Source organism: Pseudomonas sp. NPDC086278, assembly GCF_050280905.1.
Lineage (GTDB): Bacteria > Pseudomonadota > Gammaproteobacteria > Pseudomonadales > Pseudomonadaceae > Aquipseudomonas.
The window spans coordinates 1-57671 of sequence record NZ_JBNNWE010000008.1 but is presented as its reverse complement, the minus strand read 5'-3'; the positions used below and the strand labels follow the sequence as shown (position 1 = coordinate 57671).

Below are 57671 nucleotides of genomic sequence, written 5' to 3'. Positions count from 1 at the left end.
CTGCGACATTTCAGTTGCGCGTGGCGACGTTACGTCTCAATGCCACCGATTCGACAGCCCTGGACAACATCCACCGCAGTTGCAGTGCGCTGTTTCTCTACGATGATCCCCGGGTCGAAGTGTTGATGGTCGATAACCGCGAGGTCCTGCCCTTTAACCACCTGGCCGCTGTTTCCGATGCCGGACGCGAGTCAAACCGGCTCAATCTGCTGATGGTGGGGCACCGGCGTAACCTGAACGGTCCGATCGACCTGTGGGACGACGGGTACTTGGCCACCGGCGAGTTCTACGGCCAGATCGCCCGATGGGACGGTGGCGTCGATGCGTTGATCAGCAGCGATACCCCCCGTCAGCAGCGGCTGTTTCTGGAAGGGCTGAACCGCGCGGCGGCAAAGGCCGGGCTCAAACCCGCAGATCACGCGGAAATGGGCTATGAACAGCTGTTTACGCGCCTCGATGGGCTGGGCGGTGATTATTACAGGGAGTTTTACCCTGAACAGACCCAGCCGCAGTGGCGTCCAGCCGGACGTTTCGAGGCATGCCGACGCACAACCTTCATCGATATTCACGACTTGCTGGTCAGTAATCTGGAAGAGCGCTGGCCACTGCTCACCGATTTTCTCAGGATTCAACCTGACGAACTGGCGTTACAGCTCAGCGACAACGATTTCACCAGCCCCTTGATATCCGCGCACCTTCGCGGGCTCCAGGCCTGCTTCATTCATGATCGTACGTATGAAATCGGCGTCGTCGAGTTCTTGCAACAGACCTTGGTGAAGTTGCGTCGCCGCAAACTTTCCGAGCGCGTGTGCGAGCAAGCGATCGAGCTGTTTGGCAACCCGCTGGACCTGCCGGACCATCGCACACTGGCGTCAGCCGAAGCACAGAAGACCCTGGGCTTGAGCGAGGCGCAACTGGTGTGCCTGCTCTTCGCGCCGTTTGGCGACAACGGTGCATCGCTTGAGCATTTTTTACGCCAGTGCCATCCCGGGATGCTGGTGGCACTACCCGATCTGCATCGGGCAATGCAGGGCAAATCGGCGCCAGAGCAGGTGCTGCAATGGATGGTCGACGTCAGCGGTTTGCCGGTCGGCCTGATTGGCAGGCTTTACCGCATGAGCCCGGTGATCGACCCGCAAGACCCTGTAAAAGCAGACATGGCAGTGGATGAGGCCGTGATCAGCGAATGGTCAACGGGACGTTGACAGTGCCTGGCGCAGCAGCGTCCCTGACTCGCGACGGTACTGCGCGCGCGGTAACGGGTCATTGCGGATGAAAGGGCCGCGGGATACCGATTTTGCTTATCAGGCGGTCTATCGCTACCTGACTCATCTCATCAACGAGCCGGTCAGCGATACGCGAGTGCGCCTTCCTTCCTTGCGGCAATTGGCGGATCGCCTGAGCGTGTCGATCTCGACCATTCAGTACGCGTATTCGTTGCTGGAAAAGGAAGGGCGGGTCTACTCGGTCGCCAAGTCGGGGTATTACGCGCTGCCGGTGTCGTCGATCACGCCGTTCAGCAGCGGTCATGACCTGCTCGAGACGGTGTACGTCAATGCCAGGCGTCCGGGCGTGCTGGTCTTGAGCGCCGATGAACCTGCATTGTTGCAGCCGCTGGACAGTCCGTTGCTGCTGCTTGAACGGGAGCTGTTGCGCCAGTACCCGCGCCAGCCGCAACCGCCGTCGCAACCCTGCGGCGAGCTGGAACTGCGGACAGCCCTGGCGGCGCGCTACACCATCTCTCCCGCGCGGTGCTGGCATGCCGATGATGTCTACATCGGCGCCGACCTGCGTGGTGTGCTGGAAATCCTGATCGCGGTGCTGTGCCTCAAGGACGCCACGGTCCTGGTCGAGTCTCCCTGCGACTGGACAATTCTGCGTCAGTTGCAGGACGCCGAGGTGCAGGTCATCGAGTTGCCCTTGCAAGCCAATGGCAGCCTGGATATCGACTACCTGAAAGAGTTGCTCGAAACCCAGCCCGTGCGTCTGGTCATGCTTTCCTCCGGCTTCAACATGCCGCGCGGCAGTGTCGCCAGTCACAGCAACCGGCAATTGGCTGCGCGGTTACTGGAACGTCATGGCAGTTGGGTATTGGAAAACGATTGTTATGGCGAACTTGAGTTTGAGCCTCAAGGCCAGCGCTTTCGTGATTTGCTGGACCCGGATCGGCTGATCGTGTTTTCCACTTTCGAAAAAGTCATCGGGCCCGAGGCGCCGTATGGCTATTTACTTTCCCGTCAGCTGCATGCGGAGTTGCAACGGTACTTTTTATTGCGTTCGTTTCGCTTGTCGCCGATTAGACAGAAAGCCATTGCCCGCTTGTACAGCAACGGCCGCATCGATCAGCACCTGATGGTGTTGCGGCGCCTGCTCAAGGAGCGCAAGGCGCAGATGACACAGTTGCTGTCGGAGCGCCTGGCGGATGCCTTGCAGTTCGTCGAACCTCAGGGGGGCGCGACAATCTGGGCTCGATCGCTGCGTCGGGTGGATGTGCGTCGTGTGTTTCAGCGCATGTTGAAGCAACACGTGGTGATCGCGCCGGGGGAGTTGTTCAGTTTGCAGGGATTGCACGCGCAACATTTGCGCTTGAGCCATACGTTTGGCGGTGAACACGATCTTGGCGCAGCCATCGGCCTGCTGGGGGATGCGTTGAGGCTGGAATCGATCGAGTGAGCCGGGTGTGAAACATCCTCGAAGCCCCGTGGATCGATCCCATCGCGTTGCGGTCAAACTGCCAGTAAACTGCGCTCCTACTCCTGAACCACTCTATTCCAGAGGTTTTGCATGACAATCAGTCCTTTTGCGGGCAAACCGGCACCGGCAGAACTGTTGGTCGACATCCCGCGACTGGTCACGGCCTATTACACCGGCCGGCCTGATGCGTCGGTGTCGACTCAGCGCGTGGCGTTCGGCACCTCCGGGCACCGCGGCAGCTCGTTCGACCTGAGCTTCAACGAATGGCACGTTCTGGCGATCAGCCAGGCGATTTGCCTGTATCGCGAAGCGCAAGGTATCGACGGCCCATTGTTTGTCGGGATCGACACCCACGCGTTGTCCACCCCGGCCGGCGCCAGCGCACTGGAAGTCCTGGCCGCGAACGGCGTCAACGTGATGATCGCCGAGAATGACGAGTACACACCGACGCCTGCTATTTCCCATGCAATTCTCTGCTACAACCGCGGCCGCACTTCGGGCCTGGCAGACGGCATCGTCATTACGCCTTCGCACAACCCGCCGCAAAGTGGTGGCTACAAATACAACCCAACCAATGGCGGTCCGGCCGATACACACATCACCAAGTGGATCGAAGCCAAGGCCAACGAACTGCTGGCGGCCAAGCTCGCGGGCGTCAAGCGCATCAGTTACGAGCAAGCGCTGAAGGCCGACACGACTCATCGCCACGACTACCTCAACACTTACGTGGCGGACCTGATCAACGTGATCGATTTCGACGCGATCCGCGACGCCAAACTGCATCTGGGTGTCGATCCGCTGGGCGGGGCCGGAGTGCGCTACTGGTCGGCGATTGCCGAGCATTACCGGCTGGACCTGGAAGTGGTCAACAAACAGGTCGATTCGACCTTCCGTTTCATGACAGTCGACTGGGACGGGCAGATCCGCATGGACCCGTCGTCGAGTCATGCGATGCAAGGCCTGATCGGGCTGAAAGAGCGCTTCGACGTCGCGTTTGCCTGCGACCCTGATCACGACCGCCACGGCATCGTGACGCCGTCCGGTGGTCTGCTGGCCCCGAACAGCTACCTCGCGGTGACGATTGATTACCTGTTTCAGAACCGTCCGCAGTGGCGCGCCGACGCTGCCGTGGGCAAAACCGTGGTCAGCAGTGGCTTGATCGATCGCGTGGCCAAGCGTTTGGGCCGTCGCCTGTACGAAGTGCCAGTCGGTTTCAAATGGTTCGCCGACGGTCTGTTCGACGGTTCTCTGGGTTTCGGCGGCGAAGAAAGCGCTGGCGCCTCGTTCCTGCGCAAGGACGGCGGCGTCTGGAGCACCGACAAGGACGGTTTGATACCCGCCTTGTTGGCGGCGGAAATGACCGCGCGTACGGGGCGCGATCCAAGCCAGGCTTATCGCGCTTTGACCGACGAACTCGGCGAGCCATTCTCGGTTCGGGTGGACGCCAAGGCCAACCCTGAGCAGAAAGCCCTGCTGAGCAAGTTGTCGCCCGATCAAGTCACCTCGACGCAACTGGCGGGCGAAAAGATTCAGAGCATCCTCAGCCATGCGCCGGGCAACGACCAGGCCATTGGCGGATTGAAGGTGATGACCGAGAACGGCTGGTTCGCGGCGCGCCCGTCGGGCACCGAAGACATCTACAAAATCTACGCCGAAAGCTTCGTGAGTGAAGATCACCTCAAGCAATTGGTGGCTGAAGCCCAGACGCTGGTGGATGGCGCAATCGCTGCGAAGTGATTGGGCGGCTACTGATCAGTTGGGTATTGGAATGAAAAAGGGGCGACCATCACGGTCGCCCCTTTTTTTGTCTGCTGGTTAGCGCATCAAGCCAGATCTACCAGGACGATTTCACTGTCCTCGACGGCGGTCACTCGCAGCACCTGCTCATTGGCAACCGCAACGCCGTCTCGAGCTTGTGCACGCAAGCCATTGACTTCAATGACACCCGTGGCTGGCACGAGGTAGGCACGGCGTCCGTTATCCAGACGATATTCCGCACTTTCCCCGGCTTTCAAATTGGCCGCCACCAAACGGGCATCGGCACGAATGCGCAGGCTTTGATCGTCGCCAGCCTTGCCGCTCGCGAGCGTCACGAAGCCTTCGCGCTGGCCTTTTGGAAACGGCTTGGCGCCCCAGGAAGGTGCCGAGCCGACTTCGTTCGGGATGATCCAGATCTGAAAGATCTTGGTCTCGGCCGACTCCAGGTTGTACTCGCTGTGCGCAATCCCGGTGCCAGCGCTCATGACCTGAACGTCACCGGCCTCGGTGCGGCCTCGGTTGCCAAGGTTGTCTTCGTGAGTAATCGCGCCTTCCCGGACATAAGTGATGATTTCCATGTCCCGGTGCGGGTGTTTCGGGAAACCGGTGCCGGCGGCAATGATGTCGTCGTTCCACACGCGCAAGTTGCCCCAATTCATGCGTTTCGGATCGTGGTACTCGGCGAACGAAAAGTGGTGATGAGCATCCAACCAGCCGTGATGGGCGCCGCCCAGGGAGTTGAAGGGTCTGAGTTCGAGCATGATCGTCTCCTGAAAAGGGTGGTTGATGGCGGGCATCATCTATCAGGCACAGATCGATAAAAAGCGTAAAAACTGCCTCATTACCATCGAATAATTTGATATCTGACAGCCTCGAAACATTCTCATGCAGCCTTCACTTCATCGCATAAGCCAATGACCTGTAAGCATTTCACTAGAACTCAAGTGCAAATACAGACACCATGGCGCCCAACAGCCTCACACCCTGGAGTCAGTCCGCGTGCCGCAACACACCTCCGATCTTCCTCCTGAACTGCGCCCCTTGGCCGAGATGCCATTGCTCAAGCGCCTTGCCGCCCGGTTCTTTGGCCATGGCCTGACCAAACTGCGCGCCCAACACCGTGCGTCATGGTTGCACGGCCAGTCCGATGGCTTTCGCAGCGGTCACACCGCGGGCGTGGATTACGGCTTCAGAGAAGGCAAGCTTGAAGGGCTGGAAGAAGGCCGGCAGGTGTTGTTGATCCGTGATTCCCGCTCGACCGAGCATCGGCCGCCCAACATCGATGACAACCTGTTCGACGACTGGCGACTGCCCTTGAGCGCCGAAGTGAAAAAGCGAATGAAGGCTGATGTCACTCGGTTACTGCCCGCTCACGGCCAGCCGAGCACGGCCCAATGGAAGATGATCTTCAGCGACACACCCTCGACTTCGGTGATCGCCGGAGCGGGCGCAGGCAAGTCGACCACGCTGGTGCTGCGCATCCTGCTGCTGACTCACTATTTGGGGTTCGAACTCGATTCGATGACCGTCGTCACGTTCACCCGCGAGTCGCGCAAAGACTTCATTAATAAACTGATCGAATTGTTTGGCCTGTGGGGCCGGGCCCTGAGCTTCAAGGACGCCCGTGACTTGGTGCGCACCTTCCACTCTCGAATTCTGCCGATGGTGCGCAGCTTGCCGGGGTTTGAGCGGCTACAGGCGTTCGAAAACCTTGGCAACCGCCCGCACAACGGCGATGACGACGTTGACAGCAACCCGTTTGACCTGCGCATCAATGATGCCCAGCGCCAACAATTGAACACCTGCTATCACAGCCTGTTTACTCGCGATGAACGTTTCCGCGAGCTGATCAAGCCGTTGTCCCGCCATGCCCTGCAACTCAAGGAGCTGGAGCGCGATCACCCCGACGTACAGAAACGCATGGCCGTCACCGAACTGGCCGCCAAGCGCGATGAAGAACTGTGCGACGCCGTCGAAGACCTGTGGTTTCGTGCCGGCGCGTGGCCGATCAAGGGCATTGAGCCGAATCGCCAGCGGTTCGACATCAATGGTTCGACCTTTCATTGTCACGGGTACATCCCGACGCTGGACGCGTGGGTCGTGTTGGGGTTTGACCCACGCGAGAATCCGCAGCTCAGTCGCCCGAAGGCCAAGCTGAGCGTCAGGGCAGAGTGGGCCGTAAAGCGCACCCTGTTTCAAGCTTTCTGCCGCAAGCCTTTGATATGGATCGATAGTTACGAATCATCAAAGCGCGTTTTGGCTTCGCTGGCCGGTGATGCCAGCGCTGGGCCGGGGTTCGATTACAAGGTTAAAGGTGAGCTGGGTTCGGCGCCGCTGCTGGACGGTTTCGTCGCTGCCGCCGGGTTCATCGAGAACCTGGGCCTGGATGTGCCTGGCGCGGTAGGCCAGATGAGTTTTGCGAAAGATGACCCGGACCGGTTTTTTTTCGAGGCGTTGAGCCTGTTCTGGCGCGCCCTGGAGGACCACCTGCTGGATCAGAAACCGCCGGTGATGACGTACAACCGGATGTTTGCGCTGTTCAGCGAGCATTCGCCGGAAAACCTCAAATTGCTGAGCGATGAGCTGTTGCGACCGATGTCGCACCTGATGATCGATGAATTTCAGGACGTATCGCCACAGATCGTCTCGTGGATTCGCGCCAGCCTGACCGAGATCCGTAGCCGCGGCCCGGCGATGCACGTGGGGCGCTGGGCGCAGCGTTCGTCATTGCTCTGCGTGGGCGATGATTGGCAGTCGATTTACGGCTGGCGCGGCAGTTCACCGACGTACTTCATGGAATTCAGCAAGGAATTCCCATCGCCAGGCACCACCAAAGTCATGCTCAGTGACAACTACCGCAGCCATCAACACATCATCGACGCGGCCGAACACATCGTGCGAGCGGCTCCGGCGATTGCCGGCAAAAAGGCCAAGGCCAGTGGTGAGCCAAAGCCATTGTTGCCGGTCAACGTGCTGGATCGTGACGATCAGGCCATGGCGCAGCGCCTGATCGAACATTACCGGCAGGGCGATTCGATCTTGATGCTTTATCGAAAAAGCAGCGATAAGTCATTGATTGAGCAACATATACAGTCTGTAGTTAATGTTGATTCGAGCTTGCCGTACGAGGCGCGACGCATAAAGCAGCTGACCTACCACAGTGCCAAAGGCCTGCAAGCGGACGCGGTGTTCCTGTTGGGCGATTGCCAGCATCTGACCAGTTCGCCGTACAAGAACCAGGTCTATCGCATGGCGGGATTGGGCAAGCCCGGCGACAAGGAAGCCTACGACAGCGCGCAAAAAGACGAAGTCCTGCGGCTGGCTTACGTCGGCATCACTCGGGCAGTGAGTCATTGCTACTGGTATGTCGAAAGCCAGGACACCCAGGCGGCGAACATGCCCAAGGCGTCAGACCGGATCGGTAAGGGCAAGGCGTTCTTCGCCGATCACCGGCAGGGCATCAAGTAAAAGTCGCGCTCACAAAAAAGCCCACATCACGTGGGCTTTTGGCTGGGGGGTATACGTTCAGGCATAACTCTTGAGGGTCGCCGATGGAATGAACGCTTCAAGTTCATCTTCGACCGCTTCGATGATTCGCTCAACGTCTGCGGCATTCATCACGGTAGCGCAAGGAATACCCGCAATGGCGATCATGGTCTCGCCACTCTCGCGGTCAAACAGACGGGCAATCATGCTGCCCGGCGCGTCCATGCTCGCCTCGAATCCCATGGGATGAAAATGCCAGCGCATCAGCTGGCAGGCGTTTGGAAATGTAACCTTGCTGAACGAACCTTTATTCATGTGTTGCCCGCCTTCTTCATCGAGCGCTTCCTTTAGCTCATGTTAGGAGGGAAGAGCCTTCAATGGCTCAACCGGTGACTGCGTTAAAAGTAGCATCCGGATGTGAAAACCATGTGATTTTTTTCAGTCCGTTTGGCGATTGCTTGCGATTCTTTGATATGGATCACACGCCAGTGTTGAGTCGATTCGCGGGTGGTCGGCCTGGCCATTGAACCGCTGACCGAACTTCGGCAAGCTCCAGCTATTTCGCCGAGACCCTATATGCACGCCGACGATGATGGGCCGTCGCAAACCCAGGCCACGGGCGAGACGGTCATGCGCTATCACTTGTGCTGGAAACACCGGGATCTGCAGGGCGTCATGGCGCTGTATCACCCGGACATTCAGTACCACGATTTTTTCCAGAACCGCGTGATGGGCCTCGACGAATTGCCCGAGTACGTGCGCGACAGCATGCCGCGCAACCCCGACGAAGCGCTGGAGCATTCGGATCGTATTCGCCTGGACGGTAACACCGCGTTCATTCAGTACCAGATGACGTTGCGTGGCGGCGAAGGGCTGGTGTCATTCCGCTCCAGCGAGGCGATCACCGTGCGCGACGGCTTGATCTGGCGGGTCAACGAATACGCCTCACTGGTGCGCGAGCAACCGCAAAGCAGCACCGCAGCGAATTCACGCCCGGCCGTCAGCCGATTGGGGCTTTCGCCTCGTCAGTTGGGCTTCATGGCCGAAGACCTGCAGCAATACTTCCAGCGCCAGCAACCTTATCTGGACCCGGCACTCGACCTGCAACAGGTGGCGCAGGAGTGCGGCTACAGCCGTAACCAGATCTCCTATCTGCTGAATCAGGTGCTTGGCCAAAGCTTCTACCGCTACGTCAACCAAGCGCGCTTGCAGCATTTGCTCGCCGCGCTGGATAGCGCAACCCAGCCAGTGCGGGTCGATGAACTGGCATTTGCCGCCGGTTTCAATTCGCTGTCGGCGTTCTACAGTTGCTTCCGTCGGCACACCGGCCTGTCGCCCAAGGCCTACCTCAAACACATTTCTTTGCGTGCACGCGCGCAAGACAGCCTCTGAGCCCAGGCATTAGGATCGACGCCATCGAAAGTTTGATGGGCGGAGTCTCGAATGGCGGCGTGGAGCAAGATCAGTTTATGGATGGACCAGCTCGACGAGCCGTTGCTGGCGCGTGCGGCGCTGGAACAGGACCGGGATGTCGACGTGGTGATAGTCGGCGCCGGATACACCGGGCTCTGGACCGCGTATTACCTCAAGCGCCTGGCGCCGGGGCTGGACATCGCCATCATCGAAGCGCAAACCGCCGGTTTCGGCGCGTCGGGACGCAATGGCGGCTGGCTGATGGGCAATTTGCTGGGCGAAGACCGCCTATTGGCGAACTTGTCAGCCGATCAACGCCGAGCTTCGTTCGATCTGCTGCACGGAATTCCCGATGAAGTCGAGATCGTCATCGAACGCGAAGGGATTGACTGTGATTTTCGTAAAGGCGGGGCGCTATATTGCGCCGCGCGTTATCCCGAGCAGGAGGTGAGCCTGCGGCACTATCTGGACACGCTCTACCGCCAAGGCCTGACCGAAAGCGATTATCGCTGGCTCAGCCCCGAGCAACTGGCGCAACAGATCAGAGTGGCGAAGCCTTATGGCGGTATCTATGCACCGCACGTGGCGACCATTCACCCGGCAAAGTTGGTTCGGGGGTTGGCCAAAACGGTGGAGCGCATGGGCGTCAAGATTTATGAGAACAGTCCGGTCACTCATTGGCAGTCGGGCAGGGTGCGTACTGCGCAGGCGACCGTTCGCGGCCGTTGGGTGGTGCCGGCGGTAGAAGGTTACGCGGTCACGCTGCCGCCGCTGGGCCGTTATCAGTTGCCGGTGCAAAGCTTGATAGTGGCGACCGAACCGTTGTCCGCGGCGACTTGGGACGAAATCGGCCTGAGTCGCGGACAAGCCTTCAGTGAGAGCAGCCGCCAAGTCACTTACGGTCAACGTACCGCGGACAATCGCCTGATATTCGGCGCGCGCGGCGGCTACCAGTTCGCCGGCCGGTTACGCCATGACTTCGACCTGACCACCAGCGAGGTGGAACTGCGGCGTTATCTGTTCGGCGAACTGTTCCCGCAACTCAAGAACGTGCAGATCACCCACGCCTGGGGCGGCAATCTCGGCATGTCGCGGCGTTTCAAACCGCACATGCTCTGTGATCGCGCCAGCGGCATCGCCTTGTCTGGCGGTTATGGCGGGGAGGGCGTCGGTGCCAGCAATCTGGGAGGCAGGACGCTGGCTGATCTGATTCTCGAGCGCGATACCGAGCTGGTTCGTCAGCCGTGGGTCATGCCGCAGGGCGGCCTCGACACGCTAAAGGCGTGGGAGCCGGAACCGTGCCGCTGGCTCGGTTACAACGCGATCATCCGCAGCTTCGTCCACGAAGACCAGACCCTGGCCAACCCGGCCACTTCGCCGTGGCGCCGCAAACTGGCCAGCGGCGTGGCGGGTTTCATGGAAGGTTTCATGCAATAAACGGCGGGCTTCATCTATCTGTTGCCAGGCAACAGGCTGGGTATCGCAAGCGCTACATTTGATTTTTGATCTGCACAGGACGCGCCGATGGCGACACTAACATTTCATTGATACGCGATAGACATTGATATCAATCCACTGGCACTCATATTAATAAGTTCGAAAAAGTGAGACGTCTTCGACAAAAAATAACGCACCGCTATTTAATATTTAAATATCCAATCGTCAGACAATTTGCACAAACACCCCTGCAATAAAACAATATTTCGACCGCACAGGCATTGTTTTCGGGAGTTCGCCAGAACAACTCAAATTGACGTCAAAAAAAATGTAGACGTCTGATTTCGAATTGTGTCAGTTTTCTTTCGCCTTCATTTGGGCGAGTGATAGGACGATCTCGCCAGAGATTGTCGCTATCTGACAAAAACTGTTCCATTGCTGAACAAGGAAGTGTGTTTATGTCGAAAGTTGAAAACAACGCTATTGATCTTGCCGGACAGGCCTTTGCATCCTCGCACGCACTGGCTGCTGCCAGTTCTGCGTATAACCAGATCGATAGCTTCAGCCATCAATATGACCGCGGCGGCAATCTCACGGTCAATGGCAAACCCTCCTATTCCGTCGACCAGGCAGCCACCCAATTGCTGCGCGACGGGGCTGCCTACCAGGACAAGGACGGCAGCGGCAAAATCGAACTGACCTACACGTTCCTGACCTCGGCGTCGTCGAGCACCATGAACAAGCACGGGATCACCGGGTTCAGTCAGTTCAGCACTCAGCAGAAAACCCAGGCCGTGCTCGCCATGCAATCCTGGGCAGACGTCGCCAATGTCACCTTCACCGAGAAGGCCACTGGTGGCGACGGTCACATGACCTTCGGCAACTACAGCGGCGGCCAGGACGGCGCGGCAGCGTTCGCCTACCTGCCGGGCACCGGCGCGGGTTATGACGGGACCTCCTGGTACCTGACCAACAGCAGCTACACGCCGAACAAGACGCCGGACCTGAACAATTACGGCCGTCAGACCCTGACTCACGAAATCGGTCACACCCTCGGCCTGGCTCACCCCGGCGACTACAACGCCGGCGAAGGCGCGCCGTCCTACAACGACGCCACCTACGGGCAAGACACCCGCGGTTACAGCGTCATGAGCTACTGGAGCGAAAGCAACACCAACCAGAACTTCAGCAAGGGCGGCGTCGAAGCCTATTCGTCCGGCCCGTTGATGGACGACATTGCCGCGATCCAGAAGCTCTACGGCGCCAACACCACCACCCGCACCGGTGACACCACCTACGGCTTCAACTCCAACGCCGGCCGCGATTTCCTCAGCGCGTCTTCGTCGTCGGACAAGGTCGTGTTCTCGGTATGGGACGCGGGCGGCAAGGACACCCTGGACTTCTCCGGCTTCACTCAGAACCAGAAGATCAACCTCAATGAGGCCTCGTTCTCCGACGTTGGCGGCATGGTGGGCAACGTGTCCATCGCCAAGGGCGTCACCGTCGAAAACGCAATCGGTGGTTCGGGCAACGATCTGCTGATTGGCAACGGCGTCTCGAACGAACTGAAGGGCGGTGCCGGCAACGACATCCTCTTCGGCGCGGGCGGAGCGGACAAATTGTGGGGCGGCGCCGGTTCAGACACGTTTGTGTTTACGGCCAGCAACGATTCCAAAGCGGGCGCGGTCGATCAGATCCTCGACTTTGTCAGTGGTCTGGACAAGATCGACCTGACCGGCATCACCAAAGGCGCAGGCCTGCATTTCGTGAGCGCATTCACGGGTGCGGCCGGCGACGCAGTGTTGACCTCTTCGGGCGGTAACAGCCTGTTGTCGGTGGACTTCTCCGGGCACGGCGTGGCTGATTTCCTGGTCAGCACCGTTGGCCAGGCGGCGTTCTCGGACATCGCGGCCTGATTCAAGGCAAGAAAGGAGTGCGGCGCCTTGTGCGCCGTGCTCTGTCCTTGCTTCCCGACTCGCCGGGAGTAAGCTGCACGCCGGAGTACAACGTCCTATGATCCGTAACGCTTTTACCTACAAAAAAACCGCATGGCTGTTGGCGACGCTGATGTTGGTTCTTGGAGATACAGCCATGGCAAGCAGCCTGAAATTAGCCGACCCCTCGCAATTGGCCGGGAAATGGCAAGCGACCCTGGTCGCCAGTCAAGACACGCTCGAGTCTCAAGCGCTGCAAGACAAGCCCTCGAACGTTTGCATGGTCGAGTTGCAAGCGAACCAGACCCTGGGCGCAGGCGCCGAGTGTCTCGGTAGCTGGTTGGAAGAACCCGCCATTGGCTGGTTTACCGAGCCTGACGGTATTGCCATTACCGGCAAAGAAGGCTCAAGAATCCTGTTCTTCAGCCGACAGCATGAGGGGCTTTACAAAAGCACTTTGAAATCGGGCGGGCTGATAACACTCCAGCGCAGTACGCAATAAGCCAATGTAGCCAATCGAAATCAATTGATGAATATAAAGCCCGACAGTGCGAGCAATAAACGCCTGGTAAAAATTGAACGTGAATAGCACATGGAAGTTGTTATTGATTTGTAAGCGGCGTCGGGTAACGACTAGTTTGACCCGTGGGCGGACAGTAATTGAAATCTCGCCATAACAGGGCGGGGAAATAATATCTCGGGAATTATCAATGAAGATGGCGAAGGCTCCAGCCACCGCACCCCTGTTCAAGGCATTGGGCGATTACAAGAGCATCCTGATCAGTGTCGGTTGTTTCACTGCGTTAATTAACGTGTTGATGCTGGTGCCGTCGATTTATATGCTCCAGGTCTATGACCGCGTGCTGTCTTCGCAAAATGAAACCACCTTGACCATGTTGTCGTTGATGGTGATCGGTTTCTTCTTATTTATCGGTTTGCTGGAAACGGTGCGCAGTTTCATCGTCATCCGCATCGGCAGCCAACTGGAGCGCCGCTTCAATCTGCGGGTCTATCAAGCTGCGTTCGAGCGCAACCTGTTCAAGGGCGAGGGTAATGCCGGGCAATCGCTGGGTGATCTGACGCATATTCGCCAGTTCGTCACCGGCCCGGCGCTGTTTGCCTTCTTCGATGCGCCATGGTTTCCGGTGTATCTGTTTGTGATTTACCTGTTCAACGTCTGGCTCGGTGTGTTTGCGACCGTGGGCGCGGTGCTGTTGATTGCCTTGGCGTTCCTCAACGAGGCCATGACCAAAAAGCCCCTGGGCGAAGCCGCCGGGTTTTCCCAGAAGTCCAGCCAACTGGCAACCAGCCACTTGCAAAACGCCGAGACCATTCAGGCGATGGGCATGCTCGGGGCGTTGCGCAAACGCTGGTTTCAGGTGCATTCGCGTTTTCTTGGCTTGCAGAATCAGGCCAGTGACACGGGCGCAGTGATTAGCTCCCTGAGCAAAACCTTGCGCCTGTGCCTGCAATCGCTGGTGCTGGGCTTGGGCGCGCTGCTGGTGATCAAGGGCGAGATGACGGCCGGGATGATGATCGCCGGTTCGATCCTGATGGGCCGCGTCCTCAGCCCCATCGATCAGCTGATCGCGGTGTGGAAACAGTGGAGCGGCGCCAAACTCGCTTACCGCCGCCTCGATGCGTTGCTGCAAGCCTTCCCGCCAAGTGACGAGGCCATGGCGTTGCCGGCCCCGATAGGCCAGATCAGCTTCGAACAAGTCAGCGCAGCGCCTCCGGGGCAACGGGCGGCGACCTTGCACATGGTCAACTTCAGCCTCGGTGCAGGTGAAGTGATGGGCGTGCTGGGCGCGTCCGGCTCCGGCAAATCGACGCTGGCCCGGGTGCTGGTCGGTGTGTGGCCGGCCCTTGGCGGCACGGTGCGACTGGACGGCGCGGACATTCATCGCTGGAACCGTGATGACCTCGGCCCGCACATCGGTTATCTGCCGCAAGACATCGAATTGTTCAGCGGCAGCATTGCCGAAAACATCGCTCGTTTCAGCGAAGCCAACCCGCAGAAAGTCGTCGAAGCCGCGCAGCAGGCCGGCGTTCATGACTTGATTTTGCGCATGCCGCAAGGTTACGACACCGTGCTCGGCGAGGACGGCAGCGGCTTGTCCGGCGGTCAGAAGCAGCGCGTTGCACTGGCCCGCGCGCTGTACGGCAACCCGCGTCTGGTGGTGCTGGATGAGCCCAATTCCAACCTCGATACGGTCGGTGAAGCCGCACTGGCCAGCGCTATCGCGCAGATGAAAGCTCAAGGCACCAGCGTGATTCTGGTCACCCATCGCTCCTCGGCGCTGGCCCAGGCCGACAAGTTGCTGGTGCTCAACGAAGGGCGTTTGCAAGCATTCGGCCCGAGTCAGGAAGTGCTCAAGGCACTGTCTGGCGCGCAAGAACAGCAGCGGGACAAGGCCGCGCAGACACCGGGCGGGCTCAGCATGAGCCGACAGTATCCGCCCACGACAAGGAATTCGGGTGTATGAGCAGCGCACGCATGAACACTGAAAACGAAGCCACGATGGAACACGATTACATCGCCCAACGCCCGGAACGCGACGCGGGTTATTTCGCGCGAATGGGCTGGATTCTGGCCCTTGTCGGCGCCGGCAGTTTTTTCACCTGGGCCAGCCTCGCGCCGCTCGATCAAGGTATTCCCGTTCAAGGCACCGTCGTGGTGTCGGGCAAGCGCAAAGCCGTGCAGTCCATGAGCAATGGCGTGGTCAGCCGGATTCTGGTGCGCGAAGGCGAGGTGGTGAAGCAAGGGCAGCCACTGTTCCAGCTCGACCGCACGCAAGTCGCCGCCGATGTGCAATCGACGCAGGCGCAATACCGCATGGCCTGGGCCAGCCTGGCGCGGTGGCAGGCCGAGCGGGATAACCTCAAGCAGGTGAATTTCCCGGCTGCATTGAGCAACGATCCCGACCCGCGTCTGGCGCTGGTGCTCGAAGGTCAGCGGCAATTGTTCAGCAGCCGCCGCGAAGCCTTTTCCCGCGAGCAGGCAGCGTTGCGCGCCAACATCGAAGGCGCCAGCGCGCAACTGGCGGGCATGCGCCGCGCCCGTACCGACCTGACGGCGCAGGCCAGCTCCCTGCAACAGCAATTGAGCAACCTGCAACCGCTCGCGGACAACGGCTACATCCCGCGCAACCGCTTGATGGAATACCAGCGCCAACTGTCGCAAGTGCAACAGCAACTGGCGGAAAACACCGGTGAAAGCGGTCGCGTGGAGCAGGGCATCCTTGAATCGCGACTGAAACTGCAACAGCACAACGAGGAATACCAGAAGGAAGTCCGCACGCAACTGGCCGACGCCCAACTCAAAAGCGTCACCCTGGAGGAGCAACTGACGTCCGCCGGTTTTGACTTGCAGCACAGCGAAATCATCGCCACCGCCGACGGCATCGCGGTCAACCTCGGGGTTCACACGGAAGGCGCGGTGGTGCGCCAAGGCGAAACCCTGCTGGAAATCGTGCCGCAGGGCACGCGACTGGAAGTGGAAGGTCACTTGCCGATCAACCTGATCGACAAGGTCGGCACGCACTTGCCGGTCGACATCCTGTTTACCGCGTTCAACCAGAGCCGCACCCCCCGCGTGTCCGGCGAAGTGAGCCTGATCTCCGCCGACCAGATGGTCGACGAGAAAACCGGCGCACCGTATTACGTGCTGCGCAGCAGCGTCAGCGATCAGGCCATGGAAAAACTCAACGGCCTGGTGATCAAGCCCGGCATGCCCGCGGAAATGTTCGTGCGCACGGGTGAGCGTTCACTCCTCAACTACCTGTTTAAACCACTGCTCGACCGGGCAGGCTCCGCGTTGACTGAGGAATAAGGATGTTCGGCTGTATGAATAAGCTTTCCATGCTCGCCGCCACCCTCGCGTTGCTGACATGCAACAGCGTGATGGCGATGGGGCCGTTCGATGTCTATGAGCAAGCGTTGCGCAATGACCCGGTGTTCCTCGGCGCCATCAAGGAGCGCGATGCCGGCCTGGAGAACCGCGTTATCGGCCGCGCCGGGTTGCTGCCCAAGCTGGGTTACAACTACAACAAGGGACGCAACACTTCCAAGGTCACCTACCTCAATGAGCGTGGGCAAAACCAGAGTGATGAGCGCAATTACAGCAGTTACGGCTCGACCTTGACCCTGCAACAACCCTTGATCGATTACGAAGCCTATGCGGCGTACCGCAAAGGCGTGGCGCAGTCGTTGTTTGCCGACGAAGCCTTTCGCGGCAAGAGTCAGGAACTGCTGGTTCGCGTGCTGGAAAACTACACCAAGGCGCTGTTCGCTCAAGACCAGATCGACATTGCGCAGGCCAAGAAGAAAGCTTTTGAGCAGCAATTCCAGCAGAACGAGCACATGTTTCGCCAGGGCGAGGGCACGCGCACCGATATCCTCGAGGCCGAATCGCGCTACGAGCTGGCGACCGCCGAGGAGATCGAGGCGCGCAACGAGCAAGACGCGGCATTGCGTGAGCTGGGGGCGCTGATTGGCGTGGCGACCATCGACATCGCGGACCTGGCGCCACTGGACCAGAACTTCCAGACCTTCAGCCTGCAACCGGCGAACTACGACACCTGGCATGAGATGGCCGTGGCCAACAACCCGAACCTCGCGTCCCAACGCCAGGCGGTAGAGGTGGCGCGCTATGAAGTGGAACGCAACCGCGCCGGCCACTTGCCCAAAGTCAGCGCCTACGCGTCGGTGCGGCAGAACGAATCGGAAAGCGGCAACACCTACAACCAGCGTTACGACACCAACACCATCGGCATCGAAGTCAATGTGCCGCTGTACGCCGGTGGCGGGGTTTCGGCCTCGACCCGTCAGGCCAGCCGCACCATGGAACAGGCAGAGTACGAACTGGACGGCAAAACCCGGGAAACCCTGATCCAGTTGCGTCGCCAGTTCAGTGCGTGCCTGTCGGGTGTGAACAAATTGCGCGCCTACCAGAAAGCCTTGACCTCGGCCGAGGCCCTGGTGGTGTCGACCAAGCAGAGCATTCTGGGCGGCGAGCGGGTCAACCTCGATGCGCTGAACGCCGAACAACAGCTCTACACCACGCGCCGGGATCTGGCCCAGACGCGCTACGACTATTTGATGGCCTGGACCAAATTGCATTACTACGCCGGGACTTTGAGCGAGCAGGATCTGGCCAAGGTCGACGAAGCGTTCGGTCAGGGCCCGAGGACCCAATAACCGCCCCAAAAAAAGACCGCAGGGTGCGGCAGCGATTATTTAAAACAATAAAAGCGAGAAGTCATGAACACGGAAGTCCACCTCAAGCCGATCCCGGTCGGCACGCTATTGCTTTTGATTTCATCTGCGTCCGGCATGGCCCAGGCCAATTATCTGGAAACCGGTGTGCGCGGTGATGCCGCCAGTTGGCGCAGCGCAGAATTCCAGCGCGACTGGGGCCTGGGCCGGATGCAGGCCGATCAAGCCTACGCCGCCGGCATCACCGGCAAAGGCGTGAAAATCGGCGAACTCGATTCCGGCTTCGATGCGGCGCATCCCGAGTTCGCCGCCGACCGTTACCACGCGGTGAACGCCAGCGGCAGCTATGTCGATGGCTCGCTGTTCAACGTCAACGGCACGCTCAACCCCAACAACGACTCCCACGGCACCCACGTCGCCGGCACCATTGCCGCGTCTCGCGATGGCAGCGGCATGCACGGGGTGGCGTACAACGCGCAGCTCTACGTCGGCAACACCAACCAGAACGACAGTTTTCTGTTCGGTCCCAACCCGGACCCGCGCTACTTCAAAGCGGTGTACAACGCCTTGGTCGACGCTGGCGTGCGCGCGATCAACAACAGCTGGGGCAGCCAGCCACCGGATGTCAGTTACCGCACCCTCGATGATCTGCACGCCGCTTACGCCCAGCACTGGAACAAGGGCACCTGGCTCGATGCCGCGGCCGACGTTTCGCGGCGTGGCGTGATCAACGTGTTCAGCGCCGGCAATAGCGGCTACCCCAACGCCAGCGTGCGCTCGGCGCTGCCGTATTTTCAGCCGGACCTGGAAGGCCATTGGCTGGCCGTGTCGGGGCTGGATCAAAGCAATCAGCAGAAGTACAACCAGTGCGGGATCGCCAAATACTGGTGCATCACCACCCCGGGCGCGAAGATCGACAGCACCGTTCCCGATGGCGGTTACGCGATCAAATCCGGCACGTCGATGTCGGCGCCCCATGCCACCGGCGCGCTGGCGCTGGTGATGGAACGTTACCCGTACATGAGCAACCAGCAAGCGCTGGAGACCTTGCTGACCACCGCGACCCAGCTCGACGGCTCGGTCACCGAGGCGCCGACTACGGTGGTCGGCTGGGGCGTCGCCAACCTGGACCGGGCGATGCGCGGGCCGGGGCAACTGCTCGGGCGCTTCGAAGCAAATCTGGGGGCAGGGCAAAGCGATGTCTGGAGCAATGGCATCACCGATAAAGCGCTGATCCAGCGCCAATCCGAAGACCTCGCCGAGCACGGCGGCTGGCAGCAGACGCTGAAGAGCAAAGGCTGGGAGAACGGTGTGCCGGTGGGCGCCAGTCAACAGGATCAGACCGATTACGCGATCGGCATGGCGCGCGATGCTGCCGCTGCGACTCGCGTGTATGCCGGCAGCCTGATCAAGTCCGGTGCCGGACGCCTGATGCTGACCGGCGACAACACCTATCGCGGACCGACCACGGTCAACGGTGGTTTGCTTGCGGTGAACGGTTCGCTGGTGTCCGCGGTGACCGTCAACGCCGGTGGCACGCTGGGCGGTTCGGGGCGCATTGGTGCACTGACCGCCAACAGCGGCGGCACCGTAGCGCCGGGCAATTCCATCGGCACGCTGCAAGTGGCCGGTGACGTGACCTTCGCGCGCGGCTCGACCTACGCGGTGGAATTGTCGCCCACCCGCAGCGATCAAGTGGTTGCGGGCGGCACCGCGGTGATCGATGGCGCCACGGTCAGCCTGTCGCTGGAAAACAGCCCGACCTTGCTCAGCACTACCGAAGTGCAGAGCCTGCTCGGGCATCAGTACAACATCCTGCAAGCGGCCGGTGGCATTCAAGGCCGGTTCGGTGCGGTGTTGCCCAATTACCTGTTCATTGGCGGCAGCCTCGATTACGCCGCGAGCGCTGTGCAGTTGAGTGTCGAGCGCAACGCCACCTCGTTTGCCAGCGTCGGGCAAACGCCGAACCAGCGTGCTGTCGGCGGCGCCGTCGAAGGGCTTGGCGCGGGGAACCCGGTCTACGAAAGTCTGCTGCTGTCGCCGTCCGCCAGTTCTGCGCAACAGGCGTTCCAGCAATTGTCCGGGGAGATCTATCCGGCATTGAGCAGTGTGTTGATCAACGACAGCCGTTACCTGCGCGACGCCGTGGGCGAACGTCTTGTCGACGCGAAGGGCGCTCAGGGCAATGGCTGGATCAAAGCGTTGGGTGCCTGGGGCAAGACCGACGACCGGCATGACACGGCCGGTTATACGACGTCGATTGGCGGCTTGCTCGCCGGTGTCGATGGCGCGCTCGATGAACAAACCCGCATCGGCCTGGTCACCGGCTACAGCGACAGCTCGGTCAGCATGGGCTCGGGCACGCACTCATCGGCCAAGGTCGACAGCTATCACTTGGTTGCTTATGCCGGTCGCGAATCGGGGGCCTGGCGGCTGAGCGCGGGCGGCGCGTACAGCTGGCATCGCGCCGACGTCAAGCGCGACCTGCAATACGGCGAGGTCGGCGCCAAACAAAAAGCCAAAGTCGATGCCGGCACCACCCAGGTGTTCAGCGAAGCGGCGTATCGGCTGAACCTGCAACCGCTGGCGCTGGAGCCGTTCGCCAACCTGGCCTACGTGCATCTCGACACTGAAGGTTTCACCGAGAAGGGTGACGCCGCCGCGCTGAAAAGCCACGGCGATCAGCGTGATGCGGTGCTCGGCACCCTTGGCGTGCGGGCGCTGAAGACCCTCAATCTTTCCAGCAGGCAGCAACTCGACCTGAGCGGCAGCCTCGGCTGGCAGCACAACCTGAGCAGCACCGATGCCGAAGAGCACCTGGCATTTGCCAGCGGCAGCAGCGCGTTTTCCGTGGAGAGTTCGCCGATGGTGCGCGATGCGGCGCTGGTCGGCGCGCATGCCAGCCTGGCGCTGAGCCGGGAGATTCGCCTGAACCTCGATTACAACGGCCAACTCGCCAGCCGCGAGAAGAGCCATGGCGTCGGGTTGAGCCTCGATTGGCGGTTTTAAAGCGGTAAACACCACAAGGATTTTGGCAACACAACTAAGGATGGTCGCTGGATGAACGTCAGGAACAACAACACATTCGCCTTGAAAACCCTTAACCGGGCCTTGCTCTGCGCACTGGCCACCTGGGGCACCGCGCACGCCGCACCGTACGTGGAGAGCGGCCGGGCCGGCGATCCCGGCAGTTGGCGCAGCGCTGAATTCAACGCCGACTGGGGCCTGGGCGCGATCAACGCGCAAGACGCCTACGCCGCCGGTTACACCGGCAAGGGCGTGAAACTGGGGATCTTCGACCAACCGGTCTACGCCCGACACCCGGAATTTTCCGGGGCCGACAAAGTGATCACCCTGGTCACCAGCGGTATCCGCGAATACACCGACCCTTACATCCCGGTCAAAGCGGGGGACGCGTTCCGTTATGACGGCTCGCCCTCGGTCGGCTCCGACGGCAAACTCGGTTCCCACGGCACCCACGTCGGCGGCATTGCCGCCGGCAGCCGCGACGGCAACCCGATGCACGGCGTCGCCTACAACGCGCAGATCATCAGCGCCGATAACGGCGACCCTGGGCCGGAAGACGGGATCATCCTCGGCAACGACGGCGCGGTGTACAAGGCCGGGTGGGATGCGTTGATCGCCAGCGGCGCGCGGATCATCAACAACAGTTGGGGCATCGGCATCACTGACCGCTTCGACCTGGGCGGGCGCAACCCGGCGTACCCGCATTTCACCGTGCAAGACGCCTAGTTGCAGTTCAATCAGATCAGCCCGATCCTCGGCACTCGCCAGGGCGGTGCCTATGACGGCGCCATCGCGGCCGCCCGCAGCGGCATCGTCACGATCTTCGCCGCCGGCAACGACTACAACCTCAATAACCCGGACGCCATCGCCGGCCTCGGCTACTTCGTTCCGGACATCGCGCCGAACTGGGTCACCGTAGCGGCGTTGCAGAAGAACCCGGATCTGACCAGCCCCGACCTCTACAACATCAGCACCTTCTCGTCGCGCTGCGGCTACACCGCGAGTTTCTGCGTGTCGGCCCCCGGCACGCGGATTTTCAGCGCAGTCATCGGCGGCACCAATGCCGACAACCTGACCGTCGACTACGCCAACAAAAACGGCACGTCCATGGCCGCCCCGCACGTGGCGGGCTCGATGGCGGTGTTGATGGAACGGTTCCCGTACATGACCGGCGCGCAGGTCGCCAGCGTGTTGCGCACCACCGCCACCGACATGGGCACGCCAGGCGTCGACGCGCTGTACGGCTGGGGCATGATCAACCTGCGCAAAGGCATCGACGGCCCGGCGATGTTCGTCACCGAGCAGGACATTCCCGAAGAGTTCCGCATTCCGGGGGCCTACGGTTCCAGCCAGTTTGTGGCAGACCTGCCGGGCATCGGCGCGATCATCGACGCCGGCAAACCCACCGAGCGCGTGTGCAACGACGTGCACTGCGGGCTCGACACCTGGCGCAACGACATTTCCGGCCATGGCGGCCTGACCAAGCAAGGCCTCGGCACGCTGGTGCTGACTGGCGCCAACACCTACGCCGGCCCGACGCTGGTCAATCAGGGTCGGCTGGCGATCAACGGTTCACTGGCCTCGGCAGTCACCGTCAACGACAGCGGCATTCTGGGTGGTAACGGTCGCATTGGCGCATTGACCGCCAAAAGCGGCGGCACCGTCGCACCGGGCAACTCCATCGGCACCTTGCAAGTGGCCGGCGACGTGACCTTCGAGCCGGGTTCGACCTACGCCGTGGAGTTGTCGCCCACCCGCAGCGACCAGATCGTGGCGGCCGGCAAAGCCGTGATCGACGGCGCCACCGTCAGCCTGTCGCTGGAAAACAGCCCGACGCTGCTGACCACTGGCGAGGCGAAAACCCTGCTCGGCCGGCAGTACAACATTCTGCAAGCAGCCGGCGGCATCGACGGACGTTTCGGGGCGGTGGTGCCGAACTACCTGTTCCTCGGCGGCACCCTGGACTACTCGGCCAATGGCATTCAACTGGCGGTCGAGCGCAATGCCGCGTCCTTCGCCAGCGCTGGCCAAACCCCGAACCAACGCGCCGTGGCCGCCGCCGCCGAGCAACTGGGCGCGGGCAATGCGCTGTACGAAACCCTGTTGCTGTCGCCCACCGCTGCCGTCGCGCAACAGGCGTTCCAGCAGTTGTCCGGCGAGATTCACCCGGCAATCGGCACATTGCTGATCAACGACAGCCGTTACCTGCGCGATGCCGTCGGCGAACGCCTGCGCGAGCGGGATCTGTTTGATGCGGCGGCACCGACCGATGATCGCAGTAACGCCTGGGCAAAAGTCCTTGGTGCCTGGGGCAAAAGCGCTGGCGGCAACGACAACGCCAGTTCCAACAGCTCGATTGGCGGCTTGCTGGCCGGTGTCGACGGTTTGATTACTGAAAACACCCGACTGGGTTTCGTCACTGGCTACAGCGACAGTTCGTTGAGCATGGGGGATGGCACACACTCGTCGGCATCCGTCGACAGCTACCACTTGGGCGCGTACCTGGGGCACGAAATCGACGCGCTGCGGTTGAGTGTCGGCGGCGCTTACAGCTGGCATCGCATCGACGTGAAACGCGACCTGCAATTCGGCGACGTCAGCGGCAAGCAGAAATCCAAACGCGATGCGACCACCGCGCAGTTGTTCGCTGAGGCGGCGTATCGCCTCGACGTGCAACCGCTGGCGCTGGAACCGTTTGCCAACCTCGCGTACGTGCACCTCAACAGCGACAGCTTCACCGAAAAGGGCGACGCCGCTGCGCTCAAGGGCGGTGAGGACAACCGTGACGCGGTGCTTTCGACCCTCGGTTTGCGGGCGAGCAAAGCCATTGCCCTGTCCGAAACACAACAACTGCAACTGTCCGGCACCCTCGGCTGGCAGCACAACCTGAGCAGCGTGCATTCCGAAGATCATCTGGCCTTCGCCAATGGCAACACCGCGTTCAGCGTGCAAAGTGTGTCGCTGGATCGCGACGCCGCCGTGATTGGCGTACGGGCCGGTTTGGCCGTGGCGAAGGATGTTCGGGTAAGCCTGGATTACAACGGGCTGATTGGTTCCAGCGAGAAAGATCACGGGGTAGGGCTGACCCTGGACTGGGAGTTCTGATAACGCCAAAAGACATTGCACTGAATACGCCGGGACGCCTTGTGGTTTGGCGTTCCGGCCGTGAGCTATCTCTGACAATTCCAACAAAAGAGAGGCAATACCCATGGGTGTGTATGACTACAAAAACCTCGGCACAGCGGATTCCAAAGCATTGTTCAGCGATGCGATGGCCATCACGCTGTATTCCTATCACAACCTCGATAACGGCTTTGCCACCGGTTATCAGCACAACGGCTTTGGCCTGGGTTTGCCCGCAACGCTGGTGACCGCGTTGCTCGGCGGCACCGATTCCCAAGGCGCCATCCCCGGTATCCCGTGGAACCCCGATTCGGAAAAAGCCGCGCTCGAGGCGGTGCAGAAGGCCGGCTGGACGCCGATCACCGCTTCGCAATTGGGCTATGACGGCAAAACCGATGCGCACGGAACCTTCTACGGCGAGAAGGCCGGTTACACCACGGCGCAGGTGGAGATCCTTGGCAAGTACGACGCTCAGGGCCATCTCACGGAAATCGGCATCGCCTTTCGGGGCACCAGTGGTCCTCGGGAAACCCTGATCAGCGATTCCCTGGGCGATGTGATCAACGACCTGCTGTCGGCCTTCGGCCCCAAGGACTACGCGAAAAATTACGTGGGCCAGGCGTTCGGCAATTTACTCAGTGACGTCGCCGCGTTTGCCAAGGCCAATGGCCTGTCGGGCCAAGACGTGCTGGTCAGCGGCCACAGCCTCGGCGGACTGGCGGTCAACAGCCTGGCGGACTTGAGCACGGGGCAGTGGGGCGGGTTTTTCAAGGACTCCAGCTACATCGCCTACGCCTCGCCAACCCAAAGCAGCACGGACAAGGTGCTCAACGTCGGCTATGAGAACGATCCGGTGTTCCGCGCCCTCGACGGCTCCGCGTTCAACCTGTCATCCGTGGGCGTGCACGATGCGGCCAAGGCCTCGGCGACTGACAACATCGTCAGCTTCAACGATCACTACGCCTCGACGGCGTGGAACCTGCTGCCGTTCTCCATTCTCAACATCCCGACCTGGATTTCGCATTTGCCGACCGCTTATGGCGACGGCATGAACCGGGTGATCGAGTCGAAGTTCTACGACCTCACCAGCAAGGATTCGACGATCGTCGTCGCCAACCTGTCGGACCCGGCGCGGGCCAACACCTGGGTTCAGGACTTGAATCGCAACGCCGAAACCCACAAGGGCAGCACCTTTATCATCGGCAGCGACGGCAACGACCTGATTCAGGGCGGCAAGGGCAATGACTACCTCGAAGGACGCGACGGTAACGATACGTTCCGCGATGCCGGCGGCTACAACATGGTGCTGGGTGGCAAGGGCAGCAACGTGCTGGACTTGCAGCAGTCGGTGAAACAGTTTGCTTTCGCCAACGACGGCGCCGGCACCCTGTACGTGCGCGACGCCAACGGCGGGATCAGCATCACTCGTGACATTGGCAGCATCGTGACCAAGGAACCGGGGTTTCTCTGGGGACTGTTCAAGGACGACGTGACGCACAGCGTCACGGCCAACGGCTTGGTGGCCGGCAACAACCTGACGGCGTACGCCTCGTCGGTAAAGGGTGGCGCGGGCGCCGACACGCTGACGGCGCATTCAACGGGCGACTGGCTGTTCGGGCTTGATGGCAACGACCATTTGATCGGCGGCAGGGGCAACGACGTATTCGTCGGCGGCGCGGGCAATGACCTGATGGAGTCGGGAGGCGGGGTAGACACCTTCCTGTTCAGCGGTGCGTTTGGTCAGGATCGGGTGGTCGGCTATCAGGCCAACGACAAACTGGTGTTTCTCGGGGTGCAGGGCGTGGCGCCGAACGATGATGTGCGGGCGCACGCTTCGGCGGTCGGGCACGACACGCTGCTGACGTTTGGCGCCGATTCGGTGACGTTGGTGGGGGTTGGTCTGGACAGTTTGTCGGGCTCGGGGATTGTGATCGCCTGAGGTTGATGGGGCGCCGGTAAGGCCCTTCGCGAGCAAGCCCGCTCCCACAATGGATCTCCAGTGTTGCGAAATCCCTGTGGGAGCGGGCTTGCCCGCGAAGAACGATGACTCGGTCTTAGTCTTCCTTGCGAACCGTCGCCACGTCATTGGCGTTGACCTTCACTTTCGCGCCAGAAATATCCTCAAACTCGTAGAACCCGTCCTTGGTCTTGGTTTTCGGCATGTCCTTGGTCAAATACTGGGTGCCGTTCTGCAAGGTGACGACCGTCTGCGTCGAGCAACCGGCCAATGCCAGGAACGCCGCGATGGCCAGTGGCAACCCTAGAGTCTTGATATTCATAAACACCTCTAACAATGGTGAAAAAAACCGCTATGCCGGTTGGTGCCACGGATCGGCAGAAAGTTCGATGCCGGTCAAAAATCGCCGCCGCCTATCTTTTTCCATTTGCGCCGGACCGTACGCAGCTGGTATCTGTACGCATAACCAGTACTCGCTCGCCATGGCCCTGTCCCCTGTGACCGAAAATCCCCTCGACGACCCGTTCTATTACTTGAACAACTTCATGCAAGTGCTTGATTGGCTTGAGCATCGCTATGCCGATGTATTGAGCGCCGACGAACAATCCTTCATTCGTGAGTTTAGCCGGCAGCCCCGCGAGTCGAGGGCATTGTTGGTGCGCATGGTGATGCGCAAGGGCGTGCATTTTCGCGCAGGCAAACTGAATTACCTTGAAATCGGTGATATTGCCCGCGCTGCCGAACCGTTGCTGGCGGCCGGCTGGATTGACGAGCAGACCCCACTGTCTATCGACGAATTGTTCGACGTGTTGCTCAAGGCCGAAATTGTCCAGTGCTTTGGCGCGGCCATTGAACAACCCAAAGGCAAGAAAAGCGATTGGCTACCCCTCTTGAGCGAACGGTTTGGCGAGGCTCACAGCTTCGCTCAATGGTGCCCGCCACTGCATGACAGATTGTTCACCTTGACCATCATGACGCTGTGCGACCGCTTGCGGCTGATGTTCTTCGGCAACCTGTATCAGGACTGGTCGGAGTTCGTGCTGGCCGATCTCGGCATCTTTACCTACGAGAAGGTCGAGTTCTGCGCTGAATCCCGAGGCTTGCGCTGCCGTGAAGACGTCGACGCCGGCATGTTTCTGCACCACTGCCAGCAACGTCTGGAGGCGGGCGAAGAGGTGGCCGTGATTGTCGAGCAGATCAACGCCCTGGAACTCGACAACCCGTGGCTGCAACGGCGTCGCGCCAAGCTGTTGTTCCAACTCGGCCAGCATTGCGAGCGGGTGGCGGATTTCGCTACCGCCATGAGCATTTACCGCCACTGCGCCTATCCCGGCGCCCGTGTGCGGCTGATTCGTGTGCTGGAACGGTGTGCCGAGTATCAATTGGCGATGGAACTGGCGACGCTCGCCCAGTTGGCACCGCAAAGCGCCACCGAGCACCAGCATCTACAGCGGGTTTTGCCCAGGCTGCGGCGCAAGCTCGGCGGTCCGCCGCTGAAGCGGCCGTCGCCCAGGGCCATGCAGCGGCTGGACCTGCAACTGCCCAGGAGCGACCTCGCGCAGTCGGTCGAATACTACGTTCAGGCGCACCTCGCCGAGGAATCCGCGCCCGTGCATTACGTCGAGAACAGCCTGATCAACTCGCTGTTCGGGCTGCTGTGCTGGCCGGCCATTTTTGCGCCGTTGCCGGGCGCGTTTTTCCACCCGTTCCAGCGCGGCCCGGTGGACCTGCTCAACGAAGACTTTCGTGGCCGCCGCGCGGAGCTGTTTCAGCGCTGCCTCGCGGAACTGGAGGACGGGCGCTACGTCCAGACCATCCGCGAACGTTATGTGGCCAAGTGGGGCGTGCAATCGCCGTTCGTGTTCTGGGGCGCGTTGAGCGAGGAGCTGCTGGAGCAAGCCCTCGATTGCCTGCCCGCCGAACACCTCAGGCACTGGTTCAATCGGCTGTTGCTGGACATCAAGGCCAACCGCGCCGGCATGCCGGACCTGATTCAGTTCTGGCCGCAGCACAAAACCTATCGAATGATCGAAGTCAAAGGCCCTGGCGATCGCCTGCAAGACAACCAGCTGCGCTGGCTGGAGTTCTGCCATGAACACCAGATGCCCATTGCCGTTTGCTATGTGCAATGGTCGGAGCAGAGCGCTTGAGCTACAGCATTGCGGTGCGGGCGTTGTGTGAATTCACCGCCAAGGTCGGCGACCTCGACCTGCGCTTCACCCCGTCACCGACTGCGCTGGAAGGCATCGTCGGCCACCGCACGGTCGCGTCGCGGCGCAGTGACAGTTATCAAAGCGAAGTCGCCCTTGAAGGCACGTTCAAATCCCTCAAGGTGAAGGGCAGGGCGGACGGCTATGACCCGGTGCAAAACTGCCTGGAAGAAGTCAAAACCTATCGCGGCGATCTCAGCAAGCAACCGGCCAATCACCGCCAGTTGCACTGGGCGCAGGCGAAGATCTACGGCGCATTGATGTGCCGGACCCTGGCGCTGGCGCAGATCAATCTGGCGCTGGTGTACTTCGACATAGTCAGCGAAAAGGAAACCTGTCTGGTCGAGGCCTTCAGCGCCGCCGAACTGCAGCAGTTCTTCGAACACCATTGCCGGTTGTTCCTGCACTGGGCCGAGCAGGAAATGGCCCATCGCGAAGCGCGCAATCATGCGGCACAGCAACTGGCATTTCCCCACCCGGACTTTCGTCCGGGGCAACGGCATCTGGCGGAGTCGGTGTACAAAGCGGTCAGCACCGGCCGGTGCCTGATGGCTCAGGCGCCCACCGGTATCGGCAAAACCGTGGGCACGCTGTTTCCGATGCTCAAGGCGCTGGTGCCGCAGCAACTGGACAAAGTGTTCTTCCTCACAGCGAAAACCCCGGGCCGCAAGCTGGCGCTGGATGCTGCGCAAGTGATCCTCGACAGCGCCCATTCGCCACCGTTGCGAGTGCTGGAGATGATCGCCCGGGACAAGGCCTGCGAGCACCCGGACAAGGCTTGCCACGGCGAATCCTGCCCGTTGGCACAGGGGTTTTACGATCACTTGCCCGCCGCGCGCCAGGCGGCCAGCCAACTTAACCTGCTGAATCAGAACGCCTTGCGCGAGGTCGCGCTGGCGCATGACGTCTGTCCGTATTACCTGAGCCAGGAAATGGCCCGCTGGGCTGACGTGGTGGTCGCCGACTACAACTATTACTTTGATTTCAGCGCGCTGCTGTTCGGGTTGGCGCAAGCCAATAACTGGCGCGTCGCCGTACTGGTCGACGAGGCCCATAACCTTGTCGAGCGCGGCCGCCAGATGTACAGCGCCAGCCTCGACCAGGCGGCCCTCAACGCGGTGCGCAAAATCGCGCCGCCAGCCCTGAAGAACGCGTTGCAGCGGGTCAATCGTGAATGGAACGCGCTGCATAACCTCCAGCTCGGCGCCTATCAGGCTTACGACAAGCCCCCGGAAAAACTGCTTCAGACGGTGTCTTCGTGCAGCGCCAGCATTGGCGACTACCTGAATGATCACCCGCAAGGTCTGGACAGCGCCTTGCAGAACTTCTATTTCGATATGCTCCGGTTCAGCCGGGTGGCCGAGCTGTTCGATGAACAGTTTCTGTTCGACATCAGCAAACGCGACCTCGACCGCAAGCGCAACCTGTCGCAACTGTGCCTGCGCAACGTGGTGCCGGCCGGCTTCATCCGCCCGCGCCTGACCGCTGCGCGCAGCACCGTGCTGTTTTCAGCGACGCTGAGCCCCCGGCACTACTACGCCGACCTGTTGGGCACCCCGGCGAATTCGGTGTGGATCGATGTCGAATCGCCGTTTCATGCCGACCAGCTAAAAGTGCACATCGTCAGCCAGATCTCCACACGCTTTGTCCATCGACAGGCCTCGCTGGCGCCGATTGTCGAACTGATCGCCCGGCAATTTGCCGAACGCCCCGGCAACTACCTGGCGTTTTTCAGCAGCTTCGATTATTTGCAGCAAGTGGCGCAGTTGCTGGCCGAGCGACACCCGCAGATCACGCTGTGGTCGCAGTCGCGGGGCATGGCGGAGGGACAGCGCCAGGCGTTTCTCGATCAATTCACCGCCGAGAGCCAGGGCGTCGGCTTTGCGGTGCTGGGTGGTGCGTTCGGCGAAGGCATCGACTTGCCGGGCGCACGGTTGATCGGTGCGTTCATTGCGACCTTGGGCCTGGCGCAGCTCAATCCGGTCAACGAACAACTGAAGCACCGGATGGCGGCGATTTTTGGCGCGGGTTACGACTACACCTACCTGTTTCCCGGGGTGCAGAAAGTCGTGCAGGCGGCTGGGCGGGTGATTCGCACGCAACAGGATCAAGGGGTGGTGATGCTGATTGATGACCGGTTTGGCGAAAGCAAGGTCAAACAACTTCTGCCGCGCTGGTGGTCAGTTCAGTCGACGCATTTTCAGCCGGTTGCGTAGGATTTTTCCCTATTAAAATCAGTGACATATCTTGAAAGACATGCCCATTTGAACAATCGGCAAAACACGCTTTATTCAAGGGACAGGCAATCACTCGTTGTAAAACTTTGATAAGGATATCAAGGCATGTCACCAGCCCCTCTCTACACCTACACCCCGGAACAGGTCACCGCAGCCTTCAACAGCATCAAAACCACGCTCTTCAGCGGCATCACCGCCGAGCAAACCCCGAAGATCCTGGTGGTCGCAGGGTTACAGGGCTCGGGCAAGACCTGCCTGCTGGAGACTAAACTCCTGCCGTCCGGGCGTTATGCCAAGTACGTCCGGCTCTATCTGCCTGAATACCGAAAGCAGCATCCCCAATACGCAGACATGCTCAAGCTCGGTGTCCTTCACGCGTACCAGCACACCGAAGCGTTTGTCCGCGAGGTCAGCGCCAAGATCTTTACCGAAGCGTTCACGCTCAAATACAACATCATCATGGAATGTGCGTTCGACAGCCTCGACTTCGCGGCTTTTCCGCCTCTGGCGACGGCGGCCGGTTATCAGTTCGAAACCCACATCGTCGGCTGCTCGCAAGAGTTCGCGCACCTGTCGAGCATCAAGCTCGCGCTCAAAAGCCTGGAAACCCTTGAACTCGGACGGTTTGTCACGCTGGCGACGCTGGAGGCAGGCATGAGTCATGTCCAGACAATCCTCCTGGCGTTCGAAACCGCTTCAAAAGCGGTCGGCGGCTCACAAATCACTGTGTATGAACGCGGGCTCGGCGTGTTGAAAGAGCGTGCCTTGCGCATCCAGAGCACCTATCCCAAAGCAGCGGACACGGACCCCTTGACCGCACCGACCCTGTACAGCGCGTACGGCAACATCATCAACAACCACATCTACACGCCTCGCGAGCGTGACGAGATGGTCAAGGAGTGTCACCTGGCGTTATCCAGAGCCCGGCCCTACCTGGAACAGGTGCCGGATTTCGTCTACAACGACCTGTACGCCTACATCGTCAAGTACGTGTATCGCTAAGCAAACCTAGCCATTCGGCGGCGAAGCGATGACAGTCTCCCGGCCAGCGCGCGGTCAGTAAGCGACCGTCGCGCACCACGAACCCTCGTTGTGTCTGGCCTGCCGAATCACGGGTCGCGACAAGCGGCCCGCGCAGGAAGTTCGCGGGGCTGGAGAGGGCAGCCGTGACTTCCGCTTCGACCGTCTGCGGGTAGGTTCGGTAATAACGGCCAAGCCATGGCGCGGTAATGATCCACGCCGGCAGTTCCATGGTATTGGCCAGCAGCGCGGTGACCTTGCGGCCATGCAACACCGACAACCCTGAATCGGGATCGAGGGTACGGGCCAGCAACAACACGCCATGACAAACCGCCGCCACGGGTTTGTCGGCCTTGAAAAAGTGCAGGACAATGCGCCGGGCCTGATCGGATTCGAGCAGGCTGCGCATGCCCTTGGCATGGCCGCCGGGTATCAGCAGCCCGTCGTACAGGTTCGGGTCGATATCGGCGTAGGCCAGCGGTGCCTGAAACGACGGGGTTTCGATCATGCGTGCGTAGCTTGCACGGTCGGCGTCGCGCGTCATCAACAGCGGGTTCAACGGGCCAAACCCGATGTCCACCAGCCGCGAGTCGGCGTAGGCGGGCAGCCCTTCAGGGGTCGCAAAGCACACCTCGATGCCGGCATTGCGCATGGCTTGCCAGGGCACGCTGCTTTCGGTGGGGTCGTAGTCAGCAGTCGGTAACAGCATCAGAATCATCGGAACGCCTTTTATTGGCCGGGAAGCTGGATTGGCGTCGAGCATAGGCGCTCTGGTGGCGGCGCTCCACTGAACTCAAGTTTGTGCCTTTCCAATCCTGAACTTTGTCGCATACTTCACCAAGACCGTTTGCAGAAAGCCGGTCTTCATGACAACAACGCGCCCGGGTGTGATCGATGAGTGACGACCAATCCAAAGCCAATGCCATCGAAGAGATGCGCTTTCGCCTGTTGATTGATGCGGTAGTGGACTACGCGATCTACATGATTGATCCCGACGGGATCATCACCAGCTGGAACTCCGGCGCCAAGCGTTTCAAGGGCTACGAGGAAGCCGAAATCCTTGGCCAGCATTTCTCACGGTTTTATACCGAGAAAGATCGATTGGCCGGTTTGCCCCAGCGGGCGCTGGATACGGCAATAAGGGAAGGCCGGTTCGAAGGTGAAGGCTGGCGGGTACGCAAGGACGGCACGCACTTCTGGTCGCACGTGGTCATCGACCCGATCATCGACCCGACGGGCAAACTCCTGGGGTTTGCCAAGATCACCCGTGATCTCACCGACCGCAAAATGGCCGAGGAGACCCTCAAGCAAAGTGAGCAGCAGTTTCGCCTGCTGGTGCAAAGTGTCACGGACTACGCGATCTACATGCTTTCTCCGGAAGGACGCCTGACCAACTGGAATCCGGGTGCCCAACGCATCAAGGGATACCGGCCCGAGGAAGTGATCGGCAAGCATTTTTCGATCTTCTACACCCCTGAGGATCAGGCGGCCGGTGAGCCGCAACGGGCGCTGGCGATTGCCACGCGTGAAGGGCGCTTTGAAAACAAGGCCTGGCGCGTGCGCAAGGATGGCACGCAGTTTTTTGCTCACGTCGTGGTCGATCCGATCTGGGGCGAGACCGGCACGCTGCTGGGCTTTGCCAAGATCACCCGTGACATCACCGAAGCGACCCTGGCCCAGCAAACGCTTGAGCAAACCCGCGAAGCGTTGTTCCAGGCGCAGAAGATGCAGGCCATCGGTCAACTCAGCGGCGGGATTGCCCACGACTTCAATAATTTGCTGACGGTGATCCTCGGCAATCTGGAAATCGTGCGCAAACGGGTGGCGGACGATCCGAAGATTACCCGGCTGGTCGACAATGCCACGCAAGGCGCCTTGCGCGGTGTATCGCTGACCCAACGGATGCTGGCGTTTGCGCGGCGCCAGGAGCTCAAGTTCGAGTCCATCGAAATACCCAAACTGATCGAGGGCCTCACCGGGCTGTTGCGCAGTTCACTGGGGCCCTCGATCAAGCTCGAAACGCGTTTTACAGCGGGTCTTGAACCGGTGAAGGGGGACGTCAACCAGCTCGAACTCGCGCTGCTGAATCTCACCACCAACGCCCGAGACGCCATGCCGCATGGCGGTAGCATCGTTATCAGTGCAAGCAACGAGAAACTGCGCGATAAAAACACCTTGTCCCTGGCGCCTGGCGATTATGTCTGCCTCAGGCTCACCGATACCGGCGAGGGCATGGACCAGGCGACGCTGATTTCGGCGATGGACCCGTTCTTCACCACCAAAGGCGTCGGCAAAGGCACGGGCCTGGGGTTGTCGATGGTTCATGGGTTTATCGAACAGTTGGGCGGGCGTTTCCTCCTCAAGAGTCAGAAGGACAACGGCACGACCGCCGAGCTCTGGATACCCGTCGCCACCCACTCTTTAGTCGCCAGGCCAGTGATCGAGGACGTGCAAGTCGAACCGGTGCACAGGCTGTGCGTGTTGGTGGTGGACGACGACAGCCTGGTGCTGACCAGCACCGGTCTTTTACTTGAAGACCTGGGTCACCGGGTGATCAGCGCGGCGTCCGGCGCACAAGCCCTGGCGTTGTTCGACAACACGCCAGACATTGACTTGGTGATCACCGACATGGCCATGCCGCAGATGAGCGGTGCCCAACTGGCCCATGCACTGCGGTTGTTGAAGCCCGAGTTGCCGATTGTGCTCGCCACCGGTTACGCCGAGCGCCTCGAAGGCTTTGCCGTCGAATTGCCACGGTTGTCCAAACCCTTTACCCAACTCAACCTGGTGGAAATCATTTCTTCGGCCATGAAGTGAATTCAACGCCCCAATCCGGTCAGTCACGATGAGTCCATGGCCAGGATCAACGCCGTTTCGCTGCCCCTCGGCGATCCGGTGCAAGATCCTGGCGGGGTGTTGACCGCAGCGTGGCGGCTGCACTGAAATCCAGCTGAACTTGTCCGCGGCCGCTACTTCTAAACGCTTTCCCATTTGCTGTGTGATTGTCGTGCCCAGAATATTGACCGAAGCAACGGCTGAAGAAGCCCTGACCGAACACAACGCCAAGATGTTCGGCTCACCCAAGGAGCGTCTGGACTTTTACCGCCGCGAAATCCAGTACGAAACCAGCATCCTCGCCAACCGCACCGATGCCTACCTGGCCGCGCAATCCTTCCTGGTGATTGCCTTCGCTTCCTGCATGTCCAACCTCAATCCTGAATGGGGCAAGTTGTTCACATTGGTGGTACCGGCGTTTCTGGCGTTGCTGGGGATGCTCAGTTCGCTTAACGCCTGGCCGGGCATCCGCGCGGCCTACGACATCATTGACCACTGGCATTTCAAGCAAAGTGAGCTGCTGCGCAGCGAGCCGTTGATGGGCCTGGCTTACGACGAGTCGCCGCTGTTCAGCGAGATGGAGTCTTCTCACAAGGGCTATCGCAAGTCGTTGTTGTTCTCCGTGCGCACCCCTTGGATTTTCGCCACGTTCTGGGTGCTGCTCGGCAGCTATTCGTTTTACATCCAGGTCACCAATCCGGGGGGATGACCTGCGTTCGCCACCGGCGACGGAGCCTGTTGCTTACGCTCGATGCTCAAGCTGCTGACGCAAACGATGGGAGTTGTTGGCCGACATAGGAATCGGCGGAAAATCCTCGTTCAGCAATTGCAGATGCTCGATCGCTTCCTGAAACTTCAAATCCGCCTTTCGGCGCATCGCCTGATATTGATCAAACCGCTCCAGGTCCAGGTCGCCACCGTCCAGCATCTCGAAGGCGCAGCGGCTGAGGGCCTGGGCTTCTTCGAACATCTGGCGGTTACGTTCGAGGGCAAACGCGCGACAGGCTTTGATTTGCTCGGGGGAAGAAAATTGCATCATGACCGGCACCTTGATTGTCCGAGGTTCCTTTTAATAGGCATCGTTGCCGCAGGGGAACGTGACCTGACGGGGCCCGCATCTATTGGGCGGGGGTTAAGGTTGTGACTGTCGAGGTGCGGAGGGATTTCAAAAATTTGAAAGCGAAAATTCGATAGTTTCGTCGCGACATTGGCTGCCGAAAAATCAATTAACCTGTTTCTTGCGCCGTTCATACCGGGCGAGGGAGGGCTGAGTGCTGATCCCGTGGATAACAATGCTCAGTGCCACCACGGACAAGGTCAGGTCGGTGCACAACGTCGCGACCGACTGCCCCAACCCGTGGTTCAAGGCGTAGAACAGGTAATACAGGCTGCCGATGCCGCGAATGCCGAACCAGCCGATCAGCAGCCGTTGGCGCCACTCGAGCAACCGGCCCCATGGCATCACAGCGACGCTCAGTGGGCGGATCAGGCAAAACAGCACGGCACCGATCGGCAGCGCCCGCCAGTCCCAATGCGCGATCAACACCACGCCAAGCAACGTCACCAAAAACACTTCCATGGCCCGCTCCACCAGGCTGCCGAAAGCGAGCATGTCGCCCATCATGATGCCCGCCGCGACCTGGGTGTCTTCAAGTTGGTCGGTGTCGCCATGAACGGCGTCTTGCGGTTCGACGTTCTGGTGTCCCACCACCGCTTGCACCAGGTGCTCGGCGGGCACGCGAGAGTCGCCCGTGGACTTGACCTCTGCCTGACGCAAACCCAGGCCAGCGGCGAACACCGAGAGAAAGCCGTAGGCGTGAATCGATTCGGCGCCGACATACGCCAGGGCGATCAGCGCGAGTGCCAGGTAATCGTTCGGCGACAACGTGCTGTCGTCATTGCGGATGCGCAGCGACAGCGTCAGTCGCCCGATGCCACGGCCCATCCAGTAACCCAAGAGCAAACCGGCAGGAACCGCCCACAGCACACTGTTTAACAGCCAATCGCCGAACCAGCCGGGGTTGCCGTCGTGTTGCAACAGCAGCAAGCCGAGGATCACAAACGGGAAAGCGATGCCGTCGTTAAGCCCGGCTTCCCCGGACAAGCCGAAACGCACGCTGTCGTCATCCCGGGCGTCGTTGACCTGGACGAGGGCGGCGAGTACCGGGTCGGTCGGCGCCAGGATCGAGCCGATCAACATCGAGGCGCCCCACGACACCCCAAAGACGTAGTGCAACAGCAGACAGACTCCGCCGATGGTCAAGACCATGACCGGGCCCGCCAGGCCAAACGCAATCCGCCAGTTTTTATCCTTGAGCGGCAAGCGCAGCTTCAGCCCCGTGACAAACAACGAAAACAGCACCGCGACTTCCGTCAGGTGCTCCATCCACGTCGAGGCATCGTCGGTGTTCAGCTTCAACAGCCCAAGCCCCGCCGGCCCAATCGCCGCGCCCAACACCAGGCACACCGCCGAGGTGGTGACCGGCATCCAGCGCAGGTACGACGAGGTCAGCGCGAGCGCCAGCAACACCGCGCCCAGCACGGCCACCCATACAGTGAAACTCATAGTCGATGCTCGCGGTGGTGGGGCGCTGCGTTAAAGAATCGGCTTGCCACCGGTCACGCCATAGCGCTGACCGGTGATGTAACTCGCTTCATCCGACGCCAGCAGCACATAAATAGGCGCCACTTCCACCGGTTGCCCCGGTCGCCCCAGCGGGGTTTCGCCACCGAAGTTCTGCACTTCCTCATCAGGCATGGTCGAGACGATCAGCGGCGTCCAGATCGGTCCCGGCGCCACGCTGTTCACCCGGATGTTCTTCGGCCCGAGCATCTGCGCCAGGCCGCCGGTGAAGTTGGCAATCGCGCCTTTGGTGGTGGCATACGCAAGGAGGGTGGGTTTGGGCATGTCCGAGTTAACCGAACTGGTGTTGATGATCGAACTGCCGGGCTTCATGTGCTTCAGCGCGGCCTGACAGATCCTGAACATGGCCGTGACGTTCACATCAAACGTCATCACCCATTCTTCGTCGGGGATGTCTTCGAAGTCTTCGTGGGTCATCTGGAACGCGGCGTTGTTGACCAGTACGTCGATGCGGCCGAAACGCTCCACGGTCTTGTCGACCAGCGCCTGGCATTGCGCTTTCTGGGCGATATCACCGGGCAGTAGCAAGGCTTGGCGCCCGGCCTGCTCGACCCAGCGCGCGGTTTCTTGCGCATCTTCATGTTCATTGAGGTAGGCGATGGCGACATCCGCGCCTTCACGGGCGAAGGCGATGGCCACGGCGCGGCCGATGCCACTGTCGGCACCGGTGATCAGGGCGATCTTGCCGTCGAGCCGGCCCGACCCTGTATAGCTTTGCTCGCCGCAATCCGGGTACGGGTCCATTTTCCGCTGGGCACCGGGGACGGATTGGCTTTGTGGTTTGAAGGGTGGTTTCGGGTACTCGGTCATGGGGAAATCTCCGTTCTCAAGGCAACAGCGTCAAAGGATGGACCCTGCGCGTTTGCCTTGAGTTCGGTTGGATTTCACCTGGCCAGACTGCGCTCCATCCGCGCAATGCCTTCCTCAAGCAACGCCCGAGGGCAGCCGAAGTTCAAGCGCACGAATTGCCGGGCGTTGTCGCCAAAGTCGATGCCGGCGCTCAACCCGACTTTCGCCTTGTCGAGGAAGAACTGCTGCGGGTTGTCCAGGCCCAGCGCCGAGCAATCCAGCCACGCCAAGTACGTGCCTTGCGGGACGGTCATGGTCACACCTGGCAAACGCGTGCGAACGGCTTCCACCAGGTAATCGCGATTGCTTTGCAGGTACGTTTTCAACCCGGTCAGCCAAGGGCCGCCTTCGCTGTAGGCGACACGGGTGGCTTCCATGCCCAGCGGGTTGACGCTGTCGACCATGCCGCAGCGGGCGTGGTTGACCCGTGCCCGCAGCGCCGGGTCTTGAATGATCATGAACGAGGTCTTGAGACCGGCGATGTTGTAGGCCTTGCTCGCCGACATCAGGGTGATGGTGCGTTTGGCGATGTCCGGGCTCAGGGTGGCGGTGGGCAAGTGGACGCGGCCGTCGAAGCACAGCTCGGCGTGGATCTCGTCGGAGATGATCCACGCGTCGTGTTCCAGGCAGATGTCGGCAATCGCTTGCAATTCTTCGCGGGGGAAGACCTTGCCCAGCGGGTTGTGCGGGTTGCTCAGCAACAACGCGCCGCCACCTTTCAAGGCTTGGTTCAAGGCGTCGAGTTGGCTGGTGTAAGTGCCATCGGCCTGCGCGTCGAATTCAAGCTCGATCTTGTTCAACCCCCAGTGGCCCGGGGCGTGACGCAGTGGCGGATAGTTCGGCACCTGAACCACCACGTTCTGCTGCGGCTCGATCAGTGCCTTGAGCGCCATGTTGAAGCCCGATTCCACACCCGGCAGGAAGATCAGTTCTTCGGGCAATACGCGCCAGGCGTACTTGTTCCAGAGATCGGCGACCACGGCTGCGCGCAAGTCATCCTGAGGCACGCTGTAACCGACCATCGGGTGTTCCAGGCGTTTGCGCAGGGCTTCAACGATGACCGGCGGCGCGGCGAAGTCCATGTCGGCGACCCACATCGGCAAGACGTCGGCCGGGTAGCGGCTCCACTTGGTGCTGCCGGTGTGGTGGCGGTCGAACACCTGATCAAAATCGAAAGTCATGCTCAGTCTCGTAACAGCGTGGGTGATGGCGGCCATGATAATCGCCATGCCCCTGTGGGCGCGAGACAAAACCTGTGGGAGCGGGCTTGCTCGCGAAGGCGCTGGGTCAGCTTGCATAGAGGTTGAATTAACTGACGCTTTCGCGAGCAAGCCCGCTCCCACAGGGTTGGGTGTTGGCGGGTGATTGGGGATGGCCGACGGTCGGTTTTCACACAGGCCACGGTGCCATTGACTAGAGTTTTAAGTGTCGGCAGCCACGCTGCCGCGACCGTGTCTGCCCAAAGAAACCCGGCGAAAGTACCGGGTTTCACCTGATCAGGAGTGCACGATGGACCTCAACCGTCGTCAGTTCTTCAAGGTCGCCGGTATCGGCCTTGCGGGTTCGAGCCTCGGCGCGCTGGGAATGCTCCCAACGCCGGCCTTCGCCGAGCAAGTGCGTCATTTCAAACTCGCCCAAACCCATGAAACCCGTAACACCTGCCCGTATTGCTCGGTCGGTTGCGGCTTGATCATGTACAGCCAGGGCGACCAGGCCAAGAACGTCGCGCAAAGCATCATCCACATCGAAGGCGACGCCGACCACCCGGTCAATCGCGGCACGCTGTGCCCCAAAGGCGCGGGCCTGCTGGATTTCATTCACAGCCCCAGTCGTCTGCTGTACCCGCAGGTGCGCAAGCCCGGCAGTACCGAATGGACGCGCATCTCCTGGGATGAAGCGCTGGACCGGGTCGCCGACCTGATGAAAGCCGACCGCGACGCCAACTTCATCGAGAAGAATGCGCAAGGCCAAACGGTCAATCGCTGGCTGACCACCGGGTTCCTCGCGGCCTCGGCGGCGTCCAACGAAGCGGGTTACATCACCCACAAGGTCATTCGCAGTCTCGGCATGCTGGGGTTCGATAACCAGGCGCGTGTCTGACACGGCCCGACGGTGGCAAGTCTTGCCCCGACGTACGGCCGTGGTGCCATGACCAATACCTGGACCGATATCGCCAACGCGAACCTGATCCTGGTGATGGGCGGCAACGCAGCAGAAGCGCACCCGTGCGGCTTCAAATGGGTGACCGAAGCCAAGGCGCACAACAAGGCGCGGCTGATCGTGGTCGACCCGCGTTTTACCCGGACCGCCTCGGTGGCAGACTATTACGCGCCGATTCGCACCGGCACCGACATTGCCTTCATGGGCGGGCTGATCAATTACCTGCTGACTGAAGACAAAATCCAGCATGAGTACGTCAACGCGTACACCGACGTGTCGTTCATCGTCAAAGCCGGGTTCAGCTTCGAAGATGGGATCTTCAGCGGCTACGACGTGGCCAAGCGCAGCTATACCGACAAATCCGGCTGGGGCTATGAAATCGGCGAGGACGGCTTCGCCAAAGTCGACCCGACGCTGCAAGACCCGCGCTGCGTGTATCAGCTGATGAAAACCCACTACAGCCGGTACAACATCGACCTGGCCAGCCAGATCTGCGGCATGCCGGTGGAGGCAATCAAGAAGATCTGGGAAGAAATCGCCACCTGCTCGCAACCGGGCAAGACCATGACGATTCTGTATGCGCTGGGCTGGACGCAGCACTCGATCGGCTCGCAGATCATCCGCAGCGCCGCCATGGTGCAACTGCTGTTGGGCAACGTCGGCATGCCGGGGGGTGGCGTCAATGCCTTGCGTGGGCATTCCAATATCCAGGGCCTGACCGACCTCGGGTTGCTCTCCAACTCATTGCCGGGCTACCTGACGTTAGCGGTGGACGCCGAACAGGATTACGACGCCTACATTGCCAAACGGGCGCTCAAGCCGTTGCGTCCGGGGCAGCTGTCGTATTGGCAGAACTACGGCAAATTCCACGTCAGCCTGATGAAAGCCTGGTACGGCGCCAACGCCACGGCCGACAACCATTGGGGCTACGACTACCTGCCCAAGCTCGACATCCCGAGCTACGACATCCTGAAAATGTTCGACCAGATGGGCCAGGGCAAGGTCAACGGCTATATGTGTCAGGGCTTCAATCCGATTGCGGCGCTGCCCGACAAAAACCGGGTGATGGCGGCGCTGGCCAAACTCAAATGGCTGGTGGTGATGGACCCGTTGTCCACCGAAACCTCGGAATTCTGGAAAAACGTCGGGCCGTACAACGATGTCACCAGCGCCGACATTCAGACCGAAGTCATCCGCCTGCCGACCACCTGTTTTGCCGAAGAGGACGGTTCGCTGGTCAACAGCAGTCGCTGGCTGCAATGGCACTGGAAAGGCGCGGACGGCCCCGGCGAAGCGCAGACTGACATTCGCATCATGGCCGAATTGTTCCTGCGCCTGCGCCAGCGTTACCAGGCCAATGGCGGCGCGTATGCCGAGCCGATCCTGAAACTGGCGTGGTCGTACAAGATTGCCGATGAACCTTCGCCGGAAGAACTGGCCAAGGAAATCAACGGCTACGCCACCACGGATTTCACCGATGCCACTGGCGCGGCGATCAAGGGCAACGCGCAACTGAGCGGTTTTGCGCAACTCAAGGACGACGGCAGCACTGCGTCCGGTTGCTGGATTTTCTGCGGCAGCTGGACCGAAACGGGCAATCAGATGGCTCGCCGCGACAACAGCGATCCGTACGGCATGAAGCAGCACCTGGGCTGGGCGTGGGCCTGGCCGATGAACCGGCGGATTCTCTACAACCGCGCCTCGGCGGACCTGGCCGGCAAACCGTGGGCCGAGAACAAGCGGCTGGTGTGGTGGAACGGCAAGGTCTGGACCGGCACCGACGTACCGGATTACAAGGCCGACTCGGCGCCGGACGCCGGGATGAACCCGTTCATCATGAACCCCGAAGGCGTGGCGCGATTCTTCGCCGTCGACAAGATGAACGAGGGGCCATTCCCCGAGCACTACGAACCGTTCGAGACGCCCATCGGCATCAACCCGCTGCACCCCAACAACAAGAAAGCCACCAGTAACCCGGCGGCACGGATCTTCGATTCGGTGTGGGACACCCTCGGCGTGGCCAAGGATTACCCGTACGCGGCCACCAGTTACCGGCTGACCGAGCATTTCCACTTCTGGAGCAAGCATTGCAAGCTCAACGCGATTGCCCAACCGGAGCAATTCGTCGAGATCGGTGAAGTGCTGGCGAACGAGAAGGGCATCGTCGCCGGCGACAAAGTCCGGGTCAGCAGCAAGCGCGGCTTCATCGAAGCGGTGGCGGTGGTCACCAAGCGCATTCGGCCGTTGCAGGTCAACGGGCAAGTGGTGCACCACATCGGCATTCCGTTGCATTGGGGCTTTACCGGGCTCACGCGGCACGGCTATCTCACTAACACCCTGGTGCCGTTCCTCGGCGATGGCAATTCGCAAACCCCGGAATCCAAGTCGTTCCTGGTCAACGTGGAGAAAGTCTAATGGCTAGCCAAGACATCATCGCCCGTTCGGCCACCACCACGGTGCCGTCGTCAGTGCGCAATCAGGAGGAAGTCGCCAAGCTGATCGACACCACCAAATGCATTGGCTGCAAGGCGTGCCAGGTCGCGTGCTCGGAATGGAACGAGTTGCGCGACGAAGTCGGTCACAACCTTGGCACCTACGACAACCCGCACGACCTCAGCGCCGAAACCTGGACCCTGATGCGCTTCACCGAGCATGAAACCGACGCCGGCAACCTCGAGTGGCTGATCCGCAAGGACGGCTGCATGCACTGCGCCGAGCCCGGTTGCCTGGCGGCGTGCCCCAGCCCCGGGGCAATCATCAAACACGCGAATGGCATCGTCGATTTCGACCAGGACCACTGCATCGGCTGCGGTTATTGCATCACCGGTTGCCCGTTCAACATCCCGCGGATCTCGCAAAAGGATCACAAGGCCTATAAATGCACGCTGTGTTCGGACCGGGTCGAAGTGGGCCTGGAACCGGCCTGCGTCAAAACCTGCCCGACCGGCGCCATTGTTTTCGGCAGCAAGGAAGACATGAAGGAACACGCCGCCGAACGCATCGTCGACCTGAAAAGTCGCGGCTTCGAGAACGCCGGTTTATACGACCCGGCCGGGGTCGGCGGCACGCACGTGATGTACGTGCTGCACCATGCCGACACGCCGCAGGTGTACGCCGGGCTGGCCAAGGACCCGACGATCAGCCCGTTGGTGGAATTGTGGAAAGGCGTGAGCAAACCCTTGGGCTTGCTCGCCATGGGCCTGGCGGTGCTGGCCGGGTTCTTCCATTACGTGCGCATCGGGCCGCAGGTGGTGGAAGAGGACGAGTTGCCGCCGTTCAAAGACCCGGCGGTGCATGAAATCGATCCGTCGGTGCACATCGTTGATCCGCGCGGGGAGGACAGACCATGATCCGCAAGCAGATCCTGCGCTATACCGCTAACCAGCGGACCAACCACTGGCTGGTGGCGATCCTGTTTTTCATGGCGGCGCTGTCGGGACTGGCGCTGTTTCACCCGGCGCTGTTCTGGCTGAGCAACCTGTTTGGCGGCGGGCCGTGGACACGGGTGCTGCATCCGTTCATGGGCGTGCTGATGTTTTTGCTGTTCCTCGGGCTGGTGATTCGCTTCTGGCGGGCCAATTTCTTTATTCGCAACGATGGGCTGTGGCTCAAGCGGATAGGCCGGGTGATTCAGAACGAGGAGGAGGGCGTGCCGCCCGTTGGCAAGTACAACCCGGGGCAGAAGCTGCTGTTCTGGACCTTGCTGGCCTGCATGCTGGGGCTGCTGTTCAGCGGACTGGTAATCTGGCGCGCCTATTTCAGCGTGTATTTCGGCATCACCGCCATTCGCTGGGCCATGCTGCTGCATGCGCTGGCCGGGTTTGTGCTGGTGCTGAGCATCATCATTCACATCTACGCCGGGATCTGGATCAAAGGCTCGATCAGCGCGATGTTGCATGGTTGGGTCAGCCGCGCCTGGGCGAAAAAACACCATGAACTCTGGTACCGCGAAGTGACGCGTGACGACGTTCCCGAGCGGCCGGCCAGCAAAAAAGGATAAGCACTTGGCAACGATTCTTGAGCCTGGCGAGATCGAAGCAGCGGCGAGTTCACCGCCGTTTTTGCATGTGCCACCGCGTCATCTGTTCACGCTGCGGGCGTTGGGGCTGGAGCGCCTGGCCGAGGGGCATCCGCTCGCTGATTACCTGCGGCTGGTGGCCGGGCTGTGTCATCTGCAACAGGAATTGCTGGATGACCTGCCGGTTGACGTATTGCCTGACCCCGAACGGCTGAAAATCTGCCAGCAACAGGGTTTGCCGCCGTACGCCGCTGACAGCCTGGTGCGCGAGGGTGAATGGCTGCCGTTTCTGTACGCGCTGTTGCTGCGCTATAAGCCACCGCCTCAACCGGCGGTCAAAAGTGCGATCAACACGCTGCTATCGGCCAACCCCGGACAGCTCAAGGCCTGGGGCGTTGCGCTGGTCAGCGGGCAATACTCGTTGTTGCCCGCCGAAGTGGTGCCGTTTCTCGGCGCGGCGCTGCAAGTGACCTGGAGCCATTGGTTGCTGGACACGCCGAACCTCGAACTCAAGCCCGGCGACAGCCTCAGCCAATGCCCGGCCTGTGGTTCGCCCGCCATGGCCGGGGTCATTCGCCAGCGCGGAAAATACAACGGTTTGCGTTATCTGGTGTGCTCGTTGTGTGCCTGCGAATGGCACGTGGTGCGGGTCAAGTGCGTTTATTGCGAACAGAGCAAAGGCCTGGAATACCTCAGCCTCGATGACGACCGCCATGCCGCCAATCAAGCGCCGTTACGCGCCGAAGTCTGCCCCGGTTGTCACAGCTACTTGAAGTTGCTGTACCTGGAAAACGACGCCGACGCCGAAGCGCTGTCGACCGACCTGAGCAGCCTGATGCTGGACATGCGCCTGGAGCAGGAAGGTTATCAACGGCTGGCGCCGAATCTGCTGTTGGCGCCCGGTGGCGACTGACGGTGAAAGAACATCGTCCGGGGTTCGGCGGCGTTCAATCAATCGTCTTCGCGAGCAAGCTCGCGCCCACAAGGGTCCGGTGTTTATACATCCAATGCGGGAGCGCGCCTGCGGGGGAAAAGATTCAGCGTCTACACTCAGGCGGTCAGTCGTTTTCAGGGGTGCCGGATGTCCGCCAGATCCACCAGCCAAGCCTTGCGGCTGCCTTCCATCGACAGTTTGTTGCGCCACGCGGCGTGTCAGCCGTTGGCCGAGCGCTATGGGCGCGATGCGCTGCTGGCCAGTCTTCGGCAGTTACTCGATGACTTGCGTGAGCCGGTACTGGCCGGTCAACTCGACGCCGTCGAACTTGCCCCCGAGGTGTTGGCGGGCAGGGCCGGCGAACGCCTGGCCACTCAGCATCGCAGCCACGTGCGTCGCGTGTTCAACCTGACCGGCACGGTGCTGCACACCAATCTGGGTCGCGCGCTGTTGCCGGAGGAAGCGATTGAAGCGGTGCAAATGGCCGCGCGGTATCCGCTCAACCTCGAATTCGACCTGCACAGCGGCAAGCGCGGCGACCGCGATGACCTGATCGAAGGGCTGATTCGCGAGCTGACCGGCGCCGAAGCGGTGACCGTGGTCAACAACAATGCCGCCGCGGTGCTGCTGACGCTCAACAGTCTGGGCGCGCGCAAGGAAGGCATCATTTCGCGCGGTGAGTTGATCGAGATTGGCGGCGCGTTTCGCATTCCGGACATCATGGCCCGCGCCGGGGTGAAGCTGCACGAGGTCGGTACCACCAATCGCACCCACGCCAAGGACTATGAAGCGGCCATCAACCCGCGCAGCGGCCTGGTGATGCGCGTGCATGCCAGCAATTACAACATTCAGGGTTTCACCACCCGCGTGTCGACCGCCGAGTTGGCGACGCTGGCGCACCAACACGGTTTGCCGCTGCTCGAGGACCTGGGCAGCGGCAGTCTGCTGGACCTCACGCGTTGGGGGCTGCCGGCAGAGCCGACGGTGCGTCAGGCGCTGGTGGATGGCGCGGACATCGTCACTTTCAGCGGCGATAAATTGCTCGGCGGTCCGCAGGCCGGGTTGATCGTCGGCCGCAAAGAACTGATCGCCAAAATCAAAAAAAACCCGCTCAAGCGTGCACTGCGCGTCGACAAACTGACCCTCGCCGCGCTTGAAGCGGTGCTGGGCTTGTATCGCAACCCGGATCGACTGGCGGAGCGACTGCCCAGTTTGCGCCTGCTGACCCGAGCGCAAGCCGACATCCTCGCCCAGGCCGAACGCCTGCAACCGTCGTTGGCCAAGGTCCTGGGCGAAGGCTGGAGCCTCGGCGCGGTGTCGGCGCTGGGCATGATCGGCAGCGGCAGCCAACCGGTCGCGCGCCTGCCGAGTGCGGCGTTGTGCCTGCGGCCGAATGTGACCAAACGCCTGCGCGGGCGGCAATTGCTGGCGCTTGAAACGGCGTTTCGGCAGTTGGCGATTCCGGTGCTCGGGCGCCTGGACGATGACGCATTGTGGCTGGACTTGCGGCAACTGGACGATGAAGCGGCGTGGCTGGCGCAACTCGATCAACTGCGGGTGCCAGGGTGATTGTCGGCACCGCCGGGCACATCGACCACGGCAAGACTGCGTTGCTGCAAGCACTGACTGGTCAGGCCGGTGATCGGCGCCCGCAGGAACGCGAACGCGGCATGACCATTGACCTCGGTTATCTCTACGCGGCACTTGAGCCGGGCGCAGCGCTGACCGGTTTTATCGATGTGCCGGGGCATGAGCGCTTCACCCACAACATGCTGGCCGGCGCGCAAGGCATTGATCTGGTGTTGCTGGTGGTCGCGGCGGATGACGGCGTGATGCCGCAGACGCGCGAGCATCTGGCGATTGTCGAACTGCTGGGCATTCCTCGGGCGTTGATTGCTATCACCAAATGCGACCGGGTGGAGGCGGCCAGAGTGCAGGTCGTGCGCGAGCAAATCGACAGCTTGCTGGCGCCCGGACCGTTTGCCGACGCGCCGCAGTTTGCGCTGTCGAGTGTGACCGGGGAGGGCATCGACACCCTGCGCCAAGCCTTGCTTGAGGCACAAAAAGACGTGCTTCAGCGCAGCACCGGCGGCGGTTTTCGACTGGCCATCGATCGTGCGTTTAGCGTGGCGGGCGCAGGGATCGTGGTCACCGGCACCGCGTTGTCGGGGCAAGTGGCCGTGGGCGATACGCTGCTGCTCGGCCCGCAGGGCAAACCGGTGCGTGTTCGCGGCTTGCACGCACAGAATCAGCCGGCCGAGGTCGCAATGGCCGGGCAGCGGGTGGCGCTGAACCTGAGCGCGGAGCGTCTGGCGCTGGAGCAGATTCATCGCGGCCAGTGGCTGTTGGCGGATTGGCTGTTCGCACCGACCCGGCGGCTGGACATCGAGCTGCGCTTGCTGGCCAGCGAGTCAAAACCGTTCGAGCATTTTCAACCGGTGCATGTGCATCTGGGCACGCAAGACGTGACGGGGCGGGTGGCGCTGCTGGAGGGCGCAAGCCTGGCGCCGGGGGCGCGGATGTTTGCGCAAATCCTGCTGAATGCGCCCGTGCATGCGGTGCAGGGCGATCCGTTGATTCTGCGCGATCAGAGTGCTCAGCGAACCTTGGGCGGTGGCCGCGTCCTCGACCCGTTTGCGCCGACCCGCCAACGTCGAAGTCCTGAGCGATTGGCGCAGCTACAAGCGCTCGCGACGTTCGCCAATCTGGAAGCAATATGGCCGGCGTTGTTGGCCAACAGCGACAGCGGGCTTGCTCCGCAGCAGCTCGAACGCCAGTTCAATCGGCCACGCAGCGGCTGGGTGTTGCCCGATGACGTGCGCCTGATCGATACGCGTCAAGGCCCGTTGCTGTTCAGTGTCGCCCGTTGGGATGCGCTGAAAACGCCGCTGCTGGAACACCTCGCACGCTTTCATCAACTCGAACCGGATCAGATGGGCCCGGACCGTGATCGCCTGCGCCGCTTCACCGGCACCGCGCTGGATCGACCGACGTTTATCAGCCTGCTCGACGAATTACTCGCCAGCGGTGCCATCGTCGCCAGCGGGCCGTGGCTGCATCTGCCCGAGCATCAGGTGCGTTTGAGCGAAGACGATGAAACGCTGTGGCAGCAGCTGGAGCCGCAGTTCGAACAAGCCGGTTTTGATGCGCCGTGGGTCCGCAACCTCGGACACGATGAGGCCTCGGTGCGTTTGCTGCTGCGCAAAATGGCGCGGTTGGGCCTGCTGCACCAAGTGGTCCGTGACCTGTTTTACACCGACGCGATGCTCCGTCGATTGGCGGCTATGCTTGTGCAACTGGCGGCGCAGAACCCGGTGATTCAGGTCAGCGAGTTCCGCGACGCGGCAGGGTTGGGGCGCAAGCGCAGCATTCAGATTCTCGAATACTTCGACCGGATCGGCCTGACGCGACGCCTCGGCGACAGACGCCAGGTGCGGTTCGACAGCGCCCTGGCCCAGGCAAACGATCACTGATTTCAAGGAAGGCAATCGCGCCCGGTGGCGCGGCCGGGCTTCAAACCCGGTTGGGGACGGCATCCGTTCCCGGGCAGGTTCGACTCCGGCTGCCTTCCGCCATTTCTGCGCTCAAGTGCCCGAAACGTTTGGCGTGCAGCGCGGCGATACCGATATTGAGCGTCTATGCTGGGCTTACCCCGCCCACAAACGACCTGCAAGGAGGCACCCATGGTGCCCGTACCTTTCACCGAGAAGACGTTGACGCGCAGCCTGCTCGATGTACTGATCCGCGCCGGTTTGATCGCCATCCTGGTGCTGTTCTGCTTTGAGATTTTCCAGCCGTTTCGCGATTTGATGCTGTGGTCGCTGATCCTCGCGATCACTCTCTATCCGCTGCAAGAACGGCTGAAAGGGCCGCTCGGGCAAAAAGAAGGGCGGATTGCGACGTTGATCGTGCTGATTGCCATCGTGATACTGATGGTGCCGATTTACCTGCTGGGGACTTCGATTGCCGACTCCGTCGAGCACGCCATGAGCACCGTAAAGGCAGGCGGGTTCCATATTCCGCCGCCTGCCGAATCCGTCGCCAGTTGGCCGGTAGTAGGCAAACCGCTGTCGGACGTATGGCTGCAGGCCTCCACGGACCTGCCCGACCTGACCGCGAAATACATTCCGCAGATCAAACACGCCAGCCTGGGCCTGCTGGGCAAACTCGCCGGGGTCGGCATGGGTTTTCTTACGTTCATTTTTGCGCTGATCATCGCCGGGGTGTTCATGGCCCATGGCGCAGCCGGTAGTCGTAGCGCCGTGCAAATTGCTTCGCGCGTCAGCGGTCCGGCCAAGGGCCCGCAACTCGCCGAGCTGTGCACCGCGACCATTCGCGCCGTGGCGTTGGGCGTGGTCGGTATCGCGTTCATTCAGATGTTGCTGGTGGGGCTCGGGTTTGTGTTCAAAGGTGTTCCCGGCGCCGGGTTACTGGCCTTGGCGGTGTTGCTGCTGGGGATCATGCAACTGCCGGTGACGCTGATTACGGTGCCGGTGATTGCCTATGTGATCGGCACCGAAGGGGTCAGCACCACGACCATTATTTTCTCCATTTATGTGTTCATTGCCGGGCTGGTCGACAACGTGCTCAAGCCATTGCTTCTCGGGCGCGGGGTGGACGTGCCGATGCCGGTGGTGCTGATCGGAGCGTTGGGCGGCATGGTCACCAGCGGAATCATCGGCTTGTTTATCGGGCCGGTGGTGCTCGCGGTCGGGTATCAGTTGTTCTGGCAATGGGTGCAGGATCAACCCGAGGGCGCGCCACCAATTTGAAGGCAAGGTTGCTTGTGTGAAATTATTGCTGTAGTTTTTCATGAAATTATAAATAGATAATTTCATGAGGGCGGTATGTTCCAGCAATCCACGCAGCATGTCGCCAGCTATTACGCCCACAGTTGCGCTGATCGCCTGACCACTCGAGCTGAACTGGCAGGTGAGCACGACACCGATGTAGTGATCGTCGGCGCCGGGTTTAGCGGGTTGCATACGGCATTGCGCCTGGCCCTGGCCGGCAAGCGTGTGACGTTGCTGGAAGCCAGTCGGGTGGCGTGGGCCGCCTCGGGGCGCAATGGCGGTCAGGCGATTCTCGGCTGGTCGTGCGACATGCCACCGCTGGAGGCGGCGCTCGGTTACGAACGCGCCCGACGCTTGTGGGACGGCATGCGTTGGGCCGCGCAGGAGTCGCGTGAGTTGCCTGGGCGTTATGGTTTCGACTGCGACTATCGCGCCGGCCATTTGTGGACGTCAGTGATGCCGCGCCGGGTCAGTCTGTTGACCGAGTGGCAGCACGAAGCCAGTCACAAGTGGGGTCACGACGGTTTGCAGTTCATCCCGCGTGAGCAGTTACCGCAATGGATCGCCAGCGAGCGTTATCAGGCCGGTCTCTACGACCCCGAAGGCGGGCACCTGAACCCACTGAAACTGGCGCTCGGCCTCGCGGCGGCGATTGAACGGGCCGGCGGCCGCATTCATGAGCAGAGCAAAGCGCTGAGTTATCGAGAGGAGGGCGGTCGGTGGCGGGTCAACACCGAGCGCGGATCGATTCGCGCAGACGTTCTGGTGCTGGCGTGCAATGCCTATCTCGACGAACTCGACCCGCAACTGGCCCGTTGCGTGTTGCCGGTCGGCACCTATCAAGTGGCCACCGAGCCGCTGACGCCCGAGCAGGCCACGGCGTTATTGCCGAGCGACGTCTGCGTCACCGACAACCAATTCGTTCTCGACTATTTCCGTCGCACGCCGGACCACCGATTGCTGTTCGGCGGTGGCTGCACCTATCTGGGCGGCATGCCCAACGACATCGCTGGCGCGACTCGGCCGTTTCTGGAGCGCGTATTTCCGCAGCTCAAAGGCGTGGCGCTGGAATTCGCCTGGGGCGGGCACATCGACCTGACACTCAAACGTACCCCCGACATTGGCGGCAGCGGCAATCGCTATTGGCTGCAAGGTTATTCCGGGCATGGCGTGCTGCCGACGCTGGCCGCCGCCCGTGCAGTGTCTGACGCGATTCTCGGTCAGACCGATGAACTGGCGTTGTACCAAGGCCTGGAGAACGGCCGCTTTCCCGGAGGCAAATACCTGGCCGCGCCGCTGGAAGCCATCGGCAAGGCGTGGTATCGACTGCGCGACAGTATTTGAGGAACTCCGTACATGGACAAGCAAGAAGAAATCGCTGCGCTGGCGATCCTGATTCACGACCTGCGCAAGCACAAGAAATACACGTTGAAAGACCTGGCCGACCAGATCGGCCGCTCGGTCGGCTTTTTGTCGCAGGTCGAACGGGGCCTGTCGCGGCCCACCGTGGCCGATCTGACAGCGATCAGTGAAACCCTCTGCGTGCCCACCACCTACTTCTACAGCTTGCCAAAGCCCAAGGAATTGCCTTGGGTCACGCGGCCGGACGAGCGCCGCACGCTGTATTACGCGAACGGCATCACCGACATTTTGGTGTCGCCGAAAATCCGCGCGTCGTTTTCGATGCTTGAAAGTCACCTCGAAGCGGGCGCCAGCAGTGGCGACCGGCACCTGACGGACAGCTCGGAGCAGGGCGGTTACGTGCTTGAAGGGGAGTTGACGCTGTGGCTGGGCGACGACGATCCGGTGATCTTGAGCGCTGGCGACAGTTTCCAGTTCGACAGCCACACCCGTTGCCGCTACGGCAACCTTTCCGAACAACTCACGCGAGTGCTTTGGGTTTACACCTGAGAACCAACCAAGGACCAACCATGATGGATGCTGTCTGCTCTGACCTGCTGGCTGAAGTGCGTGCCTTTCGCCAACGCTATCCCGACGTGCGTTATGTCGACCTGATTGCCCTGGACATTCCGGGGCATTTCTACGGCAAGCGTTATCCCGTGGATATGTTGGAAAAAGTGGCGGCCGGCAGCGCGCTCAAGCTGCCGCAAAACTGCGTGCTGCTGGGGGTGCAAGGCGGCCTGTTCAAGATTGGTGATTACTGCTTCAACGACGGCGACCCGGATGCGGTGCGGCGCTTGGTGCCGGGCACACTGCAACCGGTGACCTGGGAAGCGCAATCGCTGGGGCAGATGTTGATCACCTCGGACGGCACCGACCAGCCGATCGTGTTCGAACCCCGCCAGGTCCTGGCACACGTGCTGGAACGGCTGGCGGGCAAGGGCATTCATCCCGTGGTGGCGTTCGAGCTGGAGTTCTACCTGTTCGACAGACAGCTGCGCGACGGACTGCCACAGTTTCCCCGCGACGGGCTGACGGACGATGCCGATGATCAACCGAACATGCACATCGAGCGCCTGTCACGGTTTGCGCCGGTGCTGGATGACATGGTCGAAGCGGCGCGCGCGCAGGGTATCGACACTACGGTGATCACTGCCGAACTGGGTCCGGGCCAGTTCGAGATCAATTTCGGGCATCTCGACGACGGGTTGCGGGCCGCCGACTGGGCGGCGCTGTTTTGTCGCAGCAGCCGTGGCGTGGCGCTGAAACACGGTTACCGCGCCAGTTTCATGGCCAAGCCTTACTTGCAGCATCCGGGCAGCGGCATGCATGTGCATGTCAGTCTTTATGACGCGGCCGGCAGTAACATCCTCGCGGCCAATCAGCAGCAACCGTTGCGTCACGCCGTGGCCGGGTGTCTGGAGTTGTTGCCGCACTGCATGCCGGTCTTCGCGCCGAACCAGAACGCCTTTCGCCGGTTGGGCGGCACCACCAACGTGGCCAATCAAGCGAGCTGGGGGTTCGAGGACCGCGATGCCTGCCTGCGGATTCCTGAATCGGATGCGAAGAACCTGCGGATCGAACATCGCCTGGCCGGCGCGGACGCCAATCCTTATCTGGTGTTGGCGGCGATTCTGGTGGGGCTTGAACATGGGTTGGACGCGGGCAAAGAGCCGATCCCGCCGTTGAATGATGATCGCAACAGCGGCGTCGGTTTCCCGCTGGAAATGCTCGATGCCGTCCGTGTCATGCAGCATCAGCCGCAACTTCGCGAAGGCCTTGGCGCCGAGTTTGTGGACGTGTATTGCGAGAACAAACGACAGGACCATCTGGCATTCATGCAGGAGATCAGTGCGCGGGAGTATCGCTGGTATTTGTAAGCGGGGGGTGGGGGCTTTAGCCAATTGGCTCGGCGGTACACTTCATTGCCACCGAGCCTGGCTTCTGGAACAGCACAAGGTCGTCGTTTTGCCAGAAGCTGTAATTGCCTTGGGAATCCTTGCCCGTGTATCGCGCGCCAGAATCACTTGGCACCTGGCTCAGGGTGATCGAGGCATTGGCCCATCTCAGGTACACAACGCCGGGCTGGGTGGTAAAGAAGGTGGCGGCAATCAGCGCGTTAAGCCCGGCACAGCGATACGCCAGCGGGCCTTCCGTGAGCCGGTCCGGGTCTTTGGTGCGCACAATCGCCGAGCCTTGGCGCAGTTGAAAGGCGCGTTCGGCGTAACTGCGAATAACGCACGTTTTGGGCACTGGGTCGGCAGCGCACTGATTGCGCGCATCGATCCAGAACTGTTGGTCGATGGTGACCTTGTCCGGACGCGGTACTGAATGTTCATCAGTGAGTGCCAGGCGATAGAGACGTGTCAGCTCGACATCCATCTGCGCCAGTTGTGAGTCGCGACAGATCAGCTTTTCGACAGCGACCTTTGTACTGGTGCAGTCGAAACTGGTTTTGAAGATGGCCGGGGTGGACGCTGCAGTGGCACAGGTGCTCGTCGCCACATAGACACCAGCAGCGAACAGGCAGGTGAAAAGCGCCGTGAGGGTTTTCATGTTGGCGTTACCCAGATCATGACGTGCTGCCCGGATTGCCATGGAGCTATTGATACTAGCTGAAAAGCCCTATGAGAGAAGTTCCACCCTGTTAGAGTGCGCATCAATCTCTGTTCAGATCGTTATGTGAAGAATGAATCGTTCGCTGTTTGTCTCTCTAGATGGGCCCAAGGGAACCGGCAAAACCACACTGTTGGAGGCCGTTACGAAAGCACTGAGGGCAGACAATAAAAAGGTGATCCGACTTTGCGAGAAAAAAAGCGATCCCTTCAGGGCTGAAACAATGGCCCTCGTTAACAAACTCGTCAGAAATCCCTCTCGGGATTTGGAGTTGAGGGTATGTGAACGCTTTGCGGATAGTCGTACCTGGATCTCTCGGCACGTGCTGGCTAAACAGCCACCAGGCAGCATCATCTTGATCGATCGCTGGTACCCGTCTGATGCCGCGTTCCGCCGGACAATCCCGTTTTCGCAGATTCTGCAGCTAAACATGGATCGAAACGTGCAAGTGCCAGACCTGCATGTCGGGGTTGTCACCGACCCTGATATTTCATGGGCGAGGGCAGCGGCACGCCGGCGTGGGTTGAGCAGTACGGTGATCCATAAGCTGGAAGAACATGTCGCGTGTACCAGGGCGTTCGAGCAAGCGATTGCAGATCACGGCTGGGTTTTATGCCGGAATGAAGGCACCATCGAAGACGCAACGATGCAGGTGATTTCTGAGATTTATAGAGTCCTTCAATGCTCCGTAGGTGAAATTCACTGCGCCGGCCTTGATGCGGTTGAGATAGCCGCAGACATGGATCGCTAGCAGGATCGAAGGGGGGATCAGCCTGGCGTTGCGATCAAGCCTTTGCGAACGAGCCACTCAAGAACAAGTGCGGCAATAGCGTCGCTATTGTTGTCAGCCATCAATGCGTGACTGTTTCCATGGATTCCGCGCTCAGGCAGAACAATCCATTCAACGTCAACATTTGCCGCCCTCAAGGCCTCGGCCCAACGATGTGCGGCGGGCATAGAGTGTACCCAGAACGGATTTACATCCAGATAGTCGCCCCACACAAACAGATGTGGGACGCCACGCAACACCATCGGGTCGTATTGCAGAGGGTCAGGCGCGCCTGAAGGCTCCAGCGAGATGACGGCTTTTACCTGCTCCGGAGAATGCAGCGCCGCCGTCATTCCAAAATTGCCACCCTGGCTGTGAGTCAGCAGAATCGAATGCCCCATACGTGCGATCAATGCGTCGTACGCCCGCTGCGTCCGCACATTATTCGTCGCCCAGCGAGGCACAAACTGATTCATGAATGATTCGAAGTGCGCAGCGTCAAAGCGTAGATCGCTGTAAGGACGGCGCAAAACCGGATCGACGTTCCACGAGCCAGCCGGGCCGAAGCGAAAGGTCTCTTCCCACGCCTCCCGTGCTGTACGGAAGTAGGGGACCTCGTCATAAATTTGAGGGTAGGGTGCCCACGATGCGCGGCCGCGTTCTACTGCGTCCGATACGTACACATCGAAACCCGCACGCAAGAAGAACATCTGCCATCCAGGCCGGCCGTCGGGCGTCGTTTCCCAATTGACGCCTGTCATGCCACCTCCATGCCACAACATCAAAGGGCATGAACCGCGAGGCGCAGCAAGTTTCACGTACTGCACGTACATCTGACCGACGACGATTTCACCGTTTTGCTCAATGGGATGAGCAGGGCCATTCAAGGTACTGACGCGCGCCCTTTTTGGCATCCCCGACAAACTAACCACCTCACCGCCGACAAAAAAACTGCCAATTTCATGAATGACGAGTGGAGCCTCGGTGGTCGTACTTTCTTCAGATTCATCTTTAGTTTTCATAGGAATTGCTCAACGCCATGATCAGCTAGCCCTTTGAGATGCCGACGACTATTACGGTTCTAATCGCCGAGAAAATCGTGAGTGCCATGAACACGAAAAACTTGGCCCGTTGAGAGAGTGGACGTCAGAAACGGATTTGTCGAATCAGTGCCTAACGAGGCTTATGAACATTTCTACCATGACACATTATTTAACATAATATACATTACACGTAACAAAGTATTTCATGATTACCCCGGTGTGACTGTCGAGATTATTGAAATGTGAGAAAAACGGCAAAAAATGAGAATGGTGCCAAATCAAGACCTTAGTTTTTGCATTTCATCCGGTACCTCACGAATTCTCAGCAAAATATGAGGATCTGGCAGCCAGAACGCTCGGAAGAATTTTCTTGGCTGTGTGGCCGCGCGGCCTTTGCCGTCGCTGTAATGCCTAATTTTACGTCATCCACAGCGAATCCAAAAACATCGCCTCCGACTGCGTGATCGCACACCGCATGCGAGATCGCTTATTCGTTTGATTTAAGGAGTCTTTTTAGGGAGCGCTTGTTCGTTTACGGCATTACACACGTCAGAAATCCACACGTACACGCGTCGCTGTGTGAAAACTGGAGCGTATCGCGTGGACTGGTTGCGCAGATCTAAAGCGCTGCCACATCAGATTTAAAGCCCGGTGAGGCCTCTTCCTTTCTTCATGGCGGTGTCTGCCACCACATGCTTGAATGCCGCTCTACAAACGTGCCTTACCAATTGACGGAGATATTGCATGTGGCTGTGTACAGAATGGAAAATCGACTGGGACGCCGTAGCGGCTGTGGCGACGTCTGCTGCTGCAACAATCGCACTTATTATCTGGAGCTTTGATAAAGCTCAAAGAAAACGTGAACGGGCCGCAAGCGCAAAGCTCCTAGCTCAGATCATGACAACACCCGTTGGAGCTACCCAGATAGAGATCGCGAAATTCAGATGCTACGTAGTGCCCTCTGATGGCGATCAAACCTATGTGGTGGATTTGCTAAATGATGAAAACGCACGGAAAGATCTGGCTGCTCAAGCCACGAAGATCACGATCGAACTGCCATCTCAATTCTTAGATAAAGCTGACATTTTCAGTGAGGCAGTCAACAACAGGCTTGCCAATGCTTTCTCACAAGTGAACCGCCTAAAAAAGATGTCCAGCCTCCTGGGTGATCTACCAAACTCAGCAATGGTGGACGAAATTTCTCAGCACCTTATGGCTGTGCTCAACCAAATCAAAGAGTCAGAACAAGCCACAATGGAAGCTTTCCAAGCCCTTTTAAAGGCCGGAAAGTGAGCTTGAATTAGACTCACGCCCCCTCCTCACGAATAATATAGAGATATAACTCAACTAAACATCCATTTAGTTGAGTTATAAGGCTATCTGCTGTCGAGCATGAAATCTCCGGTTACTGTCAGTTTTTTCTAAAGTCGATGCTCAACTATTTTTTGGGAGTAAGATTTTAACTAACCTGGCAATAGGTGCGAGGTTCGAGCCGGCGAAAAGTGCGGTAATCCGGAGCACTACATGCCCAGTATGCATCAACTTGCAAGGCCCGCAGGGTGTGCTCCTGCCACGCTAATGAGCGGCTCGTCGCGTGACGCGCTCTTTCAGGCCGACGCTGCTCACTAAACCACGATGCAGCTTTGCTCAAAGCTCAAACGCGGCCCTTTAGGACGAACTTTCTCTCTGTCGCCATAGCCAAGACTGCAGAGAAAATTGCTTTTCCAGCGACCGTCCGGGAAAAACTCCTGATCAAGTCTGGCGCTATCGAAACCGGACATGGGGCCGCAATCCAATCCTAGCGCCCGCGCGGCCAATATCATGTAAGCGCCCTGCAAGCTGCCGTTACGAAAAGCTATCGTAGCGGCTGCTGCAGGATCATCTCGCAGCATGGCTGCCAGGTCGTACGCAGTGAACAACTGGGGAAGGAACTCAATAAATTGCGTATCGATGGCGATAATCACCGTCACTGGCGCCGCCAGAACTTTCTCGCCATTAGCCCCCTTGAGTGCCGGAAGCATACGTTGCTTGCCCTCCTCCGACTGCACAAAGAGAAACCGCGCAGGGTTGCAGTTGTTGGCGGTCGGGCCTTGCCT

At 60.3% G+C, this 57671-nt stretch carries 41 protein-coding genes, 1 tRNA gene and 1 pseudogene (1 of these 43 running past the window's edge); 32 read left to right on the top strand and 11 right to left on the bottom strand.

Annotated features, from left to right (window positions below; genetic code table 11):
• From ACQKP4_RS04430 to pgm, 3 genes are all read left to right on the top strand, one after another.
• Window positions 1–1205, top strand: partial view of a hypothetical protein gene (locus ACQKP4_RS04430; protein WP_427630776.1) — the 3' portion only. The gene continues 247 nt to the left of window position 1, outside the view; only the last 1205 of its 1452 coding nucleotides appear in the window; its start codon lies beyond the left edge, outside the window; its stop codon occupies window positions 1203–1205.
• A gap of 67 nt (window positions 1206–1272) precedes the next feature.
• Window positions 1273–2673: a PLP-dependent aminotransferase family protein gene (locus tag ACQKP4_RS04425; RefSeq protein WP_427630774.1), complete on the top strand. Its 1401-nt coding sequence runs from the start codon at window positions 1273–1275 to the stop codon at window positions 2671–2673.
• Window positions 2674–2784: 111 nt separating this feature from the next.
• Window positions 2785–4431, top strand: coding sequence for a phosphoglucomutase (alpha-D-glucose-1,6-bisphosphate-dependent) (pgm, locus tag ACQKP4_RS04420; protein ID WP_427630772.1), 1647 nt, complete (start codon window positions 2785–2787; stop codon window positions 4429–4431).
• 86 nt (window positions 4432–4517) lie between these two features.
• On the opposite strand, the gene ACQKP4_RS04415 is transcribed toward pgm, so the two are convergent.
• Entirely contained in the window at window positions 4518–5213 is a 696-nt protein-coding gene (locus ACQKP4_RS04415; RefSeq protein WP_427630770.1) for a pirin family protein, read from the bottom strand.
• Between the two features lie 238 nt (window positions 5214–5451).
• Here ACQKP4_RS04415 and ACQKP4_RS04410 point away from each other — a divergent pair, with 238 nt between their 5' ends.
• Entirely contained in the window at window positions 5452–7920 is a 2469-nt protein-coding gene (locus ACQKP4_RS04410; RefSeq protein ID WP_427630768.1) for a UvrD-helicase domain-containing protein, read from the top strand.
• Between the two features lie 57 nt (window positions 7921–7977).
• Here the strand turns inward: ACQKP4_RS04410 and ACQKP4_RS04405 are convergent, their stop codons facing one another.
• The gene (locus ACQKP4_RS04405; protein ID WP_427630766.1) at window positions 7978–8253 is read right to left on the bottom strand and encodes a DUF1652 domain-containing protein; all 276 of its coding nucleotides are present in this window, start codon (window positions 8251–8253) and stop codon (window positions 7978–7980) included.
• 261 nt (window positions 8254–8514) lie between these two features.
• Here ACQKP4_RS04405 and ACQKP4_RS04400 point away from each other — a divergent pair, with 261 nt between their 5' ends.
• From ACQKP4_RS04400 to ACQKP4_RS04355, 10 genes and pseudogenes are all read left to right on the top strand, one after another.
• Window positions 8515–9330, top strand: coding sequence for a helix-turn-helix domain-containing protein (locus tag ACQKP4_RS04400; protein ID WP_427630764.1), 816 nt, complete (start codon window positions 8515–8517; stop codon window positions 9328–9330).
• A gap of 51 nt (window positions 9331–9381) precedes the next feature.
• Window positions 9382–10788, top strand: a complete 1407-nt coding sequence (locus tag ACQKP4_RS04395) for an NAD(P)/FAD-dependent oxidoreductase (protein ID WP_427630762.1) — start codon at window positions 9382–9384, stop codon at window positions 10786–10788.
• 458 nt (window positions 10789–11246) lie between these two features.
• Window positions 11247–12704 (top strand): serralysin family metalloprotease, encoded by a 1458-nt coding sequence (locus tag ACQKP4_RS04390; protein ID WP_427630760.1) that lies wholly within the window; start codon window positions 11247–11249, stop codon window positions 12702–12704.
• Between the two features lie 97 nt (window positions 12705–12801).
• The gene (locus tag ACQKP4_RS04385; RefSeq protein WP_427630759.1) at window positions 12802–13224 is read left to right on the top strand and encodes an AprI/Inh family metalloprotease inhibitor; all 423 of its coding nucleotides are present in this window, start codon (window positions 12802–12804) and stop codon (window positions 13222–13224) included.
• A gap of 208 nt (window positions 13225–13432) precedes the next feature.
• The gene (locus ACQKP4_RS04380) at window positions 13433–15208 is read left to right on the top strand and encodes a type I secretion system permease/ATPase (protein ID WP_427630757.1); all 1776 of its coding nucleotides are present in this window, start codon (window positions 13433–13435) and stop codon (window positions 15206–15208) included.
• Window positions 15205–16554, top strand: coding sequence for an HlyD family type I secretion periplasmic adaptor subunit (locus tag ACQKP4_RS04375; protein WP_427630755.1), 1350 nt, complete (start codon window positions 15205–15207; stop codon window positions 16552–16554). Before ACQKP4_RS04380 ends, ACQKP4_RS04375 begins: the two co-directional genes overlap by 4 nt.
• A gap of 2 nt (window positions 16555–16556) precedes the next feature.
• Window positions 16557–17921: a TolC family outer membrane protein gene (locus ACQKP4_RS04370; RefSeq protein WP_427630753.1), complete on the top strand. Its 1365-nt coding sequence runs from the start codon at window positions 16557–16559 to the stop codon at window positions 17919–17921.
• Window positions 17922–17984: 63 nt separating this feature from the next.
• Complete coding sequence (locus ACQKP4_RS04365; protein ID WP_427630751.1) at window positions 17985–20948, top strand: autotransporter domain-containing protein; 2964 nt, start codon at window positions 17985–17987, stop codon at window positions 20946–20948.
• A 51-nt stretch (window positions 20949–20999) separates the two neighbouring features.
• Window positions 21000–24071: pseudogene (locus ACQKP4_RS04360) on the top strand (autotransporter domain-containing protein).
• A 103-nt stretch (window positions 24072–24174) separates the two neighbouring features.
• Window positions 24175–26028 carry a polyurethane esterase gene (locus tag ACQKP4_RS04355; protein ID WP_427630749.1) on the top strand — a complete coding sequence of 618 codons (1854 nt, stop codon included), beginning with the start codon at window positions 24175–24177 and terminating at the stop codon, window positions 26026–26028.
• Window positions 26029–26143: 115 nt separating this feature from the next.
• Here ACQKP4_RS04355 and ACQKP4_RS04350 read toward each other — a convergent pair whose 3' ends face one another.
• Window positions 26144–26368 (bottom strand): YgdI/YgdR family lipoprotein, encoded by a 225-nt coding sequence (locus ACQKP4_RS04350; RefSeq protein WP_427630747.1) that lies wholly within the window; start codon window positions 26366–26368, stop codon window positions 26144–26146.
• 160 nt (window positions 26369–26528) lie between these two features.
• Here ACQKP4_RS04350 and ACQKP4_RS04345 point away from each other — a divergent pair, with 160 nt between their 5' ends.
• The 3 genes from ACQKP4_RS04345 (at window position 26529) to ACQKP4_RS04335 (ending at window position 31495) form a co-directional block, all read left to right on the top strand.
• Window positions 26529–28196 carry a VRR-NUC domain-containing protein gene (locus ACQKP4_RS04345; RefSeq protein ID WP_427630745.1) on the top strand — a complete coding sequence of 556 codons (1668 nt, stop codon included), beginning with the start codon at window positions 26529–26531 and terminating at the stop codon, window positions 28194–28196.
• Window positions 28193–30472: an ATP-dependent DNA helicase gene (locus tag ACQKP4_RS04340; protein WP_427630743.1), complete on the top strand. Its 2280-nt coding sequence runs from the start codon at window positions 28193–28195 to the stop codon at window positions 30470–30472. The genes ACQKP4_RS04345 and ACQKP4_RS04340 overlap by 4 nt, the downstream gene beginning before the upstream one ends.
• A 126-nt stretch (window positions 30473–30598) precedes the next feature.
• Complete coding sequence (locus ACQKP4_RS04335; RefSeq protein ID WP_427630741.1) at window positions 30599–31495, top strand: zeta toxin family protein; 897 nt, start codon at window positions 30599–30601, stop codon at window positions 31493–31495.
• Here the strand turns inward: ACQKP4_RS04335 and ACQKP4_RS04330 are convergent.
• Window positions 31476–32231 carry a type 1 glutamine amidotransferase domain-containing protein gene (locus ACQKP4_RS04330; protein ID WP_427630740.1) on the bottom strand — a complete coding sequence of 252 codons (756 nt, stop codon included), beginning with the start codon at window positions 32229–32231 and terminating at the stop codon, window positions 31476–31478. The genes ACQKP4_RS04335 and ACQKP4_RS04330 overlap by 20 nt on opposite strands.
• 176 nt (window positions 32232–32407) lie before the next feature.
• Between ACQKP4_RS04330 and ACQKP4_RS04325 the strand changes: the two genes are divergently transcribed.
• Together ACQKP4_RS04325 and ACQKP4_RS04320 are read left to right on the top strand one after the other, a co-directional pair.
• On the top strand, window positions 32408–34330 hold the full coding sequence (locus tag ACQKP4_RS04325; protein WP_427630738.1) for a PAS domain S-box protein: 1923 nt from the start codon (window positions 32408–32410) through the stop codon (window positions 34328–34330).
• Window positions 34331–34520: 190 nt separating this feature from the next.
• Window positions 34521–35057 (top strand): hypothetical protein, encoded by a 537-nt coding sequence (locus ACQKP4_RS04320; RefSeq protein ID WP_427630736.1) that lies wholly within the window; start codon window positions 34521–34523, stop codon window positions 35055–35057.
• Between the two features lie 33 nt (window positions 35058–35090).
• Here the strand turns inward: ACQKP4_RS04320 and ACQKP4_RS04315 are convergent, their stop codons facing one another.
• From ACQKP4_RS04315 to ACQKP4_RS04300, 4 genes are all read right to left on the bottom strand, one after another.
• Window positions 35091–35387: a hypothetical protein gene (locus tag ACQKP4_RS04315; protein ID WP_427630734.1), complete on the bottom strand. Its 297-nt coding sequence runs from the start codon at window positions 35385–35387 to the stop codon at window positions 35091–35093.
• A 183-nt stretch (window positions 35388–35570) separates the two neighbouring features.
• On the bottom strand, window positions 35571–36914 hold the full coding sequence (locus ACQKP4_RS04310) for a cation:proton antiporter (RefSeq protein WP_427630732.1): 1344 nt from the start codon (window positions 36912–36914) through the stop codon (window positions 35571–35573).
• A 30-nt stretch (window positions 36915–36944) separates the two neighbouring features.
• The gene (locus ACQKP4_RS04305; protein WP_427630731.1) at window positions 36945–37802 is read right to left on the bottom strand and encodes an SDR family oxidoreductase; all 858 of its coding nucleotides are present in this window, start codon (window positions 37800–37802) and stop codon (window positions 36945–36947) included.
• 74 nt (window positions 37803–37876) lie between these two features.
• Window positions 37877–39022, bottom strand: a complete 1146-nt coding sequence (locus tag ACQKP4_RS04300) for a MalY/PatB family protein (RefSeq protein WP_427630729.1) — start codon at window positions 39020–39022, stop codon at window positions 37877–37879.
• Window positions 39023–39350: 328 nt separating this feature from the next.
• Between ACQKP4_RS04300 and fdnG the strand changes: the two genes are divergently transcribed.
• From fdnG to ACQKP4_RS04245, 11 genes are all read left to right on the top strand, one after another.
• Window positions 39351–42416, top strand: a complete 3066-nt coding sequence (gene fdnG, locus ACQKP4_RS04295; protein WP_427630727.1) for a formate dehydrogenase-N subunit alpha — start codon at window positions 39351–39353, stop codon at window positions 42414–42416.
• Entirely contained in the window at window positions 42416–43351 is a 936-nt protein-coding gene (gene fdxH / locus ACQKP4_RS04290; protein ID WP_427630725.1) for a formate dehydrogenase subunit beta, read from the top strand. The genes fdnG and fdxH overlap by 1 nt, the downstream gene beginning before the upstream one ends.
• Entirely contained in the window at window positions 43348–44001 is a 654-nt protein-coding gene (locus tag ACQKP4_RS04285) for a formate dehydrogenase subunit gamma (RefSeq protein ID WP_427630723.1), read from the top strand. Before fdxH ends, ACQKP4_RS04285 begins: the two co-directional genes overlap by 4 nt.
• Window positions 44002–44005: 4 nt before the next feature.
• On the top strand, window positions 44006–44932 hold the full coding sequence (gene fdhE, locus ACQKP4_RS04280) for a formate dehydrogenase accessory protein FdhE (RefSeq protein WP_427630721.1): 927 nt from the start codon (window positions 44006–44008) through the stop codon (window positions 44930–44932).
• Between the two features lie 168 nt (window positions 44933–45100).
• On the top strand, window positions 45101–46522 hold the full coding sequence (selA, locus tag ACQKP4_RS04275) for an L-seryl-tRNA(Sec) selenium transferase (protein ID WP_427630719.1): 1422 nt from the start codon (window positions 45101–45103) through the stop codon (window positions 46520–46522).
• Window positions 46519–48426, top strand: coding sequence for a selenocysteine-specific translation elongation factor (gene selB / locus ACQKP4_RS04270; RefSeq protein ID WP_427630717.1), 1908 nt, complete (start codon window positions 46519–46521; stop codon window positions 48424–48426). The genes selA and selB overlap by 4 nt, the downstream gene beginning before the upstream one ends.
• 6 nt (window positions 48427–48432) lie before the next feature.
• A tRNA-Sec gene (locus ACQKP4_RS04265) sits at window positions 48433–48528 on the top strand.
• A gap of 108 nt (window positions 48529–48636) precedes the next feature.
• The gene (locus ACQKP4_RS04260; protein WP_427630715.1) at window positions 48637–49725 is read left to right on the top strand and encodes an AI-2E family transporter; all 1089 of its coding nucleotides are present in this window, start codon (window positions 48637–48639) and stop codon (window positions 49723–49725) included.
• A 75-nt stretch (window positions 49726–49800) separates the two neighbouring features.
• Window positions 49801–51090, top strand: a complete 1290-nt coding sequence (locus tag ACQKP4_RS04255) for an NAD(P)/FAD-dependent oxidoreductase (protein ID WP_427630713.1) — start codon at window positions 49801–49803, stop codon at window positions 51088–51090.
• A 12-nt stretch (window positions 51091–51102) separates the two neighbouring features.
• Window positions 51103–51657, top strand: a complete 555-nt coding sequence (locus tag ACQKP4_RS04250) for a helix-turn-helix domain-containing protein (protein ID WP_427630711.1) — start codon at window positions 51103–51105, stop codon at window positions 51655–51657.
• A 23-nt stretch (window positions 51658–51680) separates the two neighbouring features.
• A complete protein-coding gene (locus tag ACQKP4_RS04245; RefSeq protein ID WP_427630829.1) occupies window positions 51681–53027 on the top strand; it encodes a glutamine synthetase family protein in 1347 nt (448 codons plus the stop codon).
• A 16-nt stretch (window positions 53028–53043) separates the two neighbouring features.
• Here the strand turns inward: ACQKP4_RS04245 and ACQKP4_RS04240 are convergent, their stop codons facing one another.
• Window positions 53044–53703: an MliC family protein gene (locus tag ACQKP4_RS04240; protein ID WP_427630709.1), complete on the bottom strand. Its 660-nt coding sequence runs from the start codon at window positions 53701–53703 to the stop codon at window positions 53044–53046.
• Window positions 53704–53836: 133 nt separating this feature from the next.
• Between ACQKP4_RS04240 and ACQKP4_RS04235 the strand changes: the two genes are divergently transcribed.
• A complete protein-coding gene (locus tag ACQKP4_RS04235; RefSeq protein WP_427630707.1) occupies window positions 53837–54514 on the top strand; it encodes a dTMP kinase in 678 nt (225 codons plus the stop codon).
• A 17-nt stretch (window positions 54515–54531) separates the two neighbouring features.
• Here the strand turns inward: ACQKP4_RS04235 and ACQKP4_RS04230 are convergent, their stop codons facing one another.
• A complete protein-coding gene (locus ACQKP4_RS04230) occupies window positions 54532–55554 on the bottom strand; it encodes a hypothetical protein (protein WP_427630705.1) in 1023 nt (340 codons plus the stop codon).
• A 765-nt stretch (window positions 55555–56319) separates the two neighbouring features.
• Here ACQKP4_RS04230 and ACQKP4_RS04225 point away from each other — a divergent pair.
• Window positions 56320–56868 (top strand): hypothetical protein, encoded by a 549-nt coding sequence (locus ACQKP4_RS04225; protein ID WP_427630704.1) that lies wholly within the window; start codon window positions 56320–56322, stop codon window positions 56866–56868.
• Between the two features lie 332 nt (window positions 56869–57200).
• On the opposite strand, the gene ACQKP4_RS04220 is transcribed toward ACQKP4_RS04225, so the two are convergent.
• Window positions 57201–57671: malonic semialdehyde reductase (locus ACQKP4_RS04220; protein WP_427630702.1), on the bottom strand; the 471-nt coding region annotated here is incomplete at its 5' end.

What these genes read in the sequence shown, in the direction of transcription:
- ACQKP4_RS04350 (WP_427630747.1), bottom strand. Translation starts at nt 26,368, where the DNA reads ATGAATATCAAGACTCTAGGGTTGCCACTGGCCATCGCGGCGTTCCTG.
- ACQKP4_RS04375 (WP_427630755.1), top strand. Translation starts at nt 15,205, where the DNA reads ATGAGCAGCGCACGCATGAACACTGAAAACGAAGCCACGATGGAACAC.
- ACQKP4_RS04230 (WP_427630705.1), bottom strand. Translation starts at nt 55,554, where the DNA reads ATGAAAACTAAAGATGAATCTGAAGAAAGTACGACCACCGAGGCTCCA.
- ACQKP4_RS04365 (WP_427630751.1), top strand. Translation starts at nt 17,985, where the DNA reads ATGAACACGGAAGTCCACCTCAAGCCGATCCCGGTCGGCACGCTATTG.
- ACQKP4_RS04400 (WP_427630764.1), top strand. Translation starts at nt 8,515, where the DNA reads ATGCACGCCGACGATGATGGGCCGTCGCAAACCCAGGCCACGGGCGAG.
- ACQKP4_RS04390 (WP_427630760.1), top strand. Translation starts at nt 11,247, where the DNA reads ATGTCGAAAGTTGAAAACAACGCTATTGATCTTGCCGGACAGGCCTTT.
- pgm (WP_427630772.1), top strand. Translation starts at nt 2,785, where the DNA reads ATGACAATCAGTCCTTTTGCGGGCAAACCGGCACCGGCAGAACTGTTG.
- ACQKP4_RS04325 (WP_427630738.1), top strand. Translation starts at nt 32,408, where the DNA reads ATGAGTGACGACCAATCCAAAGCCAATGCCATCGAAGAGATGCGCTTT.
- ACQKP4_RS04310 (WP_427630732.1), bottom strand. Translation starts at nt 36,914, where the DNA reads ATGAGTTTCACTGTATGGGTGGCCGTGCTGGGCGCGGTGTTGCTGGCG.
- ACQKP4_RS04240 (WP_427630709.1), bottom strand. Translation starts at nt 53,703, where the DNA reads ATGAAAACCCTCACGGCGCTTTTCACCTGCCTGTTCGCTGCTGGTGTC.
- ACQKP4_RS04335 (WP_427630741.1), top strand. Translation starts at nt 30,599, where the DNA reads ATGTCACCAGCCCCTCTCTACACCTACACCCCGGAACAGGTCACCGCA.
- ACQKP4_RS04385 (WP_427630759.1), top strand. Translation starts at nt 12,802, where the DNA reads ATGATCCGTAACGCTTTTACCTACAAAAAAACCGCATGGCTGTTGGCG.
- selA (WP_427630719.1), top strand. Translation starts at nt 45,101, where the DNA reads ATGTCCGCCAGATCCACCAGCCAAGCCTTGCGGCTGCCTTCCATCGAC.
- ACQKP4_RS04425 (WP_427630774.1), top strand. Translation starts at nt 1,273, where the DNA reads ATGAAAGGGCCGCGGGATACCGATTTTGCTTATCAGGCGGTCTATCGC.
- ACQKP4_RS04285 (WP_427630723.1), top strand. Translation starts at nt 43,348, where the DNA reads ATGATCCGCAAGCAGATCCTGCGCTATACCGCTAACCAGCGGACCAAC.
- ACQKP4_RS04260 (WP_427630715.1), top strand. Translation starts at nt 48,637, where the DNA reads ATGGTGCCCGTACCTTTCACCGAGAAGACGTTGACGCGCAGCCTGCTC.
- fdxH (WP_427630725.1), top strand. Translation starts at nt 42,416, where the DNA reads ATGGCTAGCCAAGACATCATCGCCCGTTCGGCCACCACCACGGTGCCG.
- ACQKP4_RS04245 (WP_427630829.1), top strand. Translation starts at nt 51,681, where the DNA reads ATGGATGCTGTCTGCTCTGACCTGCTGGCTGAAGTGCGTGCCTTTCGC.
- ACQKP4_RS04300 (WP_427630729.1), bottom strand. Translation starts at nt 39,022, where the DNA reads ATGACTTTCGATTTTGATCAGGTGTTCGACCGCCACCACACCGGCAGC.
- ACQKP4_RS04235 (WP_427630707.1), top strand. Translation starts at nt 53,837, where the DNA reads ATGAATCGTTCGCTGTTTGTCTCTCTAGATGGGCCCAAGGGAACCGGC.
- ACQKP4_RS04250 (WP_427630711.1), top strand. Translation starts at nt 51,103, where the DNA reads ATGGACAAGCAAGAAGAAATCGCTGCGCTGGCGATCCTGATTCACGAC.
- ACQKP4_RS04330 (WP_427630740.1), bottom strand. Translation starts at nt 32,231, where the DNA reads ATGATTCTGATGCTGTTACCGACTGCTGACTACGACCCCACCGAAAGC.
- ACQKP4_RS04415 (WP_427630770.1), bottom strand. Translation starts at nt 5,213, where the DNA reads ATGCTCGAACTCAGACCCTTCAACTCCCTGGGCGGCGCCCATCACGGC.
- ACQKP4_RS04315 (WP_427630734.1), bottom strand. Translation starts at nt 35,387, where the DNA reads ATGATGCAATTTTCTTCCCCCGAGCAAATCAAAGCCTGTCGCGCGTTT.
- ACQKP4_RS04255 (WP_427630713.1), top strand. Translation starts at nt 49,801, where the DNA reads ATGTTCCAGCAATCCACGCAGCATGTCGCCAGCTATTACGCCCACAGT.
- ACQKP4_RS04345 (WP_427630745.1), top strand. Translation starts at nt 26,529, where the DNA reads ATGGCCCTGTCCCCTGTGACCGAAAATCCCCTCGACGACCCGTTCTAT.
- ACQKP4_RS04405 (WP_427630766.1), bottom strand. Translation starts at nt 8,253, where the DNA reads ATGAATAAAGGTTCGTTCAGCAAGGTTACATTTCCAAACGCCTGCCAG.
- ACQKP4_RS04370 (WP_427630753.1), top strand. Translation starts at nt 16,557, where the DNA reads ATGTTCGGCTGTATGAATAAGCTTTCCATGCTCGCCGCCACCCTCGCG.
- ACQKP4_RS04305 (WP_427630731.1), bottom strand. Translation starts at nt 37,802, where the DNA reads ATGACCGAGTACCCGAAACCACCCTTCAAACCACAAAGCCAATCCGTC.
- ACQKP4_RS04225 (WP_427630704.1), top strand. Translation starts at nt 56,320, where the DNA reads ATGTGGCTGTGTACAGAATGGAAAATCGACTGGGACGCCGTAGCGGCT.
- ACQKP4_RS04380 (WP_427630757.1), top strand. Translation starts at nt 13,433, where the DNA reads ATGAAGATGGCGAAGGCTCCAGCCACCGCACCCCTGTTCAAGGCATTG.
- ACQKP4_RS04395 (WP_427630762.1), top strand. Translation starts at nt 9,382, where the DNA reads ATGGCGGCGTGGAGCAAGATCAGTTTATGGATGGACCAGCTCGACGAG.
- ACQKP4_RS04355 (WP_427630749.1), top strand. Translation starts at nt 24,175, where the DNA reads ATGGGTGTGTATGACTACAAAAACCTCGGCACAGCGGATTCCAAAGCA.